General features: G+C 54.5%; 53 protein-coding genes (1 of these 53 cut by a window edge). 30 read left to right on the forward strand and 23 right to left on the reverse strand.

The genetic code is table 11. From position 1 onward, the window contains the following. The 6 genes from HHI26_RS10745 to HHI26_RS10770 all read left to right on the forward strand — a co-directional run. A protein-coding gene (locus HHI26_RS10745; RefSeq protein WP_133841337.1) for a class I adenylate-forming enzyme family protein crosses the window boundary here: on the forward strand, positions 1-795 show its 3' end. It extends 912 nt beyond the left edge of the window; 795 of the gene's 1707 nt are visible here — the last part of the coding sequence; its start codon lies beyond the left edge, outside the window; it ends in the stop codon at positions 793-795. A gap of 59 nt (positions 796-854) precedes the next feature. Continuing rightward, positions 855-1571, forward strand: coding sequence for a methyltransferase (locus HHI26_RS10750; RefSeq protein WP_171149086.1), 717 nt, complete (start codon positions 855-857; stop codon positions 1569-1571). Further along, entirely contained in the window at positions 1568-3256 is a 1689-nt protein-coding gene (locus HHI26_RS10755; protein WP_133841339.1) for an FAD-dependent monooxygenase, read from the forward strand. Before HHI26_RS10750 ends, HHI26_RS10755 begins: the two co-directional genes overlap by 4 nt. A 48-nt stretch (positions 3257-3304) precedes the next feature. Then, positions 3305-4009 (forward strand): cupin domain-containing protein, encoded by a 705-nt coding sequence (locus HHI26_RS10760; protein WP_167863577.1) that lies wholly within the window; start codon positions 3305-3307, stop codon positions 4007-4009. Positions 4010-4036: 27 nt separating this feature from the next. Continuing rightward, a complete protein-coding gene (locus HHI26_RS10765) occupies positions 4037-4801 on the forward strand; it encodes an SDR family oxidoreductase (protein WP_133841341.1) in 765 nt (254 codons plus the stop codon). Between the two features lie 81 nt (positions 4802-4882). Then, a complete protein-coding gene (locus HHI26_RS10770) occupies positions 4883-6052 on the forward strand; it encodes an MFS transporter (protein ID WP_171149087.1) in 1170 nt (389 codons plus the stop codon). A gap of 88 nt (positions 6053-6140) precedes the next feature. On the opposite strand, the gene HHI26_RS10775 is transcribed toward HHI26_RS10770, so the two are convergent. The 8 genes from HHI26_RS10775 to HHI26_RS10810 form a co-directional block, all read right to left on the reverse strand. Continuing rightward, positions 6141-6668, reverse strand: a complete 528-nt coding sequence (locus HHI26_RS10775) for a CbrC family protein (RefSeq protein WP_133841343.1) — start codon at positions 6666-6668, stop codon at positions 6141-6143. A 276-nt stretch (positions 6669-6944) separates the two neighbouring features. Further along, positions 6945-7547: an SIS domain-containing protein gene (locus tag HHI26_RS10780; protein WP_171149088.1), complete on the reverse strand. Its 603-nt coding sequence runs from the start codon at positions 7545-7547 to the stop codon at positions 6945-6947. Next, a complete protein-coding gene (locus HHI26_RS10785; RefSeq protein WP_133841345.1) occupies positions 7547-9181 on the reverse strand; it encodes an FGGY-family carbohydrate kinase in 1635 nt (544 codons plus the stop codon). The genes HHI26_RS10780 and HHI26_RS10785 overlap by 1 nt, the downstream gene beginning before the upstream one ends. A gap of 16 nt (positions 9182-9197) precedes the next feature. Continuing rightward, entirely contained in the window at positions 9198-10151 is a 954-nt protein-coding gene (locus HHI26_RS10790; protein ID WP_133841346.1) for an ABC transporter permease, read from the reverse strand. 1 nt (position 10152) lies between these two features. After that, positions 10153-11139, reverse strand: a complete 987-nt coding sequence (locus tag HHI26_RS10795) for an ABC transporter permease (protein WP_133841347.1) — start codon at positions 11137-11139, stop codon at positions 10153-10155. Further along, entirely contained in the window at positions 11132-12631 is a 1500-nt protein-coding gene (locus tag HHI26_RS10800) for a sugar ABC transporter ATP-binding protein (RefSeq protein ID WP_133841348.1), read from the reverse strand. Before HHI26_RS10800 ends, HHI26_RS10795 begins: the two co-directional genes overlap by 8 nt. 51 nt (positions 12632-12682) lie before the next feature. Further along, positions 12683-13669, reverse strand: coding sequence for an autoinducer 2 ABC transporter substrate-binding protein (locus tag HHI26_RS10805; protein WP_133841349.1), 987 nt, complete (start codon positions 13667-13669; stop codon positions 12683-12685). A 457-nt stretch (positions 13670-14126) separates the two neighbouring features. Continuing rightward, positions 14127-14813: a hypothetical protein gene (locus HHI26_RS10810; RefSeq protein ID WP_167863581.1), complete on the reverse strand. Its 687-nt coding sequence runs from the start codon at positions 14811-14813 to the stop codon at positions 14127-14129. Between the two features lie 187 nt (positions 14814-15000). On the opposite strand from HHI26_RS10810, the gene HHI26_RS10815 reads away from it, so the two are divergent. Further along, entirely contained in the window at positions 15001-16194 is a 1194-nt protein-coding gene (locus HHI26_RS10815; RefSeq protein ID WP_133841351.1) for an MFS transporter, read from the forward strand. On the opposite strand, the gene HHI26_RS10820 is transcribed toward HHI26_RS10815, so the two are convergent. Then, a complete protein-coding gene (locus HHI26_RS10820) occupies positions 16175-17605 on the reverse strand; it encodes a PLP-dependent aminotransferase family protein (RefSeq protein ID WP_171149089.1) in 1431 nt (476 codons plus the stop codon). The genes HHI26_RS10815 and HHI26_RS10820 overlap by 20 nt on opposite strands. An 89-nt stretch (positions 17606-17694) precedes the next feature. Between HHI26_RS10820 and HHI26_RS10825 the strand changes: the two genes are divergently transcribed. Further along, on the forward strand, positions 17695-18147 hold the full coding sequence (locus tag HHI26_RS10825) for a rhodanese-like domain-containing protein (protein WP_133841353.1): 453 nt from the start codon (positions 17695-17697) through the stop codon (positions 18145-18147). Position 18148: 1 nt separating this feature from the next. On the opposite strand, the gene flk is transcribed toward HHI26_RS10825, so the two are convergent. The 6 genes from flk to HHI26_RS10855 form a co-directional block, all read right to left on the reverse strand. Continuing rightward, positions 18149-19198: a flagella biosynthesis regulator Flk gene (gene flk, locus HHI26_RS10830; protein WP_133841354.1), complete on the reverse strand. Its 1050-nt coding sequence runs from the start codon at positions 19196-19198 to the stop codon at positions 18149-18151. A 143-nt stretch (positions 19199-19341) separates the two neighbouring features. Beyond that, complete coding sequence (locus tag HHI26_RS10835) at positions 19342-20376, reverse strand: fimbrial protein (RefSeq protein WP_133841355.1); 1035 nt, start codon at positions 20374-20376, stop codon at positions 19342-19344. 15 nt (positions 20377-20391) lie between these two features. Further along, positions 20392-22923 (reverse strand): fimbria/pilus outer membrane usher protein, encoded by a 2532-nt coding sequence (locus tag HHI26_RS10840; RefSeq protein ID WP_171149090.1) that lies wholly within the window; start codon positions 22921-22923, stop codon positions 20392-20394. 50 nt (positions 22924-22973) lie between these two features. Further along, entirely contained in the window at positions 22974-23726 is a 753-nt protein-coding gene (locus HHI26_RS10845) for a fimbria/pilus periplasmic chaperone (protein ID WP_167863585.1), read from the reverse strand. A gap of 66 nt (positions 23727-23792) precedes the next feature. After that, positions 23793-24320, reverse strand: a complete 528-nt coding sequence (locus HHI26_RS10850; RefSeq protein ID WP_171149091.1) for a fimbrial protein — start codon at positions 24318-24320, stop codon at positions 23793-23795. 493 nt (positions 24321-24813) lie between these two features. Continuing rightward, positions 24814-25695, reverse strand: coding sequence for a DMT family transporter (locus HHI26_RS10855; protein ID WP_133841359.1), 882 nt, complete (start codon positions 25693-25695; stop codon positions 24814-24816). Between the two features lie 99 nt (positions 25696-25794). Here HHI26_RS10855 and HHI26_RS10860 point away from each other — a divergent pair, with 99 nt between their 5' ends. The 15 genes from HHI26_RS10860 (at position 25795) to hisP (ending at position 40060) form a co-directional block, all read left to right on the forward strand. Then, complete coding sequence (locus HHI26_RS10860) at positions 25795-26583, forward strand: helix-turn-helix transcriptional regulator (protein ID WP_171149092.1); 789 nt, start codon at positions 25795-25797, stop codon at positions 26581-26583. Positions 26584-26685: 102 nt separating this feature from the next. Next, entirely contained in the window at positions 26686-27813 is a 1128-nt protein-coding gene (pdxB, locus tag HHI26_RS10865) for a 4-phosphoerythronate dehydrogenase PdxB (RefSeq protein ID WP_133841361.1), read from the forward strand. Between the two features lie 114 nt (positions 27814-27927). Continuing rightward, the gene (locus HHI26_RS10870; RefSeq protein WP_133841362.1) at positions 27928-28938 is read left to right on the forward strand and encodes an aspartate-semialdehyde dehydrogenase; all 1011 of its coding nucleotides are present in this window, start codon (positions 27928-27930) and stop codon (positions 28936-28938) included. Further along, the gene (gene truA / locus HHI26_RS10875; protein ID WP_159336272.1) at positions 28938-29753 is read left to right on the forward strand and encodes a tRNA pseudouridine(38-40) synthase TruA; all 816 of its coding nucleotides are present in this window, start codon (positions 28938-28940) and stop codon (positions 29751-29753) included. Before HHI26_RS10870 ends, truA begins: the two co-directional genes overlap by 1 nt. A gap of 30 nt (positions 29754-29783) precedes the next feature. Continuing rightward, complete coding sequence (locus HHI26_RS10880) at positions 29784-30446, forward strand: DedA family protein (RefSeq protein ID WP_133841364.1); 663 nt, start codon at positions 29784-29786, stop codon at positions 30444-30446. Between the two features lie 172 nt (positions 30447-30618). Next, positions 30619-31530: an acetyl-CoA carboxylase, carboxyltransferase subunit beta gene (gene accD, locus HHI26_RS10885; RefSeq protein WP_159336273.1), complete on the forward strand. Its 912-nt coding sequence runs from the start codon at positions 30619-30621 to the stop codon at positions 31528-31530. Between the two features lie 65 nt (positions 31531-31595). Further along, positions 31596-32858 (forward strand): bifunctional tetrahydrofolate synthase/dihydrofolate synthase, encoded by a 1263-nt coding sequence (folC, locus tag HHI26_RS10890; protein WP_171149093.1) that lies wholly within the window; start codon positions 31596-31598, stop codon positions 32856-32858. Further along, positions 32848-33594 carry a cell division protein DedD gene (gene dedD / locus HHI26_RS10895; RefSeq protein WP_133841367.1) on the forward strand — a complete coding sequence of 249 codons (747 nt, stop codon included), beginning with the start codon at positions 32848-32850 and terminating at the stop codon, positions 33592-33594. The genes folC and dedD overlap by 11 nt, the downstream gene beginning before the upstream one ends. Before the next feature lie 333 nt (positions 33595-33927). Then, on the forward strand, positions 33928-34413 hold the full coding sequence (gene cvpA / locus HHI26_RS10900; protein WP_133841368.1) for a colicin V production protein: 486 nt from the start codon (positions 33928-33930) through the stop codon (positions 34411-34413). A 36-nt stretch (positions 34414-34449) separates the two neighbouring features. Continuing rightward, positions 34450-35967 (forward strand): amidophosphoribosyltransferase, encoded by a 1518-nt coding sequence (gene purF, locus HHI26_RS10905; RefSeq protein ID WP_133841369.1) that lies wholly within the window; start codon positions 34450-34452, stop codon positions 35965-35967. Positions 35968-36146: 179 nt separating this feature from the next. Then, a complete protein-coding gene (locus HHI26_RS10910; RefSeq protein ID WP_133841370.1) occupies positions 36147-36716 on the forward strand; it encodes a UbiX family flavin prenyltransferase in 570 nt (189 codons plus the stop codon). Positions 36717-36990: 274 nt separating this feature from the next. Further along, a complete protein-coding gene (argT, locus tag HHI26_RS10915; RefSeq protein ID WP_133841371.1) occupies positions 36991-37773 on the forward strand; it encodes a lysine/arginine/ornithine ABC transporter substrate-binding protein ArgT in 783 nt (260 codons plus the stop codon). 102 nt (positions 37774-37875) lie between these two features. Beyond that, entirely contained in the window at positions 37876-38562 is a 687-nt protein-coding gene (locus tag HHI26_RS10920) for a histidine ABC transporter permease HisQ (RefSeq protein WP_133841372.1), read from the forward strand. Next, a complete protein-coding gene (locus tag HHI26_RS10925; protein WP_159336276.1) occupies positions 38559-39275 on the forward strand; it encodes an ABC transporter permease in 717 nt (238 codons plus the stop codon). Before HHI26_RS10920 ends, HHI26_RS10925 begins: the two co-directional genes overlap by 4 nt. A gap of 11 nt (positions 39276-39286) precedes the next feature. Next, positions 39287-40060: a histidine ABC transporter ATP-binding protein HisP gene (hisP, locus tag HHI26_RS10930; RefSeq protein WP_133841374.1), complete on the forward strand. Its 774-nt coding sequence runs from the start codon at positions 39287-39289 to the stop codon at positions 40058-40060. 144 nt (positions 40061-40204) lie between these two features. Here the strand turns inward: hisP and HHI26_RS10935 are convergent, their stop codons facing one another. Together HHI26_RS10935 and HHI26_RS10940 are read right to left on the reverse strand one after the other, a co-directional pair. Next, a complete protein-coding gene (locus tag HHI26_RS10935; RefSeq protein WP_277395214.1) occupies positions 40205-41404 on the reverse strand; it encodes an MFS transporter in 1200 nt (399 codons plus the stop codon). Positions 41405-41801: 397 nt separating this feature from the next. Continuing rightward, positions 41802-42695 (reverse strand): TIGR01777 family oxidoreductase, encoded by an 894-nt coding sequence (locus HHI26_RS10940; protein WP_159336278.1) that lies wholly within the window; start codon positions 42693-42695, stop codon positions 41802-41804. Between the two features lie 205 nt (positions 42696-42900). Between HHI26_RS10940 and yfcF the strand changes: the two genes are divergently transcribed. Then, positions 42901-43542 (forward strand): glutathione transferase, encoded by a 642-nt coding sequence (gene yfcF, locus HHI26_RS10945; protein ID WP_133841377.1) that lies wholly within the window; start codon positions 42901-42903, stop codon positions 43540-43542. A gap of 126 nt (positions 43543-43668) precedes the next feature. Beyond that, on the forward strand, positions 43669-44193 hold the full coding sequence (yfcD, locus tag HHI26_RS10950; protein WP_133841378.1) for an NUDIX hydrolase YfcD: 525 nt from the start codon (positions 43669-43671) through the stop codon (positions 44191-44193). A gap of 54 nt (positions 44194-44247) precedes the next feature. Here the strand turns inward: yfcD and HHI26_RS10955 are convergent, their stop codons facing one another. The 4 genes from HHI26_RS10955 to HHI26_RS10970 all read right to left on the reverse strand — a co-directional run bounded on the left by HHI26_RS10955 (position 44248) and on the right by HHI26_RS10970 (position 48827). After that, positions 44248-45075, reverse strand: coding sequence for an ABC transporter permease (locus tag HHI26_RS10955; RefSeq protein ID WP_133841379.1), 828 nt, complete (start codon positions 45073-45075; stop codon positions 44248-44250). A 10-nt stretch (positions 45076-45085) separates the two neighbouring features. Continuing rightward, entirely contained in the window at positions 45086-46318 is a 1233-nt protein-coding gene (locus HHI26_RS10960) for an ABC transporter permease (protein WP_227536407.1), read from the reverse strand. A gap of 143 nt (positions 46319-46461) precedes the next feature. Continuing rightward, entirely contained in the window at positions 46462-47487 is a 1026-nt protein-coding gene (locus tag HHI26_RS10965; RefSeq protein WP_133841381.1) for an ABC transporter substrate-binding protein, read from the reverse strand. A gap of 77 nt (positions 47488-47564) precedes the next feature. Further along, complete coding sequence (locus HHI26_RS10970) at positions 47565-48827, reverse strand: 4-aminobutyrate--2-oxoglutarate transaminase (protein ID WP_133841382.1); 1263 nt, start codon at positions 48825-48827, stop codon at positions 47565-47567. 107 nt (positions 48828-48934) lie between these two features. On the opposite strand from HHI26_RS10970, the gene HHI26_RS10975 reads away from it, so the two are divergent. Both HHI26_RS10975 and HHI26_RS10980 read left to right on the forward strand, forming a co-directional pair. Next, entirely contained in the window at positions 48935-50440 is a 1506-nt protein-coding gene (locus HHI26_RS10975; RefSeq protein WP_133841383.1) for a PLP-dependent aminotransferase family protein, read from the forward strand. Positions 50441-50687: 247 nt separating this feature from the next. Beyond that, on the forward strand, positions 50688-51773 hold the full coding sequence (locus HHI26_RS10980; protein WP_159336280.1) for an ABC transporter ATP-binding protein: 1086 nt from the start codon (positions 50688-50690) through the stop codon (positions 51771-51773). A 175-nt stretch (positions 51774-51948) separates the two neighbouring features. Here the strand turns inward: HHI26_RS10980 and pta are convergent, their stop codons facing one another. Continuing rightward, complete coding sequence (gene pta, locus HHI26_RS10985; protein ID WP_133841385.1) at positions 51949-54093, reverse strand: phosphate acetyltransferase; 2145 nt, start codon at positions 54091-54093, stop codon at positions 51949-51951. Positions 54094-54286: 193 nt separating this feature from the next. Next, positions 54287-55489, reverse strand: a complete 1203-nt coding sequence (gene ackA / locus HHI26_RS10990; RefSeq protein WP_133841386.1) for an acetate kinase — start codon at positions 55487-55489, stop codon at positions 54287-54289. A gap of 352 nt (positions 55490-55841) precedes the next feature. Between ackA and yfbV the strand changes: the two genes are divergently transcribed. The 3 genes from yfbV to HHI26_RS11005 all read left to right on the forward strand — a co-directional run bounded on the left by yfbV (position 55842) and on the right by HHI26_RS11005 (position 57584). Next, positions 55842-56294 (forward strand): terminus macrodomain insulation protein YfbV, encoded by a 453-nt coding sequence (gene yfbV / locus HHI26_RS10995; RefSeq protein WP_133841387.1) that lies wholly within the window; start codon positions 55842-55844, stop codon positions 56292-56294. Between the two features lie 122 nt (positions 56295-56416). Beyond that, a complete protein-coding gene (locus HHI26_RS11000) occupies positions 56417-56911 on the forward strand; it encodes a YfbU family protein (protein WP_133841388.1) in 495 nt (164 codons plus the stop codon). 13 nt (positions 56912-56924) lie between these two features. Further along, entirely contained in the window at positions 56925-57584 is a 660-nt protein-coding gene (locus HHI26_RS11005) for a sugar phosphatase (RefSeq protein ID WP_133841389.1), read from the forward strand. Positions 57585-57671 lie beyond the last annotated feature (87 nt).

The following is a 57671-nucleotide window of genomic DNA, read 5'->3' on the forward strand; positions in this document are numbered from 1 at the left end:
GATGCCGAATTTACCACTGTACGCCGATGGTTAAGTATGGGAGATGCCTCTCATCAAAGCCATATACGCCGGTTGTTGCAGGGGGCGCCGAAATCAAAATATATGGACTCTTTTGGCAGCTCGGAATTGGGAATGGCGTTATTTCGTAATGAGTCGCGGATTGATGCCCTGGCCCCTCATCGTTCAATTGGCCGTCCTGTTGATATTGCCGTGGCTAAAATTCTCGATTTTGCAACGGGAGAAGAGGTGCCTTCCGGAACACCCGGCCTGTTTGCTGTACGTTCACCCACCATTACCTCAGGGTACTGGCAGCAGCCGGAACAGACGAACAGGGCATGGCGAAATGGTTACTTTGTGACGGGTGATATCGCGCTGTGCAAAAAGGGTGTTTTCTATCATGTCGACCGGGAGGTGGATGTTGTGGTAACACCGTCAGGCAACCTTTATACCTTGTTTCTCGAAGAGGTCGCGCAGCAGGTCGATGGCGTCTGTGATGCCGTGGTGGTGGGCGTTGCAGGAAGAACCGCTAGCGATCCTGAAATACTGGTGTTAATTCTGGCAGACAGGGAAGCAACACGTGAGTCCGCTGCACTTTCGCTACAGGTAACGGAGCGTATCTATGAGTCAATGATGAACTCTGGCCCACTTTTAGCGAAACACGCGATTGCCTCGATCGTTGTGGACAGTCTGGCATTCCTGCCCGTGGGTGCCACAGGTAAAATATTAAAAAGAGAACTGCGTCAGTCTGCTTTATCGCTTATCAGGATAAACGCTGAAAGAAATTTAATGAATTAAGGTTTTTCCTTAAATACAGCATTCTCTTTAACAGTAATCAATTATCTAAGAGAGAAAAGATGAAGGAACATACTTTTAACTCGGCAGTGCTTAATTCCGTTATCCAACGACTGAATGATGCTGAAAGCGATGGTTGCCATAATTACGAATGTCTTGGCCATCATTTTATGATTAACGAGGGCGTTTTTCCTCCCACTCATTTTCAGTCTACAGGGATATTTACCCGTCTGATACCTTATCCTAAAGGTGGCCGTTTTCTTGAAATAGGATGTGGTGCAGGTGTCACTGCGGTTGTTGCTGCCCTTAGCGGTTGTGCACGAGTTGTTGCCACCGATATTAGCGAAGCAGCGGTGAACAATACGCGGATGAATGTAGAAAGGCATGGTGTTGATCATATTGTATCGACGCTTCAAAGCGATCTTTTCAATGCGCTCAAGCAAGGCGATCAGTTTGATACTATTTTCTGGAATTCAAACTTTGTTTTTGTTCCTGAAGACTATGTTTTCGATAATAAGATACTTCACGCATTTTGCGATGTTGGCTATGCCACACATCATCGTTTTTTTAAGGAAGTAAAAAAATATCTGGCTCCTGGTGGTGCGTTACTGTTGGGGTTCAGCAGTCAGGGGGATATTTCTGCATTGACAGAATTGCTCGGTCAATATGGTTATCAATATGAAATCGTGGCCTCTGAATTCGGCGGGAATGGCAGTGAAAACCATTTTTATATTATGAAATTGATACCACTTTCTGTTGATCACCAGGAGGTTATATGAATTCTCCTGCCATACATCACGCACCCGTCATCATCATCGGCGGTGGGCCTGTTGGGATGATGCTGGCGTTGTTCCTTGATTATCATGGTGTGCGTAGCCTTATTGTCAACCGAGATAAAGAGACACGCCTTCACCCTAAGGGGAACACACATAACTCCCGGACGATGGAGCACTACCGTCGTGTCGGAATTTCAGCTGCCATCAGAAAATTAGGTCTCCCATCAACGTATCCCAGAGATATTACCTATTTTACCCGATTAAACAGTTGGGAGCTGGTGCGCTTCAGCATGCCGTCAGAACAGCAAAGAGCGGTGATAGCACGGGATGATGATGTCACGCATCAAATACCTGAGCCTTTGCTCAGAGCGAATCAAATGTATGTTGAGCGTTATATGCACAATCATCTCAACGAAAGAGAAAACATAGAGGTGCGCTTCGGCTGGCACGCGGTTTCTTTAGAACAGGATGAGGCTGGCGTTAACGTCATTATTGAAGACTCTACTCATTCGTCCCGCAGGGAGTCGTGGCGTGCGGATTATCTTATTGGATGTGATGGCAGTCATAGCTTTGTCAGGAAAACGCTGGGGATAGGTTACCAGGGGACCGACACGGCGATCGCGGGTTTCTTAACGGGAAGAATGTTTTCTTCGCACCTCCGTATTCCGGCATTACACAACAGAATATTGCGAGGTAAAGAAGCCTGGATGTACAACGTTATGGCGCCAGGTTTAAGAATGTTGCTTATCAGTTTGAATGGAAAAGATGAATTCGTGTTGTTATCCAAACCGGGTTCAGAAACGGAAGAGCCGGACGATCAGAAGATGATTCAGCACATACAGGCAGGGTGTGGAGAACCGGTCGATGTTGACATTATCGCACATTCAGTATGGCACGGTGGCCTTGCTCAAATTGCAGAGCGTTTTTCTGAAAAGCGGATTCATCTGGCGGGTGATGCGATTCACTTATTTTCCCCAACCGGCGGGTTTGGCATGAATACCGGCATTGATGATGCGTCAAATCTTGCCTGGAAACTGGCCGCAGTGATTCAGGGGTGGGCGCAGCCCGGGCTGCTGGCCTCTTATGAAATTGAACGGAGGCCCGTGGCCAGGCGCAATACTGCTGCGGCCCGTCAGCTCACGCAGCGCGCAAGTCGTCTGAAAATACCGGGCGATATTGAGATTGCAGAGAGTCCGGCGGCGCATCGATCGCGTCTTGAGTTTGGTCAGGCTTTGCAGGTATTTCGTAGCCAGTTCAGTTCGCCCGGCATTGAGCTGGGGGCTCGCTATGACCAGTCTCCTCTGATTTGTACTGATGGCGAACGTCCTCCATTCGATAACCTTCATGACTATCAGCCCGATAGCACGCCGGGAGGGCGTCTTCCGCATATCTGGGTGGAGGACGCTAAGGGACATCGGCGATCCCTGTTTGATCTGCTTGGTTCTGGATTTTCTCTGCTGCGTATTGGCGCAGATGCGCCCGACGTGAGCGATTTTCTCCGTGTGGCGAAAAAAAGAGGGATACCGTTAAAAATCATTGAGCTTCCTGCACCAGATGCATTGTCGTTATATCGCTACCCATTACTGCTTATTCGCCCTGATCAGTACATTTGCTGGCGAGGAAATGATAATCCTGAAAACACAGACTCATTATTTTCCCGTGTGACAGGAAGCAAGATGAGTGAATGAAGTTTCACCCGTTGAATTTCTGGGTATCAATGTAGTCAGGAGGATGTCATGAAAATGGAATTAATGAATACTGAACGCGATTTTTCCGAGTGGGCAATTGATGCAGAAGAAAATGCGGCTGTTTTTTCTCAAATAACACATGATCCGAACCCACTGGTCGTCAATGGTGAGCCTGAAGGTGCATCTATAAAATTTCTTCGCACCGGTAAGTCCACGGATGGACGGTATTTAATGGCTGAAGTTGAAGTTCCTCCGGGTTCCGGGCCGCCATTACATGTTCATACTCAAACGGATGAGTGGTTTTATACCCCGGAAGGCGGTGTTGTTATGCTGATGGGAACCAAGAAATATGATGATCTGGATAACCCACCCGATATTTCTGGGCGCGATACTATCCGCATGGTGCCTATGAAAAAAGGAAGCCTGGTGTTTGGTCCGCGGCATTCTATTCACGGCTACCTTAATGTCACGGATAAGACAATTATTGTTCAGCTTATCTGGACGCCGGATACTGAGAAGAAATCTATTCTTGGCTATTTCGAATCTATTACCAAACCCATTTTACCGGGTTTAAAGGGGGCAAAGAATAATCCGATAGTTCAACTCAAGGCCGTAAGCGAAGCACGCGACTATGGGATGATGTTTAGTACTGGTTTTTGGAAATATGCCGAAAGGGTTGAAGATGGAGAAGCGCCATTCGGTAAAAATATGTCGGAACTTATCACATTGATTAATCCGGCCAAGGTACGTTAATACGTCATTTATTAAAGGATCATAGTTATGATGATGTTGAAAAATAAAACAGCATTAATTACAGGTGCAAGTTCAGGAATCGGGCGTGAAGCGGCGAAAATTTTCGCCAAAGAAGGTGCCGCTTTGGTACTGGTCGCCCGTCGTGCTGCCGAGCTGGGGTCGCTGGTTGATGAAATTATCTCTTCGGGCGGAAGGGCCGTAATGTTAGCCGCTGACGTAAAGGATGAAGCTTGTGCGAAAGAAGCGGTGAGATTAGCGGTTCACCATTTTGGTGGGCTGGATATTGCTTTCAACAACGCTGCCACGATGGGCGAAATGGGCGAGACCACCGGTATTTCTCTGGAAGGCTGGAATGAAACAATAGAGACCAATCTGACCAGTGCGTTTCTTGCGGCTAAATATCAGATTCCCGCGATGCTGCAACGTGGCAATGCGTCACTGATCTTTACGTCCTCATTCGTAGGGCATGCCATTGGTTTTCCTGGAATGGCCGCCTACGCTGCAAGCAAAGCGGGTTTGATTGGCCTGACGCGTGCGCTGGCAGCCGAGTACAGCCCGGCAGGGATCAGGGTTAATGCGTTATTACCAGGAGGAACGGATACAGAAATGGGGCGTTCATCCACCGATACGCCGGAGAAAGAGGCTTTTATCAATGGGCTTCATGCGATGAAACGCAGGGCAACGCCGGTAGAAATTGCCAATTCTGCACTGTATCTGGCTTCCGAGCTGTCGGCATTTACTACCGGCACCGCTTTATTTGTTGACGGTGGTGTGAGCATTAATCGTACGTAATCTGGTTTTTTTCTGCTCTGGCTTTGAATGAGATCGTCAGAGCAGAAAGTCATATTGGATGCTTTCTATAAGGACGTAATCATGCCTGTGGTTATTTATGTTTTGGCGATGTGTGTTTTTTCAATGACCACCTCCGAGTTTATGGTTGTCGGTATGATGCCATCGTTAGCGGTCTCGTTGGGCGTTTCCGTCTCTTCTGTCGGTTATCTCGTTTCCGCTTTTGCCGGAGGCGTTGTGGTCGGCGGGCCGATATTAGCTGTTCTTTTATTTAAAACGTCAAATAAACACGCATTACTGATCCTGGCTTCACTGTTTTGTCTCAGCCAGGCGATCGGTGCTGTGGCCATGAATTATAATGTGATGCTATTTTCCCGCATTCTTTCCGGCGTGGTACATTCTGCTTTCTTCGGAGTTGCTTTATCCGTCTGTGCATCTTTGGCTGGCCCGGAGCGTATAGGTCGGGCATCCGCGATTGTCATGGGGGGATTAATGGTTGCCTCCGTTATCGGATTACCCGCGGCCACCTGGCTTGATCAATATACGTCGTGGCGTATGAGTTTCTGGATTATTTCCGGATTGATGCTGTTGGGCATCATTGCATGCGCGACTCTGGTTCCTAAACAACCTGTTAAAAGCAGCGCCAGTTTGAAACAGGAAATAGCGGCATTAGGTAAGGGAGAACTGTGGGCTGCCTGTATCACCAGTGGTTTAGTGGTTGGTGCTGTTTTCGCCATGTTCACTTATCTTTTTCCCATTCTTACTCAGGTCACCGGTTTCTCTCCGACGACCGTCCCGGTGCTTCTGGCGATGTACGGCGCTGCGACGGTGGTCGGTATCATGATAGTAGGGCGAATAGCGGACAGATATACCATGCGTATCCTGTTCTGCGGGCAAGTTATTCTTATTACGCTGCTGGTGACTTTTGCCCTGAATACGGAGTCCATGGTGATCAGCACTCTGGCCCTGTTGTTGACAGGTCTGGTGGGATTACCGATGAATCCGGCACTGGCGACACGGGTTATGCGACTGGCGAAAAACAGTTCTTTAGTCAATACGATATATATTGCTGTCAGTAATGTGGGGATTGTCGTGGGGTCATGGGTAGGGGGGCTGGCGATTGCTGAGGGATATGGACTTCGTTCACCTCTTTGGATCGGGGGGATACTGGCAGCCTTCGGGTTGTTAAGTATTCTCCCTTTCCTGACCCGACACAGTGCCAGAGCAATGCGAGAGAAAACATTAATGCAGTGAGTGATACCGCATCGGGTTGACCTTTCTCATCCCCTCTCGTCGGGAGGCAACGGTGATGCCATCACATTGCCTCCCGCAGAAACACCTGTCAGGAAAAATCCCAGTTAAACATCACCAATTCGCAATGGCGGCAGACAAACTTATAAACGCCCTGATCGCCACCCGGTTTGTAATCGGCCATAAACTGCGACCAGCTCTCCTCATCCATTTCGTAATCGCTCATCCACTTTTGACGGGTTTCTGCACTGGCGTCGGCAACATCTTTCGCACTGGCATCGCCGTGATAAACGCAGGCATCGTTACAGTGGGTCGCCCAGCTCTGGTCCTGCCATGAACTGTAACCCGGCGTGCGTTCGCAAACTTCCGCCGCGATGGCATCATCAAGTGCTTCATCATAAAGATCGTTGAAGCTGCATGCGTACTTAGCGGCTGCGCTGCCATCATGGATGCACCACGGGCACAGGGTGATATCGCTGTCACCGACCCTGTAAATGGTGCCGTTATAGTGGCGATCAGTGTCTTTACCACAGCAGTTGCAGGTGGCGGCTTGTTGAATAAAGACATCGCGAGCGAAGTCAGCGCTGAGGTAGGTAAACTGCGGTAACGGCCTGTTCATTAGGGAGCGTCCATAAAGGTTTTAACGGATAATATCGCATCGTTATCCGTCAGAAAACCTTATCATTAAACCTGTAGAGTAAATTCATAGGATTACATCACCGACAGTATGAACCTTGATGATCTTGTGGCAGAAGATTTGATGAATGATTTCTTTGAGACATTCTATATTGAAACGTATTGCTCCGATGTTCCTTGTTTATGAGCCTGCTGAAACTGGCTCCAGACCTGAAGCTGAACGATTAGCGAATAAAAAAGTGTGGAGATCCCTCAGGGGTCACTCCTCCCTCAACATCTTCCCCACATTCCCCCCCGGATGCACGGTCAGCAACGTCTCCTTGCTGTAGCCACTCTGCGACATCAGTACCGCAATCATCGCGTCAAATACCGCCAGCACGCTGATAATCGACGTGGTGGCCAGCATATTCAGCGGGTCGATCTCCTGCGATTTTGGCATCAGCAGCAGCCGATCGGCGGCCTGAGCGATGGCCGAGTGTGCGTTCTCCGTGACGCTAATCAGCGTGCAGCCTTTAGCACGCACCGTTGGCAGCAGCCGCGTGAGTTCATCGGAGTTACCGCCGCGTGACAGCATAATCAGCACATCGTCGTGGCGCAGAAAACCGATATCGCCGTGGGCGGCATCGGCAGCGCTGAGCCAGATGGCGGGATGCTCAACGCAGGCCAGCATATGGGCGATTTTACGCGCCGCAATGCCGGAGGTGCCGATGCCGGTGACGGCAATCTTGCCGCGACAGGCGGCGAGGGCATCCAGCACCGCCAGCCACTGCTGACGGTCAAGCTGCGTTTCCAGCGCGGCCAGCGCCTGGCGGTAGGTATTCCAGCCTGTGGTGGCCTGTTGCCAGCTCTGTTCCGGCGTCATTATTCCTCCTGCATCATCTGCTGGTATTTCATATGGTCGTGATACAGCTCGCGGAACACCCGATATTTACGGTCGTAATAGCGTTTGATCTCGTTGGTCTGTGGCGTCACGGTTTTACCAATACGGCTCATGGCGTTCATCGCTTCCGGCAGCGTGTCGTAAACGCCTGCGGCCACGGTGCCCATCATGGCACTGCCCAGCAGCATCGATTCGCTCTCCTCCGCCAGCAGCATGGTGCAGCCGGAAGCGTTGGCGTGCTCCTGCACAAAGATCGGGTTTTTGGTGCCGCCGCCGCTGGCCATAATCGTGTCGATGCTGTAGCCCGTCTGGTTCATGGTTTCAATAATATGCCGGGTGCCAAGCGCGATGGCCTGAATCGTTGCCAGATAGTGCAGCGCCATATCTTCCGGGGTGCGCGACAGTGTCAGTCCGGTCAGTATCCCGGTCAGATTAGGGTTGGCACGCGGCGAACGGTTGCCGTGGAAGTAGGGCAGCATATGGATATCCCGCGTCAGAAACGCAATTTTATCCGCTTCCCCCGCCATTTTACGCAGCAGATCGTTCAGCACCTCGTAAATAGTTTTTCCCTGACTTTTACCCTGCTCATGCAGGGCGGCATAGCAGGGGTGCGACTGGATCACATGATCAATCAGGGCACCGGTGGCGGACTGGCCGCCTTCATTCAGCCAGAAGTCAGGCAGCACCGCCTTGTAATAGGGGCCCCAGACGCCCTTAATAAAACGCGGCTCGCGGGAGATGGCCATATGCCCGGTGGAGGTGCCGCCGATCAGCGCAATGCGACGGTCAAAGTCGGCCAGCTCGCCGGATGGCCCGGCGGCACCCAGCGTGCCCAGGCTTCCGGCGTGGGCATCAATTATCGAGGCACTGACCGGGGTGCCGGGCAGCAGGCCCAGTTCACTGGCCGCACGCTGTGTCAGACCACGTCCCAGGGGTTCGCCCATGCTTTTGACCTCGCTGCCGATCTTCGCCGCGTCATGCTCCAGCAGATCTTCCAGACCCACTTGTTTAAAGTAGCTGGCATCCCAGCCGTCCTGATGGGCCAGCCAGGTCCATTTACACACCAGCGAACAGACCGAGCGGGTGACGTCACCCGTTGCGCGCCACGTCAGGAAGTCCGGCAGATCGAACAGGTGACCCACATTCTGCCAGCTGGCTGGCATATGCTGCTTCAGCCACAGCAGTTTTGGCGTCTGCATTTCCGGCGAGATCACCCCACCCACGTAGTCCAGCACCGGGTGCTTCAATGCATTGATGCGTTCCGCCTGCACAATGGCGCGGTGGTCCATCCACACAATAATATTCTGCTCGCTGCGCCCGGAAGGGCTGACCGTCAGCGGCTGCCCCTCTTTATCCAGCACCACCAGTGAACAGGTGGCATCAAACCCCAGACCTTTTATCTGCACCGGGTTAATGTTGGTCTGATTAATCGCATCGCGTACCGCCCGGCACACCGCCTGCCAGATATTGTCGGAAGACTGCTCAACAAAATTGGCCTGTGGGCGAAACATCGCGATCTCACGGCTCGCCTGTCCCATCATGCGCCCGGTAATATCAAAAATGCCTGCGCGTGCGCTGCCGGTTCCCACATCCACACCAATGTAATAGCTCGCCATTTTTTATCCTTAGTCCTCAGGTTCTGCGATGTTGCAACGCAATAAACAGGATCAGTACACCACCCCAAAGGGCCATAGTGAGGTAGCTGCTCACTCCCAGCAGATTCAGTCCACTTTCCAGCATCTGCAGCACAATCAGCGCCATCACCAGGCCGGGAATACGCCCAAAACCGCCGTCAGGATTAATGCCGCCCAGCACCGAGGCGAGGATGGTCACCAGCAGCCAGGATTCGCCATAGCCAGCTTTGGCCGAGTTGAACATCGACATCATCAACAGCGCGGCCCCCCAGCTCATCAGCGCCGAAAGGACATACACCACAATGGTGACGCGGGTGGTGTTCACCCCGCTAAAGCGCGTGGCCTTCTCGTTGCTGCCCAGCAGCAATATGGTGCGGCCCAGCGTGGTGCGCTCCAGCAGCAGCCACATCAGCGCCGCCACGGCCAGGAACAGCAGCAGTGCCAGCGGTATCCCGGCGATATTGCCGTTACCCAGCATCTGGATCACCGGTGGGAAGCCGGAGATCACCGCACCGTTGGAGAGCAGAATATTCAGCCCGGCAATCAGCGTCATGGTGCCCAGCGTGGCCAGAATCGGCGAGACGCCAATGACCGCAATCAGTACGCCGTTGACCACGCCAATCACCACGGCCAGCCCCAGCCCGGCCAGCAGTGCGAGGAAAACCCACTGCGGTTGGTCAGGATGCGCGACAATCAGTGCGGCCATCAGCAGTGAGCAGGCGTTGGCGCTGGCGATAATCGACAGATTAATGCCACCCGTCAGCATAGTGATGCCCATACCCAGCGCCAGCAGGCCGAGCACTGGCAACTGGCTCGCTATCGACTGGAAGTTACCGAGGCTAAAAAAGCGCCCCCCCAGCGTCAGAGAAAACAGCACCAGCACGGCCACCAGCATCAGCACCTGCAGCCGGATAATGCGGTCACCTGGCAGTTTATTCAGTAATGTTTGCATCTCAGTTCCCCTTTGCCCGCTGGTGTTTTTCGTTCCATGCCGTGGCGCTCACGCTGACCAGAATAATGATGCCGCTAAACACCATATGCCAGTAGGACGAGACCGCCAGCAGCGTCAGGCCGTTTTGCAGGAAGGCCAGCAGCAGTACGCCCAGCAGCGTGCCGGTTAATGTTCCGCGTCCACCGCTCATGCTGGCACCGCCCAGGACCACGGCAGCAAGGACCGTCAGCTCAAAGCCCACCAGTGAGTTGGGTGCAACAGACTGCGTTGTCTGCGCCTGTACCACGGCGGCCACACCGGCCAGCACACCCATGTAGCCGTAGACCGCCAGATGCAAGCCTCTGAGGTTGATGCCAAGGCGTGAAGCGGACTCGCGGTTGCCGCCCATGGCGTAAATCTGGCGTCCAATGCGGGTGAAGTTCATCATTACCCCGGTCAGCACAAACACCGCCAGAAGACTGAGCAGCGGCAGCGTCAGACCATATTCGTAGCCGTCGGTCGCGGTGAAGGAAAACCAGTTAATGCCCTCCATAAACCAGTCCGGGAAGCCGTACAGCCAGGTGCCGTTGGTGGCCCAGACCAACAGTCCATAAAACACATTCAGCGTGGCAATGGTGATAATGATCGCCGGAACCCGCAGCAGGTAAACCAATAAACCATTGAACATCCCCAGCACCAGACCGCAGCCGATGGCAATGGCAAAGACGCTAAACAGGTTCCCGCCATGCGTCAGCATGGTGCTGGCCATCACATACTGAGCAATGGCGGTCATCGCCGGGAATGAGATATCAATGCCGCCGGCAATCAGCACCACAAACAGGCCGCAGGCCAGAATGCCGAGGATGGCATAGCTGGTGGCCACATCGGTCAGGTTGCCGAGGGTAAGAAACTCACTGGTGCGCACGCTCAGGCCCAGCGCCAGCAGCACAATCAGCATGCCCAGCCAGAATTCGTGCAGGCTGATAAGGTGACGCAATTTGTTATTCATTGACCACTCCGGCTATCTCCTCTTCACGGCACAGATGGGGGGCGAAACTCGCCACCAGCTCGCCTTTACGCATCACCAGCACGCGGTGGCTGTTGTAATACGCTTCCGGGACCTCATCGCAGATCATCAGCACTGCCATACCGGACTCTGCCAGCTCGCGGGCGATGCGATAGATCCCCTCTTTGTTGGCGATATCGACGCCGACGGTGGGGGAGTCGAGGATCAACACTTTTGGCCGGGTCGCGACCCATTTACCAATCGCCACACGCTGAGCGTTACCGCCGGACAGCGTCTGAACGGCCAGCTGGCTGTCAGAGACTTTAATATTCAGTTCACGGATCAGTTTTGATGCCCGCTGGCGGGCTTCATGCCGATCCAGCAGTCCCAGGCGGTTGCGCAGCTGGGAGAAAATCGGCAACAGCAGGTTGTCGAAAATCGACTGCGTCATGATCAGCCCTTCCGTCTGCCGATCTTCCGAGACGTAAGCAATACCGTGGCGGATGGCATCGCGGTTACTGCGCAGTGCCACCGGCTGACCGTCGATAATCATCTCGCCGCTGTCGGGCCGCGTAATACCAAACAGCGACAGGCAAAGCTCGGTACGTCCGGCGCCCAGCAGGCCGACAATCGAGGTGATCTCACCGCCTCTGAGTTGCAGATTGATCTGCTGGTACTGATTGCGGCGCGAGAGGTTACGCACTTCCAGCAACGGCGTTTCGTTGAGGTCAGCACGTTCCGGCAGAGGGCTGAAGCTGAAGCGCTGCCCGGTCATCTGCCATGCCAGCTCATCGCTATCCAGTTTGCTGGCAGGCCAGGTGCCCACCAGCTTGCCGTCGCGGATCACGCTGATGCGATCGGACACTTCCATCACTTCATCCAGCTTGTGGCTGACGAACACCACGCAGATCCCGGCGGCTTTCAGTTCATTCACCACACGCAGCAGCCCGTTCACTTCATGGCGCGTGAGCGATGCGGTTGGCTCGTCCATGATCACCAGGCTGGCGTCTGCCGCCAGTGCCCGACAGATAGCGACCAGCTGGCGGTCAGCAATCGACAGTTTTTCAACCTTGCGCGCCGGGTCGAGCTGCACGCCGATACGTGCCATGGTTTCCTGCGCCAGCTGGCGCATGGCCCGGCGGTTTACCCAGAAGTGACCGCCTGGCAGATAGCGATGCGCGGCAATGTTTTCCATCACCGACAGATTGGGGAACAGCGACAGATCCTGATAGATCACTTGGATGCCATAGTAAGCCGAAAGGGCAGGCGTCAGATGGTTGAGCCGCTTTCCGTCAATGCTGATATGTGAACCTTTATCGGGCTGATACACCCCGGAGATCACTTTGATCAGCGTGCTTTTACCGCAGCCGTTTTGTCCGGCCAGGCAATGCACTTCACCCCGGTTCAGCGTCAGTGTCACATCATCCAGTGCGCGGACGCCGGGAAAGGATTTACTGATGTTTTCCAGTGAGATAAACGGTGTTTGCGTGGACATAATTCAGTACCCTGGAGTGGATAAAGGGCCAGTCAGGCTGGCCCAAAACAATCAGAAGCCGAGGGATTTCGCGTTATCTTTGGTCACTTCCAGAATGCGGTTAAAACGGATCACATGGTGTTCCATATCCACATCGGCTTTACCCAGGCCGTCAATGGTCAGATCCGGCGTAACCTGTTTGCCATCCAGCAGCTGATCGGCAAGGCTCACCAGAGCGAACCCGGCATCTTTTGGATCCCACAACAGGGCTTTCTTGATATCACCCGTTGCCAGGTATGGTGCAGCCTGAGCGGGCATCGCGATACCGACGACGGCGATTTTATTTTTCGCACGTTTGCTTTTCACCGCCTGTCCGGCACCGATAGGGCCAAGCGATCCGAAACCGATAATGCCTTTCAGATCAGGGTAGGTGCGCATCAGATCGAGCGTTGTGGCGTAAGATTTATCGATGCTCTCAGCCACCGGCAGGCGTGAAGTGACTTCATGCATCTCAGGGTATTTTTCTTTCTGATACTTGATGGCGGCATCCGCCCAGGCGTTATGCAGGGGCACGGTCAGCGAACCAACATAGATGGCATAACCGCCTTTGCCGCCCATATTGCTGGCCAGCTCGTCCATATTCTTTTCGGCGTATTTAACACTGTCGATGGTTTCAATATCCCACTGGCCAATAGGCTGGTCAGGGGATTCATGCGTCAGCACCACGATGCCCTGATCGCGGGCTTTTTTCAGCACCGGCTCCAGCACTTTAGCGTCGTTCGGCACCACGATAATCGCATCCACTTTCTTGGCAATCAGGTCTTCAATCACTTTCACCTGCTGCGCCGGGTCGGCAGTGGAACCGCCCACCTGATAAGCATTTACATCGAGTTTTTTCGCGGCTTCATCTACGCCAACGGCCATCCGGGTGAACCAGGGGATCCCGGTCACTTTTGCCACCAGGGCGATATCGTGTTTTTCTGCGGCCAGCAGCGGAGTCGCGAACAACATACAGGCAGAGACAACACATGCATTGAGTAACGAGAGGTTAAATTTCATAGCAGTACCTTGTTATCTGATTCGTTGTTTTTGTCAGGTAAGAGGTGGCATTGACCACCGGATCAAGATAGCAAGAAGATTTTGGCGAAGAGTTGAGCGAGATGAAGAAGTGTGATCGGTAACTTTATATGTAAAATTACGAGCATTATTGTGTTAATTATTTGTTTGTTTTGCTGTGGTTGTTGGATTTTTACCACGATAAAGTGTTGTGTATTTGTTAATTTAATTTTTATTTAACAAATAAATAACATTGTGAGTGGTTCATACGACAAAAAGCACAGGGTATGGCGGTCAGATGCTGTTTTCTGCCTGGAAGAATTCACCGAATGCGAGCGATCTCGCGAATTTGCCATCCGGCCGCCTTGCTTTAGCCTGAAAGATGAGGAAGGTGGTGACGTAATTTCCTTACTCAGAGGAAAAATAAGGTCAATGAGCCGCCCGCAGGCGGCCCTGAACACTATTTTGTTGTGCTCTTGCGGTAAACACTGTCGAAGCGCACGTTCATCCCGCCACAGTTGCTGTTATCGCGCACCACCAGATTGCCATTAATCAACAGCATTTCACCGCCGCACTCGTAGTTCTGTGAATCCGGTTTGCCGAACGTCAGACGGTTGCCGTCTACCGTGGCATCATCATCGATTTCACCGATATGCACCACTTGTTCACCGTAGCTGTTGATGCCGCCGTGCCAGTTCGCCGTACCGCTGACGTGCAGTTTTTCGCCGCTGCGTGAAAGCGTGATGGCATCGGACCCTTCCACCGGAAGCCACAGGCCCAGCCAGTCTTCAGGCTTTACCGCGCGTGTCGGGAGGGTGGTCAGGCTGGCCGTGGGGATCCAGCTGGTAAAGTCGCGCTTTTTCGCGAAGTACCAGACGCAGCTCCACCCGGGTTTGGTCTGTGCCACCAGCACCTGATTACCAGGGACCAGATAGGCTTTACGCGCGCAGCTTGCCCCTTTTTCCGGGCAGCCATTATCATCATCATAGAAATGGACGTTACCTGCATCTGCGCTGATCTCTGCCTGGTGATACTCTCCCTGGTAGCTGGGGAAATAGCCGTTACGGCAGGTATCTTCTTCCGCGGCAAAGGCATGGACGCTGGTCAGCAGTGTGGTCAGTGTTAAAGCGAATATCCCTGTTTTCAATGTCTTGTTCCCGCATCGTCAATATTGCCCTGATAATAACTGACTGCGGGCTTCCTCACGAACTTCCTGATGTGATATTGACGATTTGAAATTTTTTAGCCAATCTATGATACTTTGAAAATAAAATTTCACACAAGCCAACTGAGCGGCACAGGCTGTGCTGTAGGTTTTCCAGGAGAAGTTCGCCATGTCCAGTTGCAGTGATGAGAGCCCGAAAGCGGGCACCCATGCTCTTGCACGTATTTCCTTCGCGGTATTTCTCACCTATCTGACGGCAGGCCTCGCGCTGCCGGTGATCCCGCTCTATGTTCACCAGGAGTTGGGGTTGAACAATGTGATGGTGGGGATTGCCGTCGGCATTCAGTTTTTTGCCACGCTGCTGACCCGCGGTTATGCCGGACGGCTGGCCGATCAGCGCGGGGCAAAGCGCTCAACGATGCAGGGCATGATGGCGCTGGCCCTGGTCGGTGTGGCCTATCTGCTGGCGGCGTTGCTGCCGCTGCCGATCATGGGGAAATTTGCCCTGCTGGTGGCGGGCAGGCTGTTGCTGGGCTTTGGCGAAAGTCAGTTACTGACCGGGAATCTGACCTGGGGAATGGGGCTGGTCGGGCCGAAACGCGGTGGCCAGGTGATGTCGTGGAACGGCATGGCGATTTATGGATCGCTGGCCGCCGGGGCGCCACTGGGCTTGTGGTTACACAGTCAGTGGGGATTTATGGCGCTGGGCGTGGCAACGATCCTGCTGCCGCTGGTGGCGCTATTGTTCAATACCGGCGTACGCCCTGTACCGATCCACGGCGGCGAGCGTCCCTCGCTGTGGAAGGTGGTGGGGCAGATTACTCAGCCGGGCCTGGCGCTGGCGTTACAGGGCACCGGGTTTGCGGTGATCGGCACCTTTACCTCGCTCTACTTTGCCGATCAGCAATGGGGCAATGCCGGGTTTGCGCTGACCGCGTTTGGGCTGGCATTTGTGCTGGTGCGCGTACTGTTCGGCGGGCTGCCGGACCGGCTCGGAGGCACGCGCGTGGCGCTGATCTCGCTGGGGGTGGAAGCCTGCGGGCTGCTGCTGCTTGGGTTGGCGCCGAATGGCTGGGTGGCGCTGGCGGGAGCGGCGTTGACCGGCTGCGGCTGTTCGCTGGTGTTCCCGGCGCTGGGCGTTGAGGTGCTGAAGCGGGTAGCCCCGCAGGTGCGTGGCACGGCGCTTGGCGGCTTCTCGGCGTTTCAGGATATCGCTTATGGGGCCAGCGGCCCGCTTACTGGCATCCTGGCGACCTCGCTGGGCTACGGTTCGGTGTTTGTCGCCGGATCGATCTGTGCGCTGGCGGGGATTGCCGTGACCTTCAGCTTCTCGCGCAGTGCCGTCAGTAGCTCAGACGGCTGAGTTTTAATACCGCCTGCACAATCTCTGCGGGTTGCAGTGCAGAAAATCCCAGCAGCCAGCCTTCCCGTGCAGGTTGCTGCTGATACAACGGTGACAGACGCGGTAACAGCAGCCCGCTCTGCACTGCCTGCTGCGTCAGTCGTTGTTCACCGCCGGATGTCAGGTGCACCGTCAACTGTAAGCCGCCCTGCTGGGGAAACAGTGTGAGTCGATCCGCCAGCTTCTCGTTTAATTCCTCGATCAGCCGTTGACGGCGGCTGGCATAGAGCTGGCGCATCAGGCGCAGGTGGGCAGCGAAATGACCGTGCTGGATAAAATCCGCCGTCACCGCCTGCATCAACTGGGCGCTGTGACCATCCATCACGCTGCGCAGCCGCCGCAGCGGCTCAATCAGCGCATCGGGCACCACCAGATACGCCAGTCGCAGCGAGGGAAACAGCACTTTGGAAAAAGTGCCGAGATACAGCACCCTTGCGCGATCCTCCAGCCCCTGCAATGCCGGTAGCGGGCGTCCGTCATAATGAAATTCACTGTCATAGTCATCTTCAATCAGCCAGCGTTGGTGGCGACGTGCCCACGCCAGCCACGCCAGCCGCCGCTGCCCGCTCATCGTCACGCCGGTCGGATACTGGTGGGCAGGTGTCAGGTAGACCAGCCGTGGGGCTGGCCCGTCGGGCGGGATAGCTCCCTGTTCGTCGGTGGCGATGCTGGTGAGCTGCGCCCCGGCATAGCGGAAAGCGTGCCAGGCACCCGGGTAACCGGGATCTTCCATCCCGACCGGATCACCGGCATCGCACAGCAGCAGAGCGATCATTTGCAGCGCCTGCTGAGAGCTGGTGAGGATCATCACCTGGTCGGCCGAACAGCGCACGCCGCGCGATTGCGCCAGGTAGTGCGCCACCGCCTGGCGCAGATCGGGCAGACCCAGCGGATCGCCATACTGCATCAGGGAAGTGCTATCGGAGCGCAAGCGCTGCTGGGTGAGACGCCGCCACAGCGGCTGGGGAAACGCACGCAGATCCGGGGAACCGGCGGCAAAGGCATGGGGAAACAGCGGATCGTCACAGCCGCCTCCCGCCACCATCTGCCCCCCGCGTGCTGACAGCTGCGGCGCCGCAGAAGCGGGGCGATGGCGGTTTTGCGATACGGAGGGGCTGATGGCAACAAACGTGCCGCGCCCGCTTTTGCGTGAGAGATATCCCTCGCTTTCCAGCTGGCTGTAAGCGGCCTCAACGGTAACGCGAGACAGTGAGAGATCGCTGGCGAGCAGGCGGGAAGAGGGCAGTCGAGTCCCGGCGGGTAACGTTGCGCTGGCAATCGCCTCGCGCAGCATGGCACAGACTTTTTCCCGCAGGGTAGACCCATTCTGGCGCGTAAACAGAGCGGAAAAGGGAGCGGGAGTGGGGTTCATTGTGGTCTTATCATTGTCTCAGAATGGGTCTTATGATTAAGACCCATCCATTCTATGATGGCAACATTAATAATGAACGGGAGTGCATCATGAGTTCGTTTTCAGCGGTTTTACAATTTCCTCCGGCGGCACCTGAGCAGAGTGAGGCGCTGCTGCGCCAGAAGCTGGCACTCTATGCTGATGCCTGGGATGTGGCGCAGGATCTGGCACACGGCGTGCCGGAGATTGTGGTGATTGATACGCGCTCAGAGCAGCAGTATCACGCCGGGCATATCTGCGGTGCCGTCAGCTTCCCTCATCGTTTCATGAATGCCGATACGCTGGCGGAATGGGACCGTGAGAAAGTGTATATCACTTACTGTGACGGCATTGGCTGTAACGGATCAACAAAAGGCGCATGGAAGCTGGCGGCGGCGGGCTTCAGGGTGAAGGAGTTGATTGGTGGGCTGGATTTCTGGCGGCGCGATAACCATCCGGTAACGGAAGGCGATCGGCCGGGCAGTTGGCCTGAAATGACAACACTGCCCGACTGCGGTTGCTAAGTTAAAGCAGTATCCAGAGTACCAGCACCACAACAAACAGGATGGCAAAAGCGGCAAACACCGGACGATTAGCCAGGGGTTGCAGCACAGGTGGAAGTGCACCCCACAATGGCACGGTGATCGGGCGTGGGTTGAGTTCGTTGTCGGCCAACTGCTGTTCTTGCAGGCGCTCTGCACGGCGGCTGAACAGTTGGTTCAGCAGATCCTGCGTCTGGGTTGGCGTCAGCAGCGTTTGCGGTGCGGCGTTAAAGCGCTGCTGGCTGTAATCCTCCAGCATCCGCTGTTCACCGGCATCCGGCGGCTGTTTTAGCGTGGCGGTCAGCTGTATCAGCGTAGGGGCAGTATGCTGGCTCAGGGTCTGGCTGGCCTGCAAATACTGGTTCATCAGCGGGAAGAAACGCGATGGGATCGGGTCGCCGCTGTGCAGGTTCACCACTTTCAGCAGCGAGGTCCACAGCTTGGCCGGCTGTTCCCCGGTCGCGGCGGCAAGACGTGAGATCTGCTGATTCAGCGTCTGATGCTCTGCCGGAAGCAGAGAGCGGTCGGTAACACGGTTTTGCTGTGGCTGGGGAATGGCCATCTGACCATTTTGCAACATCGTCAGCACCTGATGAAGCTGGTCAGGATTCAACGAGCTGAGCACGGTATGACCAAACTGCTGACGAATGAAATCGCTGACCGCCTGGCGGTTATTGCCGGTCGGTAACAGGTCTGTCAGTTGTTGCAGAAGCTGACGTGTGGCGTGGGTGTTTTGTACCTGCGACAGACGGGTATTAAGAAACTGTTCCGCAGGCGGAAAATGGCGTGCCTGAAGACCTGCATCGTTTTTAACCCCCACTTCATGACGTAACCCGGCCCAAAGCTCGGCAGATTTCAGCGAACTGAGCGACATAATCTTGACGATCAGGCGCTCCAGCGTGGTGCGCTGCGCGGGTGTCAGAGGCTGTTCGCCCGTTCCCGTACTGGTGCCCGGGCGTGTTGCGCCGGTTCGGGCATCGATCGTCGGGCGATCGCCGGGTAACGGCGCACCGGGGCCGCTTATAGGTTGCATGGCGAAGTCCTTCAGTCAGAGTCAACGTCCGGGGGGCGCCGGAACAGAATGGTCATCCACTATGATAACAATCCCGTCCGGTGATAGGTAGAGGAACGGGGAACAATCCCGATGCTTTCCCCCTTTTTTTTCATGGTGGCGGGTTAAAGGTAGTTGAGGGTCCAGGTCAGGGTGCTATTAGCCTTACCGGGGGTGATGCGTTCCGCCGTCTGGTAATAGCGTGCCAGGAAGGAGACGGTGAGGGTGCGATCGGCCAGCGGATAGCGGGCGATTTGCCAGCGCTGGCCGATATTCACCGGCGTGCCGTTGTCAGTATGTAAGATTTGCAGTGCTACCCCAGTGGCGCTGTTCGCCTCATCACTGAGGGCAATCAAACTGGGATTGACCGTACCGGTGGGGGCCGTGCCATCAAGTTGCATTAGCACAGTGAAGTTACCGGACACATCCGTGTCGCAGAGAAAATGAAGTGAGAAAGGTTTACCTGCATTTGTCGATCCGATGCCGGATCCCAGCCCCTGTTCGCGCCGTGTTCTGACCTGACCTAGTGGGACATTAAATGAGGCAAGTCCCTGAATCTGGCAGCTCTGGGCGATAAACGTCAGGCCGGTAGTGGCATCCAGCATCATAAACTTTGCATTTTTTATTCCGGTTTCCGATCCCACCTCGAAAAGGGCAATACGTGAAGGGATCGGGGTGACCTGCTCCGGGCGTTCAGGTGTCTTTGCCGTTTTGACGATATCAACGGTGACATTGAGAGAAAAGTGCTGCCAGGTACGGGACGGCAGGCTGGCGGCAGCATTATGGTTATCAATCATGATCCCGGAACTGACAACGCTGTATTCGCTGCCACGGTTGCCGTTAACCGTGGTGAACAGGGTTAAGCCATTGCCCAGTGTTTGCATGCTGGTGCGGCGAATCAAAAAAGCCATTTCGGCTTCCTGCTGAAGAGGATCGCTGATGCTGCACCAGACATCGAGGGTGTAACTTTGGTTGAAAACTGTCTTGCCAATTGGCAGGGAAGAGGAGAGTTTGATGTTGTTGCTGCCGTTGAACAGTACCAGCGGGAAAGCCTTATTGGTGGCGGCAGCACATTTAAGCGACCCGGCCTGAGCATTCAGGCTGAAAAATGACAGCGCGACAAGGGTGGTTGATATCAATAAAATCAGACGGTTATTCATTTTATACGCTCATCATCAATGGGCAGAAAGGGGTAAGCAGGGTTGACTAAAACGCTCAAAACCGTTTTGCAGAGTGGCGTGAGGGCTAAGCTGCAGCGATAGCGAACACAGGCTGGTATCGCCTGATTTAATTTGCAGGTGTGAGCGCCCTGGGGGCAGGCGAACGTAAATCAGATCGCCCTGCGCGACCAGCCCAAGGTGATTACCCTGTTCATCCTGCACGACTGCGCCAAAGGGCAGGCTCTTTCCATCGGGCAGCGTTGAATGAATCAACACAGCTCGCCCGCGTGACGTGGCAAAATTGACTTTGACCAGCGCACCGGTATGAGGCGCGGTCTGCTGACGGGTACTTTTCAGTTCAATATCGGTGGGCAGCCCTTGTGGATCGAGCGTGATTTCATTCAGTCGATAGGGACGCAGATAAGGCACCAGCGCGCGTCCCTGTGGGTTCAGCGTCAGCCCGGAATGGCCTTCGACCCTTGCGCCGTAGGCGTTAGGTGCATCGACCAGTGCCATGGTTTCACTGTACCAGGGGCTGGTCACCACGCCATCAGGTAATGCCACTAACGCACCACTCAGCCCACCGGACCATGACTGGCTGTGCCTGCCTTGTTCCACACTTCCCTGAACGGAGGTGTAACGCGTGTGCCAGTTCGCCGCCAGATTCGCGCTGGCGCGTTGCTGGCTGTCATGACGCAGACCCAGGGCGTAATCAAACTGCTGTTCGGCACCCAATGTGCTGTTGATACTCGCCTGGCTGGACATTCCTTCCGCATCGTGGCTCACATTCATATTCAAATAGGTATGGCGCGCACTGCCACCCAGTGGGACTGACAGACCCAGCGTGTATTGCGTCTCTTCGCCATCACGTCCATTGACCCGGTTAACGGAAAGGGACCAGCTCAGGGAACCAAAAGTATTACTGTAACCAGCCTGTAGTTGATTGTTGGTGCTCCGGCTCCCCCAGTAACTCTGCCGAATAGCGGTCAGATAAAGCTGTCCCCATTTGCCGGGAAATCCTTGTGCCAGACTGGCGGATAAGCGGCTGCGAGGGGACAGGAATGCAGAGTTATACGAACCGGGAGAAGGGTGCCGGGCATAATCAATGGCAGACATGGCATCATTCAGACCGAGATAGCCTGGAGAGGAAAATCGCCATGCGCTCAATGACATCGTGCTGCTGCTGGCATTGAACCCTTTACTGTAGGTGGCGCGATAGCTCTGCCCTGAAAGATGACGATCCTGAGTGTCGGTCTGTGCCTGTGTGACATCCAGTGCCAGCGCACCCCATGAGCTGCCTATGGCCCCGCCCAGCAGGAAAGCATGGTAATCACGTGTCGTTAATACGCCGCCGTAGCCCGTCAGCAGATTATTGATGCCCCGTTGTAACGTGAGCTGTGCGACGGCGTCCTGCTTTGACAGGTTCATGTTACGTAAGGTGCCTGCAGTCAGGCTGTACTTTGTTAGCCCGGGGCGAACCAGCTGTGGAACCGCAGCATAGGGCACCATAAATTGGCTCTCACGGCCATCGGACTCGCGAATGGTCACGGTCAGATCGCCGCCGTACCCGGTGGGATAAAGGTCATCAATGCTGAAGGGGCCGGGAGAGACGGTGGTTTCGTACAGCAGCACGTTATTTTGCCGCACGCTGATACGCGCATTGGTTTCGGCCACACCCCGGATCATCGGGGCATAGCCACGCCTGGAATCTGGCAGCATATTATCGTCGCTGTAGAGCAAGACGCCGCGTAGAGAAAAACTGTCGAACAGATGACCACTGGTATCCGTATCGCCGATGATAATGCGCGATCTCAGCGCACTAATGCCATGTTCCATGTAATTACGCAAACTCTGATAGTGGGTTCCGCTGTTATTCTGCCAGTTCATTGAGCCACGGTGGCGAAACATAAATCCCCATAAATTCAGGCCAATATTGTCTCCGTTGTAGAATGAGCGATATGCGTTATCATCCTGTTTTGATTGATAATAATTCGCGTTGTACCCGAGGATTAGCGCGTTCACGCCGCCATCCCACTGCGCGGGGTCAACTTCATTTTGGGCGCGCTGCATCAGCAGTACCTGAGGGACAGTAACGATCATCTGCAATGTGGAAACATCAATGTAACCCTGGCCACTGGGAACCCAGTAATCCAGACTGCGGCAGTGGTCGGCATCATCCAGCTCTGCCATTTTTTTGCTATCAATCTCTCCGGGTTTAAGGGGGAGCAAATTGATCAGCGAGCGGGTAGTACAAATAACCGACTCTTCATGGTTTTTTTTGACCTGCAGACGTGTATAGCCAACATATTTATTATTCAGCATCACCCCGACATCATAAGCGCCGGGAGGAAGAGCATGGCGGTGGTTGAACTGGGTGACATCGATTTTTTTATCCGATGGGTGGCGTAACAGGTTGATATCAAAGCTGGCATATCCCTCAGCAGGGGCAGCGAAGGCACTCCGCTGGATATCCCATCCCATCACTCCTGCCAGCAATACGCCAGATACTGAATAACAGAAAAAATGAATGCGCCTTGTCCTGGGCATCTTAGCTCTCCCTGTGAGATCTCATCTCATTCGTGACTCTTTTATCTGGCTTACTGTGTATTTTTGACCGTAGTGATACTGCCGTAGTCATTAATGACTTCATAACGTAGGGCGGCATTTTCAATTTTTTCTGGAAGCGCAGTAAACCTGAACTCAGCGGAGCTTTTTGGCGCAATCATTTCGCCATTCAGGCTTTTGATCTCCTTACGACGCGTTTCAATTTTTACATTGGAGACATTAATAAAGTACGCAGAGGGGTTATTTACCCGTAACACCGTACCTGGCGCGGAAGTGGAGCGTTGCCACTGTAAATCGTGGAATGCCTGATTCGCGCCATTGGCATTCAGGGCGGGCGGTCGGAAGAAAATTTTCAGGCGACTGCGGATCGCCATTTGCAATATATCGGCGTTGATGGCGGTTGCACTTTTTGGCGGAATATCCAAAATATTTAACCAAAAGATAGATTCTTTATCCTGAGGCAACGCTGTGCCTGTCCAGGTGATCCTCAGCGTTTGCCCGCTGTTCGGTTCAATACGGACAATCGGCGGTGTGAGGACAAAAGGAACGGATATTTTGTCTAAAGCAGCATTTTCATCACCATTGTCAATCCAGGACTGAACCAGCGCAGGCTTATCACTATCATTACTCAAATGAATATTCACTTCATTTTTTTGTTGTGGATAGATAACACGTGTTCCATTAATAATAACATTGGCGTTAGCCTGCTGAGAAAGGAGTGAGGCAACAAGATAAAAAGGCAGGCATTTCCAGGCTGACAGGGACATATTGCTTACAACAGACATGATGGTGGCTCGGCTTGTCAGTAAACATAAAAGTGCAAGAATTGCTTCTTGCACTGGGAGAAAAAATTAGAAATAGCTTAACGAGTAATTAACGACTGTACTGACATCACCAGCTTCCACTTTATCCGTAGCGTAATAACGTGCGAAATAATTGAGAGTCGCTAAATCGTCGACTATTTTGAATGAAGGGCCGCTGGCCTGTGATCCATCGCCTAACTTGATCGGCTTACGGTTGTTGTCCATTAGCTGGACCTGAACATTCGCCGCAGAGCCTTTATTTTTCAGGTTACCTGTCATGCTGTCTGTTTCAGTGCTGTCAAAGAGAGCACGAACATTTTCTGTTGGGTTCTGGCAGTTGGTTAACGTCAGGATCACAGGCTGTTCATTAGCAACTTCACCTGCTTTGGCAAGTGCGGAGGCCGAAATAGGTTCAAATACGATGGTCGTGCTGCTGTTACGGCCATTGACGCTAACGTTGCACGTCGTATTTGATATATCTCCTGTGAACGTGATCGTGCCGTTTGCCGCAATAACTGCCGGGACAGGGAGGGCCAGAGCAGCGATCATCGAGGTTGCCAGTAGTCTTTTTTTCATCTGTATATCCTTATTGAGTAACGTGGTTGATTCCTGAAGCACAAGGGTTATTACAGGGAAACCCTTGCTTGGGTATTCCCGTTAAAAAAAACGGGGGTGTTTAATTGCATGAAAAGCAACTAAATAAGGTTTTGGTGTGAAATGAAATGGATAAAAACCACCTGGCAGGATAGGGCTTTTTAAGCGATGTCACTGGTTTCAGATGATGTACTTTCGTTAGAATAAAAGCAGGCACATTGTTTACCTTGTTAATGATTCACGTCATTGTGTTTTTGTTTTTTTCATGTGAAGAAGAGTAGCTTGTAGTAGAAATTGGTAAATAGTAAATAAGCCAAAATAATATCAGGGTGTTTTAAATTTAATCTTAGGTGTGTTTTTTTAATGAAAATTAAGGAGGGGAGGTGGGGCGTATTTTATTATTAGAATGATCTTAGCAGCTGAAAGTGCAACTGCTAAGGAGAAGGGCGTGACAACATCGGCGGTTTGAGAGTGATTACTTTCTTCTGGTCATCAAGGGCTTGCGGAGATTTTGGGCGAGAACGACGCCAGCGAGTGTGATACCTCCACCGATAAAATGATAACTGTGCAGTGATTCATTCAGAAAGGTCACGGCAATAATTGCAGTAAAAATCGGAGCCAGATTCATGAAAATACTGGCCGTGCTGGCTCCCATACGCATTACGCCCTGTACCCAAAGGAAAGGTGCCACGATCGAAGCAGGGATGGCGGCAAACAAAATGAGCGGAATATTGTGCGTGTTAAGTGATACATCGGGTGCCCGCAGGAAGTTAGGTGTCAGTAGCAAGACGCCAAAAAAGATCTGCATCCACAGGCTTTGCCAGTTCGGCAAAGGAATTGCCCAGCGTTTGGTCAGTACGCCGTACAGCGCATAAGAGGCGGATGCGGCGAACATCATTATCTCACCTTTGCCTAATCCGTGTGATAACAGCTGCGCTGGATTACCTTCGCTGACCAGCCATACCAGCCCGGAAAAGGAGAGCAGGCTGCCCAGCAGTATGCCCTGCGTCGGGGCCAGTCGTATTATCACCACGCTGAACAACACGGTCAGTAAGGGGATCAGTGCATTAAGAATGCCCATAAACAGTGCGCTGACGCTGTGTGCAGCGTAATACGCCAGGCTTTGATACAGCACCATACCGAGCAGGCCAAGCACCAGCAGTTTCCACCATGATTGCTTGATCTGCTGGCGATTGCGCCAGACGCCAGGCAGGGCAAAAGGTGCCAGAATCAGCAGGGCCAGCAGCCAGCGATAGAAGGAGATCGCAGCAGGATCGATCGCTGCAGCCGACATTTTGCTGACAATCGCATTGATCGACCAGATCAGCACGGCCAGCAGGGGAAACAGAAAACTCATCAGTATGCTCTTAAGGTTAGCGTGAGAGCTTTAGTGTAAACTTGTCCTGTTTAATACAGATAACGATAATAAGACAAATGCACGCCGGAACAGGACAAGATGATCCAGCAACTGACGTACCAGGCTCCTAAGGATGCCGAACGGCTTCCCCTCTTTTTCCGCTATGAACTGGCCAATGCCCGTACAGAGTATCTGCCGCATCAGCATCCCTGGGGGCAGGTGATTTTTGTGAAATGTAATGTGCTGGAGATGCAAGTAGAGGGAGAGCGCCTGCTGACGCCGCCCAATTTGCCGATCTGGGTACCGCCTGGCCATCAGCACGCCTGTTACAACCATAAAGCAGCCTATTTTCGCACGCTTAATATTGCAGCGGATGCATGCCAGGGGTTTCCCGAGCGTGCCTGCCTGCTGCGCGTCAGTCCGGTGGTGCATGCGATTATCGAAGAGTGCGCCGCGCGCGAGCTGCTGGTGCCACAGACGACGCAGGATCTTCGCCTCTGTGAAGTATTGATCGATCAGCTACGGGTAGCAGAGAGTCAACAAAGCTATCTGCCTTCCACCCAGGATAAGACCCTCGCGCCGGTGCTTCAGGCGCTGGAGCAGAATCCGGCCGATAACACCACGCTGGCTCAGTGGGCGCAGCGGGTCTACACCACCGAGCGCACACTCTCACGGCGCTGCCAGGCACTGCTGGGCATATCCTTCAGCGAGTGGCGGCAGCGTCTGCGGTTTTTGCATGCGGTTTCACTGCTGGAACGGGGAAAAAGTGTGCAGGATGTGGCGCTGGATTTAGGGTACAGCTCGGCTTCCGCGCTGATCGTGATGTTTCAGCAACAGTCGGGCACCACGCCAGAACGCTATCGGCAACAGCGCTCTGAAGCGAGGTAACCTGATACCCTCCTTTTTTGCCGTTACCCGCATATGCGGGTTATTCGCTTTCCTGCTTTATGGCAGAATAACGCCCCTCACTGAACCGACTGGAAACCGCTTGTGAAAATTCTCGTTGATGAAAATATGCCGTACGCCCGTGAACTGTTCAGCCGTACTGGCGACGTTGTGGCCGTGCCGGGCCGTCCGATCCCGCAGCAAGAGCTGGATGATGCCGACGGGTTGATGGTGCGCTCAGTGACCAAAGTGAATGCCGAACTGCTGAGCGGCAAGCCGGTGAAATTTGTCGGGACCGCCACCGCAGGCACCGATCATATCGACGAGAGCTGGCTTAACCAGCAGGGGATTGCGTTTTCAGCCGCACCCGGCTGTAACGCCATTGCGGTGGTGGAGTACGTCTTCTCCTCGCTGTTGTTACTGGCCGAACGTGACGGTTTCCAGTTAACCGACCGTACCGTCGGCATTGTGGGAGTGGGCAACGTTGGGGGGCGCCTGCAGGCGCGTCTTGAGGCGCTGGGCATTCGCACGCTGCTGTGCGATCCCCCACGTGCCGAACGCGGTGATGAAGGGGACTTCCAGCCACTGGCACAGCTGGTGGCGGAAGCCGACGTGCTGACCTTCCATACTCCGCTGTTTAAACAGGGCCCTTACCAGACGCTGCATATGGCTGATGAAGCCCTGTTGCTGGCGCTGAAACCGGGCACCATTCTGATCAACGCCTGCCGTGGCCCGGTGGTGGACAATGCCGCGTTGCTGAAGGTGCTGGAACAGCGTGATGACCTCAGCGTGGTACTGGACGTTTGGGAGCCAGAACCGGAGCTGTCGCTGCCGCTGCTGAATAAAGTGGATATCGCCACGGCGCATATCGCCGGTTACACCCTGGAAGGGAAAGCACGCGGTACCACCCAGGTTTTTGAAGCCTGGACACAGTTCATCGGCCAACCGCAGCAGGTGGCGCTGGATACGCTGCTGCCCGCACCGGAATTTGGCCGCATCACGCTGCGCGGTGAGCTGGATCAGGCAACGCTGAAACGTCTGGTGCATCTGGTGTATGATGTGCGCCGCGATGATGCGCCGCTGCGCCATGTGGCTGCGATCCCAGGTGAGTTTGATCGTCTGCGCAAGAATTATCAGGAGCGCCGCGAGTGGTCTTCGCTGCGGGTTGAGTGTGATAACGCCGACACCGCTGTGCTGCTGAATAAGCTGGGCTTTAACGCGGCCCACCTTTAAGTCTTTATTAAGTCAACCTGCGTAGGGTGAATCCCCTACGTAGGTTTATTCCCAAAATTCGGGCGGTGAACTCACCGCCTTCTATTTTTGTGTCATTGTCTGGAGTAAACCAACATGTCCGACGGCTGGAATATCGCAATCTTAGGTGCGACAGGCGCAGTAGGGGGAGCTTTACTGGAATTGCTGGCGGAACGTCAGTTCCCTGTTGGTGAGCTGTATGCGCTATCAAGCGAGCGTAGTGCGGGTGAAGTGCTGCGCTATGAAGGTAAATCGTTACACGTGTCCGATGCGGCAGAGTTTGACTGGACGCAGGTGCAACTGGCGTTTTTCGTTGCCGGGCGCGAAGCATCAGCACGTTACGCTGATGAAGCCGCTAACGGCGGTTGCCTGGTGATCGACAGCAGCGATCTGTTTGCACTTGAGCCGGATGTCCCGTTAGTGGTGCCGGATGTCAATCCACAGGTACTCGCCGATTACCGTAACCGCAATATTATCAGCGTGGCCGATGCATTAACCAGCCAGCTGCTGTGCGCCATCAAACCGCTGGTTGATCAGGCAGGTCTGGGGCGTTTGCAGGTAACGAATCTGCTGGCGGCATCCTCCCACGGCAAGGCGGCGGTGGATTCGCTGGCCGGTGAAAGTGCGCGGCTGCTGAACGGCCTTCCTGCGGAAGACGGCTATTTTGGTCGTCAGTTGGCGTTCAACGTGCTGCCGCTGATTGCCGATAAAGAGGGCAGTGTGCCGCAGGAACGTCGTCTGGTAGAGCAGGTGCGTAAAGTCCTGCAGGACGATGGGTTGCCGATTGCGGTCAGCACCATTCAGGCACCGGTATTCTACGGTAACGCGCAGATTGTCTACATTGAGAATCTGCGCCCGATCTCTGCAGAAGAAGCCCGTGACGCGCTGGGCCAGGTGGAAGATATCAACCTGACGGCAGAAGATGATTTCCCGACGCAGGTGGGCGATGCTTCCGGTAGTGCGCACCTCAGTATTGGTAGTGTGCGCAATGATTACGGTATTCCTGAACTGTTGCAGTTCTGGTCCGTGGCCGACAACGTGCGTTTTGGCGGGGCATTGATGGCCGTCAAAACCGCTGAGAAGCTGGTGCAGGAGTACTTCTACTAATGTCCGACATCGCCGTGCCACAGCCGACGTTAAAACTCGCGCTGGGCATTGAATATGATGGTAGCCGCTATTACGGATGGCAGCGGCAGCAGGAAGTCCGCAGCGTGCAGGAAAAGCTGGAGATTGCGCTGACAAAAGTCGCCAACCATCCGGTGGAAGTGGTCTGCGCCGGGCGCACCGATGCCGGGGTGCATGGTACAGGGCAGGTGGTGCATTTTGAGACCACCTCGCAGCGTAAAGATGCCGCCTGGACGCTGGGCGTGAACACCCATCTGCCAGCGGATATTGCCGTGCGTTGGGTGAAAGCGGTGCCGGATGATTTCCACGCCCGCTTCAGCGCCACGGCTCGCCGTTACCGTTATATGATTTATAACCAGCGGCTGCGGCCGGCGATCCTCGGGGGTGGCATCACGCATTTTTATCATCCGCTGGATGTGGAAAAAATGCAGCGTGCCGGGCAGTGCCTGCTGGGCGAGAATGACTTTACCTCGTTCCGTGCCGTGCAGTGCCAGTCACGTACGCCAATGCGTAATGTGATGCATCTGAACGTCAGCCGCCACGGCGCGTATGTGGTGGTCGATATTAAAGCCAATGCGTTTGTGCATCACATGGTGCGCAACATTGTTGGCAGTCTGATGGAAGTGGGTTGTGGAAATCAGCCTGAGAGTTGGATAGCAGAGTTGCTGGCGGCAAAAGACCGCAAGCTGGCAGCGGCGACAGGGCGGGCAGAGGGTCTGTATCTGGTCGCGGTCGACTATCCCGCCCGTTTTGAAATACCCCGTCCACCGATGGGACCACTGTTCCTCGGGGATTAACCCTGGCCTGGAGTATTAAAGGAAGCCTGTATGGAATTGATTCGTTTTGTTGTCGACTTCATTTTGCATATCGACGTCCACCTCGCGGAGCTGGTTGCCCAGTACGGTGTCTGGGTGTATGCCATTCTGTTTTTGATCCTGTTCTGTGAAACCGGTCTGGTGGTGACGCCATTCCTGCCAGGGGATTCCCTGCTGTTTGTTGCGGGGGCGCTGGCCGCACTGCCAGGCAATGACCTCAATGTGCATACGATGGTGGCACTGATGGTCGTCGCCGCGATACTGGGTGATGCGGTGAACTACACGATCGGGCGGCTGTTTGGCGATAAGCTGTTCAGTAATCCCAATTCAAAAGTCTTCCGTCGCAGCTATCTTGATAAAACCCATGCATTTTATGAGCGTCATGGCGGGAAAACCATTATTCTGGCGCGCTTCGTGCCGATCGTCCGTACTTTCGCCCCGTTTGTGGCGGGAATGGGCAAGATGTCCTATCGTCATTTTGCCCTGTACAACGTGGCGGGCGGACTGCTATGGGTGCTGCTGTTTACCTATGCGGGTTATCTGTTTGGTAATTTCCCGGTGGTGCAGGAAAACCTTAAGCTATTGATTGTGGCGATTATCCTGCTATCGGTATTGCCAGGAGTGATTGAAGTGGTACGTCATCGCCGCGCAGCACGTCAGCAGAAACAGCAATAAAATAAATCCTCAGGCTTGCGCCCTCTGACCAGATTTTTATCCACAGTCACGGGCGGTTATGGTTTAATGAGCGATAAATTATGGTTTGCGCTGCGACTACAGGTCGCTGCGTGGAAAAAGAAAAACTGGCGCTCCCCAGCAGGAGCGCCAGGTTCAAACAGAAAGGTCATCAATGAGCTGGATTGAACGAATTCTCAATAAGAGCACCATCACCCCATCGCGTAAAGCAAGCATTCCTGAAGGGGTCTGGACAAAATGTGATAGCTGCGGGCAGGTTCTCTACCGCGCCGAGCTGGAACGTAATCTGGAAGTCTGCCCTAAATGCGACCATCACATGCGCATGCATGGTCGCGATCGTCTGCACAGTGTGCTGGACGAAGGCTCACTGATTGAGCTGGGCAGTGAACTGGAACCAAAAGATGTGCTCAAGTTCCGGGATTCAAAAAAATACAAAGATCGTCTGGTTGCGGCTCAGAAAGAGACCAACGAAACCGACGCGCTGATTGTGATGAAAGGTACCCTGCACGGGATGCCGGTTGTTGCAGCCGCGTTTGAGTTCTCCTTTATGGGCGGCTCAATGGGTTCCGTGGTGGGCGCGCGCTTCGTGCGTGCGGTTGAGCAGGCACTGGAAGATAACTGCCCGATGATCTGTTTCTCTGCGTCAGGCGGTGCCCGTATGCAGGAAGCGCTGATGTCGCTGATGCAGATGGCAAAAACCAGTGCAGCACTGGCGAAGATGCAGGAACGTGGTCTGCCTTATATCTCCGTGCTGACCGACCCAACTATGGGCGGCGTTTCTGCCAGCTTTGCGATGCTGGGCGATCTGAACATTGCGGAACCTAAAGCCCTGATCGGCTTCGCGGGTCCACGCGTGATTGAGCAGACCGTGCGCGAAAAACTGCCGCCGGGCTTCCAGCGCAGTGAGTTCCTGATCGAAAAAGGCGCGATTGACATGATCGTCCGCCGTCCGGTAATGCGCTTCAAGCTGGCCAGTGTGCTGGCGAAAATGATGAATCTGCCTGCACCTGAGGAAGATATTGTCAAAGAAGCGCCTGCTGACGCATCCCAGAGCCACGAGGCCTGACCGATGATGAGAAAGGGACCCTGCGTCCCTTTCACCAATGAACCGTAACGTTGTGAACGGGACACATGGATAATCTTCCTCAAGCCACGTCGCCTCTTGCCTCGTGGCTTTATTATCTTGAGCATTTACACGCTCAGGCTATCGAACTTGGGCTGGATCGTATCCGGCGCGTTGCCTCTTCTCTCGACCTTCTGACACCAGCCCCTGTGGTTTTCACCGTCGCCGGAACCAATGGTAAAGGCACCACCTGCCGAACCCTTGAAACGGTGCTGATGGCGGCGGGCTATCGCGTGGGCGTTTTCAGTTCGCCGCATCTGGTGCGTTACACCGAACGGGTGCGCATTCAGGGTGAAGAACTGGCGGAGTCAGCGCATACCACCTCCTTTGCGGCCATTGAAGCGGGCCGGGGTGACACCACGCTGACCTACTTTGAGTACGGCACACTATCGGCGCTGTGGCTGTTTGCTGAGGCGAAGCTGGATGTGGTGATCCTTGAAGTCGGGCTGGGCGGGCGTCTTGATGCCACCAATATTGTGGATGCCGATGTCGCCGTGGTAACCAGTATTGCGCTGGATCATACCAACTGGCTCGGGCCGGATCGCGAAAGCATCGGCCGTGAGAAAGCCGGGGTGTTCCGCGCGGGGAAACCTGCCGTAGTGGGTGAGCCGGATATGCCGCACACCATCGCGGATGTGGCCGCAGAGAAGGGCGCACAGCTGTTGCAGCGCGACCGAGACTGGTCATACAGCGTAACTCATGACAGCTGGTCTTTCCGCGATGCCCACGGCACTGTGGAGCAGCTGCCGTTGCCACAAGTCCCATTGCCGAATGCGGCTACCGCACTTGCGGCGCTGCGTGCATCCCCGCTTAACGTTGATGAGGCAATAATCCGTCGTTCACTGCACCAGGCCATGTTGCCCGGTCGTTTTCAGACGGTCGCCGAATCACCGCGGGTGATCCTTGATGTTGCGCACAACCCCCATGCGGCAGGCTATCTGGCGGGGCGCCTGGCAGAAGTGCCACGCAACGGCAAGGTTCATGCGGTGGTAGGCATGCTGCATGATAAAGACATTGCCGGTACGCTGGCGTGCCTCTCGCCGCAGGTGGATTACTGGTACTGTGCACCGCTCGACGGCCCGCGCGGTGCCACCGCTGAACAGCTGATGGTGCATCTTGAGGGTGCGCAGGCGTTTGGCTCGGTTGAGCTTGCCTGGCGACAGGCGCTGCAACAGGCAACCGAACAGGATATTGTGCTGGTGTGTGGTTCGTTCCACACCGTGGCACAGGTCATGGAAACGATGGAAACGGAGAACGGCAGTGGCAAGTAAGTTTCAAAACCGTTTAGTCGGAACCATTATCATTGTGGCGCTGGGTGTGATTGTGCTGCCCGGCTTACTCGATGGTAAAAAGAAGCATTATAAAGAAGAGTTTGCGGCTATTCCTCTGGTGCCGAAACCCGAAGACCAGCAGGAAACCGATTTGGTTCCGCCTGTGACGCAAACCTTACCGGCACAACCGCCGGAAGGGGCAGGGGCGGCGATCAGTGCGGGTAGCAATGCTAACGACAACTCCTCACAGGCCGACAGCGGCTCCACCGCGCCGCAGTCTCATAACCAGCCAACGGTAGTGACGCCACCGCCGGTGAAGCCTGCGCAGCAGCAGCCGAAAGTGGTGGAAAAGCCGAAGCCGCAGCCTAAACCGGTCGAAAAACCGATCGAGAAGCCTAAACCTGTTGAAAAACCGAAACCGGTTGAGAAGCCTGAGCCGAAAGTGGAGGCGCCTGTTGAGAGCCAGCCACCAGTGACGGAATCAGCCCCATCAGGGCAGGCCTGGGTTGTACAGCTGGGTGCGTTGAAAAATGCGGCAAAAGTGAATGAGATCGTCGCACAGTTGCGCCTGTCGGGCTACCGCGCCTTTACCGTTCCGTCCACGCCGGTGCAGGGGCAAATTACCCGTATTTACGTGGGGCCGGATGCTTCGAAAGCGAAAATGCAGGCTGCCGTTGGCACATTGCAGGGGATCTCGGGGCTGGGCGGAGTTGTTAAACCGTACAGTGTTAAATAAGCCGTTCTGGTCCGTTGTTTCTCTCAGCGACGGACTATTATTGCGATAGCTATGATCACCCTGCGCCCGGAGCCGACACCTCGTCACTCCGGGCGTCGTGCGTGATGATGCTGGCAAATCAAGGTATTGCGTGGTGGGGTCCGGGCCGTTGAAATCGGTGTCCGGAAGGGGTTTTTTTAAGCGTTCTCGTTTATTTAAATCGCGTCAGTAAAACGCTACGCAAACGTTTTCTTTTTCTGTTAGAATTCGCCCCGAACTGAGGCAGTATCCCCTTGCACCTGTGCTTACAAGGGGAGAGCGGCTGATACAGGGGCATGGTCACTGGAAGCGTTCATGGTCTGGATAGATTACGTCATTATTGCGGTTATTGGTTTTTCGGCTCTTGTTAGCCTGATCCGAGGGTTTGTTCGGGAAGCTCTTTCTCTCGTCACCTGGGGTTGCGCATTTTTTGTCGCCAGTCATTACTACTCCTTCCTTGCCGTCTGGTTCACAGGATTTGAAGACGAACTGGTTCGAAATGGAATCGCCGTAGCGGTGTTATTCATTGCTACCCTGATTGTCGGGGCCATTGTTAACTACGTTATTGGTTCGCTGGTTGAAAAAACCGGCCTGTCGGGAACCGACAGAGTCCTTGGCGTCTGTTTTGGGGCATTACGCGGTGTGCTGATCGTTTCAGCCATGCTGTTTTTCCTCGACACATTCACCGGTTTTTCTAAGAGTCCGGACTGGCAACAGTCCCAGCTAATCCCTCAGTTCAGTAGTATTATCAGGTGGTTTTTTGATTACCTGAAAAGCACGTCGAGTTTTTTGCCCCGGTAATCGAACCGGGGTTGCGGCTTATGAGGAAATGTCAATATGTGCGGTATTGTCGGGATCGCCGGTTTTGCACCGGTCAACCAGTCGATTTATGACGCGTTAACGGTGCTTCAGCACCGTGGGCAGGATGCCGCAGGCATCGTTACCATTGATGCATTGAATTGCTTCCGTCTGCGCAAAGCAAACGGTCTGGTTAGCGATGTATTTGAAGCCCGCCACATGCAACGTATGCAAGGCAATATGGGTATCGGCCACGTTCGTTACCCCACGGCAGGAAGCTCAAGTGCTTCTGAAGCCCAGCCATTCTACGTAAACTCCCCTTACGGTATTACTCTTGCCCATAACGGCAACCTGACCAACGCTCACGAACTGCGTAAAGAGCTGTTCGAAACGGGTCGTCGTCACGTGAATACCACCTCTGATTCTGAAATCCTGCTGAATATCTTTGCGCAGGAAGTGGATCGTTTCCAGCATGACCCGCTGGAAGCAGAGAACATCTTCTCCGCCGTTGCCGCGGTGCATCAGCGTGTTCGCGGTGCGTATGCCTGCGTGGCGATGATCATCGGCCACGGTTTGGTGGCATTCCGCGATCCTAACGGTATTCGTCCACTGGTGATCGGCAAACGCGCTATGGCTGATGGCCGTATCGAGTATATGGTGGCTTCAGAGAGCGTGGCGCTGGATACCCTTGGCTTTGAGTTCCTGCGCGATGTGGCACCGGGCGAAGCGGTGTATGTGACCGTGAAAGGCCAGCTGTCCACCCGTCAGTGTGCTGAAAATCCAAAGTGGAATCCGTGCCTGTTCGAGTACGTTTACTTTGCACGCCCGGATTCGTTCCTCGATAAGATTTCGGTTTACAGCGCCCGCGTGCGTATGGGCACCAAACTCGGTGCCAAGATTGCCCGCGAGTGGGAAGATCTGGATATCGATGTGGTGATTCCAATCCCTGAAACCTCCTGCGATATCGCACTGGAGATGGCGCGTATTCTCGACAAGCCCTACCGTCAGGGCTTTGTGAAAAACCGTTATGTCGGCCGTACCTTTATCATGCCAGGTCAGCACCTGCGTCGCAGCGCGGTTCGCCGTAAGCTGAATGCTAACCGTGCTGAGTTCCGGGGTAAAAACGTGCTGCTGGTGGATGACTCCATCGTGCGCGGTACCACCTCTGAGCAGATCATCGAAATGGCACGTGAAGCGGGAGCGAAAAAAGTGTATCTCGCGTCTGCGGCACCGGAAATTCGCTTCCCGAACGTCTATGGCATTGATATGCCAAGCGCCACTGAGCTGATTGCTCACGGCCGTGAAGTGGAAGAGATCCGCCAGCTGATCGGTGCAGATGCCCTGATTTTCCAGGACCTGAGCGACCTGATTGAAGCGGTGCGTGAAGAGAACCCGGATATTGCCCAGTTTGAGTGCTCGGTATTTGATGGTATCTACGTGACCAAAGACGTGGACCAGCAGTACCTGGAGTATCTGCAATCTCTGCGTAATGACGATGCGAAAGCGATGCAGCGTCAGAACGAAGTGGAAAATCTCGAGATGCACAACGAAGGCTGATACCCGTCGTACTTCGAGTGATATGTGCGTTGGCTGCGTTTGCTCACCCCGGTCACATAGTTGTCTATGCTCCCGGGGATGATCAGCCTTGCCGCCTTCATCTAACTCGAATGATTCAGGGTAAATAGGCTAAGATGGGCCGGAAGCAATTCCGGCCCATTTTTTTTGAAGGATTTGGTATGAAACGACTCATTATTGGCATCTCTGGCGCCAGCGGTGTGATTTATGGCATTCGCATGCTGCAAATTTTGCAGCAGGTGAGCGGGGTAGAGAGCCATCTGATAATGAGCCAGGCTGCGCGGCAGACGCTGGCGCTGGAAAGTGACTATACGCTGCGTGAAGTCCAGGCGCTGGCGGATGTGGTCCACGATGTACGCGATATTGCTGCCAGTATCTCCTCGGGTTCTTATAAAACCGAGGGTATGGCGATCCTTCCCTGCTCAATGAAAACCCTGTCAGGTATTGTTCACAGCTACAGCGATGGCCTGCTGACCCGCGCCGCTGATGTGGTGCTGAAAGAGCGGCGCCGACTGGTGCTGTGTGTGCGTGAAACCCCGTTGCATCTTGGCCATCTGCGTACGATGACCGCTGCCGCAGAACTGGGGGCCATTATTATGCCGCCGGTGCCCGCTTTTTATCATCGCCCACAGAGTGTGATGGATATTGTCGATCAGACCGTTAATCGGGTACTTGACCAGTTTGATATCGAACTGGATGAAGACCTGTTTACGCGCTGGCAAGGTGCATAACGGGGAATATATCGCACCATTTTGGTGCGACTATTGGTGCTGAATCGCTTTTCGTGCAAGTTGCGCACCAAAATGAAACATTGTTGCTTCGGTCTGCCAACAAACCTGCTATAAATTTTCCTGCAAACTGAGTAATCACAGTGCCTGAAGCATCGTGCAATATAAACAGCGGTTTGCCACAAAATGTGGCACGGAACCTGCTAATTGTATTGTGTAAGTCACTGTGCAAACACATCACGAACCATTAAAAATAATATTTAAATTGGGGTAATGTATGAAAAAGCAGGTCCTGGCTCTCTCCCTGTTAATGTCAATTACAGCTGCAGGCAGCGCATTTGCTGCGGGTCCAAAAACGCTGCGTATTGGTACCGACCCAACGTATGCACCGTTCGAAATGAAAAATGCTCAGGGGCAGCTGGTCGGTTTTGATATCGATCTGGCGACCGAAATTTGTAAGCGTATGGAAACCAAATGTACGTTTGTTGAAAGCGACTTCGATGCGCTGATCCCTTCTCTGAAAGCGAAGAAGATCGATGCCATCATCTCTTCCCTGTCGATCACTGAAAAACGCCAGCAGGAGATCGCCTTCTCTGAAAAACTGTATGCGGCCAACTCGCGCCTGATCGCGCCGAAAGGTTCGAAAATTCAGCCAACGCTGGAAGCGCTGAAAGGCAAAACCATCGGTCTGTTGCAGGGGACCACTCAGGAAACCTACGCGAACGAAAACTGGCGTCCAAAAGGCGTGACTGTGACGCCATACGCTAACCAGGATCTGGTGTATCAGGATCTGACTGCGGGCCGCATTGATGCCGCGTTCCAGGATGAAGTGGCTGCCAGCGAGGGCTTCCTCAAGCAGCCTGCGGGCAAAGAGTATGCGTTTGCAGGCCCGGCTGTTAAAGATGAAAAAATCTTTGGTGTGGGTACCGGGATCGGCCTCAGCAAAGAGAACCCTGAGCTGAAAGCCGCTATCGATAAAGCGTTTGATGAAATCCGCAAAGATGGTACTTACGACAAGTTAGCGAAAAAATACTTCGATTTTGATGTGTACGGCGGTTAAGTAAAACCCTGTCTGCAGGCCTCACTGTGTCATGCAGTGGGGCCGCGTTTAATGCCGATGGCGTAAACGTGAAGTTAGAATCATAAGAACAGGATATTGCCTATGCTGTACGGCTACTCTGAAGTGATATTTAAAGGCGCAATGGTAACACTCGAGCTGGCCCTCAGCTCAGTGGTGTTTGCCGTGGTGCTGGGGTTGATTGGCGCCGGGGCCAAGCTCTCCAACAGCCGCCTGCTGGTGGTTATTTTTGAAGGCTACACAACACTCATCCGTGGGGTTCCGGATCTGGTCCTGATGCTGCTGATCTTCTATGGTCTGCAAATTGCGCTGAACCAGGTAACCGACTTCTTCGGCCTGTCACAGTTTGATATTGATCCGATGGTGGCCGGGATTATCACCCTGGGCTTTATCTACGGAGCCTACTTCACCGAAACATTTCGTGGCGCCTATATGGCCGTGCCAAAAGGGCAGATTGAGGCCGCGACCGCCTTTGGTTTCACCCGTTCTCAAACCTTTCGCCGTGTGCTGTTCCCAGGGATGATGCGCTTTGCGCTACCGGGTATCGGTAACAACTGGCAGGTGATCCTGAAAGCCACGGCGCTGGTCTCACTGCTGGGGCTGGAAGATGTGGTGAAAGCAACGCAGCTGGCAGGGAAATCGACCTGGGAACCCTTCTATTTCGCGATTGTCGCGGGTGTCATCTATCTGATTTTTACCACGCTCTCCAATGGTGTGCTGTGGTGGCTGGAACGCCGTTATACGGTGGGTGTAAAAAGGGCTGACCTATGATTGAGATTATTCAGGAGTACTGGAAAGCCCTGTTATGGACGGATGGTTACCGCTTCTCTGGCGTGGCAATCACGCTGTGGCTGCTGGTGGTGTCTGTCGTGCTGGGCGGGTGTATGGCGGTGCTGATGTCGATTGCCCGCGTGTCTCCCATCAGGGCGATCCGTTTTCCGGTATGGCTGTTTACCTACGTGTTTCGTGGTACGCCGCTGTATGTGCAGCTGCTGGTGTTTTACTCCGGTATGTACACGCTGGAAATCGTCAAAGGCACGGACCTGCTGAATGCATTCTTCCGCAGTGGACTGAACTGTACGCTACTGGCACTGACGCTGAACACCTGTGCGTACACCACGGAAATATTTGCCGGAGCGATTCGCTCGGTGCCGCATGGTGAGATTGAGGCGGCGCGCGCTTACGGTTTCTCCACCTTTAAACTGTATCGCTGCATTATCATGCCTTCCGCATTGCGCTCTGCGCTGCCTGCATACAGTAATGAAGTGATTTTAATGCTGCACTCCACGGCGCTGGCGTTTACCGCCACGGTGCCCGATCTGCTGAAAGTGGCACGCGATATAAACTCGGCCACCTATCAACCGTTTATTGCCTTTGGTATTGCGGCCGTGCTGTATCTGATTATTTCCTATGTGTTGATTAGTCTGTTCCGTAAAGCGGAAAAACGCTGGCTGGCGCACGTTAAACCTTCATCGTCACATTGAGTAACAACACTATGGCTGATAATAAATTAAGCGTCACCGAGCTGCATAAACGTTACGGTGAACATGAAGTGCTAAAGGGTGTTTCACTCCAGGCGAATGCCGGGGATGTGATCAGTATCATTGGTTCCTCCGGCTCAGGGAAAAGTACCTTCCTGCGCTGCATTAACTTCCTCGAAAAACCGAGTGAAGGCACGATTTCGGTGAATAACCAAAATATCACTCTGGTACGTGATGTCGACGGCCAGCTGAAAGTCTCCAACAAAGAGCAGCTGCGTATGCTGCGCACCCGCCTGACGATGGTGTTCCAGCACTTTAACCTGTGGAGCCATATGACGGTGCTGGAGAATGTGATGGAAGCGCCGGTGCAGGTGCTGGGCCTGAGTAAAACGGAAGCGCGTGAACGTGCCATTCGTTACCTTGATAAGGTCGGGATTGACGAGCGTGCACGGGCAAAGTATCCGGTACACTTGTCAGGTGGTCAGCAGCAACGCGTGTCTATCGCCCGTGCGCTGGCGATGGAGCCTGAAGTGTTGCTGTTTGATGAACCGACATCAGCGCTGGACCCGGAGCTGGTGGGGGAGGTGCTGCGCATTATGCAGAAGCTGGCGGAGGAGGGTAAAACCATGGTGGTGGTGACCCATGAGATGGAATTTGCCCGCCACGTGTCGAACCATGTGATTTTCCTTCATCAGGGCAAGATAGAAGAGGAAGGGCCACCGGAAGAGGTCTTTAATCATCCGAAGAGTACCCGCCTGCAACAGTTTTTGTCAGGGGCACTCAAGTAGGCGTGATGATTTTCCGATCGATCCTCGCTTGGGTGAGATTGGCGTGACTGGCCGACCGGAACAGAGGGTCGGCCACAACGAATTGATGCCTGCATAGATCACCCAGGGGACGATCATTTTTTCCGATCGACCCTTGAGTGCATGTCAGCTCTGATTATCCACTGACAAAATTAATCGTGAGGCATGTGACGCGGTAAGCAGGTAAACCAGTATGCCTGAGATACCCAGAGCGATGCCGACATACGCCGTTGAGATCCATCCAAACCCCATCGTAATCGCCACCCCTCCCAGATAAGCCCCCATCGCGTTGGCAATATTCAACGCAGAGTGATTCATTGCGGCCGCAAGCGTTTGTGCTTCTTTTGCCACATCCATCAGGCGGATCTGAATCGAGGGAAGCAATACCGATGATGTCCCGACCAGGAAGGTCGCCAACAGGCCGGTGAACACGTGCCCTGCAAGGAAAGGGAACAGGACCATGATCAGGGTATTCCAGACCAGAGCGCCGCCAATGACCTTAAGCGGGTTGTGATCGGCGAGACGCCCGCCAACAAGGTTACCGACGATCATTCCCAATCCAAAGGCAGCCATGACCCAGGGGACGAGGTTGTCCTGCAATGCAGCGAGGTTTTTTAGCGTGGGGATAATATAGGTGAATATGGCAAACATGCCGCCAAAACCCACTGCGCCCGTCAGCAGGGTCATCAGCACCTGCGAATTTTTCAGCGCCGTGAGTTCTTTCATCGGATGAGCATCGGAACGGTTTGCTGTTGCAGGAACTAACATTGTAATCATCAGGCACGTGCTCAAGCCTATTGCACCGACAAAAGCAAAAGCGATATGCCAGGAGAAAAACTGCCCTAACCAGGCGGCAAGAGGTACACCCGCCAGCGTGGCGACCGTCAGGCCCAGCATCACCAGACTGATGGCTTTACCGCGTTTATCCGCAGGCACCAGTGAGGCCGCAACGAGTGAGGCAATACCAAAGTAAGCACCATGAGGAAGCCCGGCGATAAACCGGGCAGCGACCAGTGTCGGGTAGTTACCGGCCAGCGCGGTAGCAAGATTACCGATAAAGAAAATAAACATCAGAGCAATCAACAGGATTTTTCTGTTCATACGGGCAGTGAGCACGGCAATAATCGGTGCGCCTACCACCACGCCCAACGCATAGCTGGCAATGGCATTCCCGGCCTGAGGCTCAGTGATATTCAACGAATGGGCGACATCAGGGAGAAGTCCCATGATAACAAATTCACCGGTTCCTAAACCAAATCCCCCGAGGGCAAGTGACAGCAGGGCGAAGCCTGGACTCCTGGTGTTGACTGCATTGTGATCGCTCAAAATTAATTCCGCATTGTTAATATAAAAAGGTAATGATCTCTGACAGTGCATGGAAAACAGCGTGTCGGGCATGCACAGGAATACGCGTGTAAAAAATACGACGATTAAAAGTAATCGATTACTTTTTGGAAATCAAGTGTTTACCTATAAATCCATCAACACAATCAGTAATGGTCAGACATTAAAGGCGTCACCAATATCGATGAGATGAATACCTGTAGAAAATTCAGACCGACCAAAGAACAGGCAATCAACTTCTTTAATCATGCCTGTCCAGTGGAAAATCATTTTGCTACAGATACCCGCTACTCGTCGTGTTATGTGGAAGGTGATATCAAATATGGCGATCAGTGACCCGGAAAGGGGATATTATATTCAAGAGAAATCCGCCCGTCATTCACACCACATCTGCCAGCGCTTTATCCAGCTCGTACCAGCGAAAACGAAAACCCGATGCTTCCAGCCGTTGCGGCAGCACATGCTGTCCCCCCAACACCAGCACCGCTGACTCGCCCATCATCAGGCGAATGGCCGTGGCGGGCGTACGCATAAATGCCGGACGGTGCATCACTTCACCCAGTGCCGCAGCGAACTGCTCGTTGCGCACCGCGTAGGGCGCTACCAGATTAAACGGCCCGTCCAGCTCGGGATGATCCAGCAGCCAGAGAATGCCGTTTACCGCGTCTTCCAGATGTATCCACGGGAGGTACTGCTTACCGTTACCCAGCGGCCCGCCAATCCCCAACTTAAACGGCAGTTTCATCTTTTCCAGCGCTCCGCCTTTCTCCGCCAGCACGACGCCCGTACGCAGCAGGCACACGCGGGTGCGGTCGCTTTGTGCGTTCAACGCCAGCTGCTCCCAGCGTGCACAGAGGTCATGCGTAAACTCCGCATGACCGGGGTCATCCTCGGTCACCACCAGTTCGCCAGTGTCGCCGTAAAAACCGGTGGCAGAACCGGAAATCAGCACCGCAGGGGGGGCGCTGCTGGCCTTGATCAATTCAACCAGGCGCATCGTTATTTGCCAGCGGCTATCGCATAACAGCTGCTTTTGCGGCTCGCTCCAGCGTTTTGCCGCGATCGGCTCTCCCGCCAGGTTGATGACCGCATCAATGCCGTTCAGATCACGCTGTTGGTCCAGGCCCGACCACAGGTTAATTTTTTCACTCAGGGTACGGCGTGCCGCGGCGACATCACGCGTGACCACGCTGATTTGGTGGCCTGCCTGAAGTAATCGGGCCGTTAACGGGCGGCCAATCAGCCCCGTCCCGCCGGTAATCAGAATATGCATGCGGATTATCCTTCAGAATGCGCCAGTACACAGTATGCTGCTTTCAGCATAGGTGAAGATACCAGGATTGCGTGTGACAGGGCGCACGTGCAGATGCTGTGGTGGTTGTTCTGAAATGGTAAACTCCCTCATTGCGGAGATTGCCATCGGCGTGAAAAGTCGGTAAACAGGATGTTCCTATCCGTGAACGTCAGAGGACGTCCTGATGCGTTATCCCACGATCCTGTTGTGGTCAGATTCCAGCTTTTTCAGCCCTTATGTGATGTCGGTCTATGTTGCCCTGAGCGAAAAAGGCATTCCTTTTTCCCTGAAGCGCGTCGATCTCGGCAGCGGTGAGCATCAGCAGCAGGCTTATGGCGATGTGTCGTTAACGCGCCGGGTGCCAACGTTGCAGGTCGACAACTTCCATTTGTCTGAATCCTCGGCGATTGCGGAGTATCTGGAAGACCGTTTCCCGGCCCCGGACTATGAGCGCCTTTATCCACGTGATATCGAAAAACGTGCTAAAGCTCGTGAGATTCAGGCCTGGTTGCGCAGTGACTTTATGCCCATCCGTCAGCAGCGCCCGACGGAAGTGTTGTTTGCCGGAGCGCGGTTTGCCCCGCTGGATGAGGCCGGTCAGCAGGCGGCCGCAAAACTGATTAGCGCCGTGGAACGTCTGCTGCCGGAAGGTCAGCAGAACCTGTTTGGCGAGTGGTCGATAGCGGATACTGACCTTGCGGTCATGCTGAATCGCCTGGCGCTGCACGGCGATGCGTTACCGCCGCGGCTCGCTGATTATGCGCATTTTCAGTGGCAGCGTGCGTCTGTACAGCTGTGGTTATCCGAATCGTCAAAAGCGGCATAGCGCATCAGCACAAATTGATGATTGCGTCGTGCGGCGTTAAACATTAATTTAGGGCGGATCGCGCAACCGTGTGCGAAAACGTTTGATTCAACTGTGCGCCAGGCGCCAGAACAAAAAGGGTTACGGATGGTGGAGCAAGATCAGGGCACGGAGTGGGTGGATATCGTTAACGAAGATAACGAGGTCATTGCACAATCCAGCCGTGTACAGATGCGTGCGCAGTGTTTGCGCCATCGCGCAACCTACATCGTGGTTCACGATGGCATGGGCAAAATTCTGGTGCAGCGTCGTACCGAGACGAAAGACTTTATGCCGGGGATGCTGGATGCGACCGCCGGGGGCGTAGTGCAGACCGGTGAAGAGATGCTGGGCTCGGCGCGACGTGAAGCCGAAGAAGAGCTGGGCATTGCCGCGGTGCCGTTTGCCGAACATGGCCAGTTCTACTATGAAGATGAACACTGTCGCGTATGGGGCGGATTGTTCAGCTGTGTGTCTCACGGCCCGTTTGCTATGCAGGAAGAAGAAGTGGATGAGATTTTCTGGATGACGCCGGAAGAGATCACTGCCCGCTGCGATGAGTTTACCGCTGACTCGCTGAAAGCCTTGTCGTTGTGGTTGACGCGTAATAACGAATCAGGCCGCTACGACTAACCCTCCCTGTGGCGCAGTAGTCCTGCGCCACACATATTCCTGTGATAACAGTGATTAATGTGCCGGGCTGGACTGGCGCATCTTCTCGCCACGTCGACGCAATATTTCCATCACGATCAGCAGAATCAGCGATGCACCAATCATCAGGCTGGCCGCTGCGGCGATCGTCGGATCCAGGTTTTCACGGATCCCGGCAAACATCTGGATCGGCAGTGTGCGCTGGGTTGGGCTGGCCAAAAACAGCGTGACTACCACTTCATCAAACGATGCGGCAAAGGCAAACAGTGCGCCGGAGAAGACGCCTGGAGCGATCAGGGGCAGCGTCACCTTGCGGAACGTCAGCAGGGGGGAGGCACCCAGACTGGCGGCAGCGCGGGACAGCGTCGTATCGTAACTTTTCAGCACGGCGACCACGGTTATCACGACAAACGGCACGCCAAGCAGCGCATGGGCCAGCACCAGACCGAGATAGCTGTTAAGCAGCGACAGTTTGGCAAAGAAAAAGAACATGCCAACGGCAATAATCACCACCGGCGCCACCATCGGCGAAATGATAATCGCCATCACGATGCCTTTCCCGCGAAACTCACCGCGCACCAGGCCCATTGAGGCCAGCACGCCCAGTACGGTGGCCAGCAGCGTGGCCAGCGGGGCAATCAGCAGGCTGTTACCCAGCGCACCCAGCCACTCTTGCGAATGAAAGAATGTGTCATACCAGCGCAGCGAAAAACCGCTGAGCGGATAGCTGAGAAACGAGCTGCTGTTAAATGACAGCGGCACAATGACCAGTACCGGGACGATAAGAAAGAGCAGCACCGCCGCCGCATAGAAGTTAAACAGGCCTTTCCACAGGCGCAGGATCAGGGTTCCCTGTTGTCTCATCATCATCTCCTTAGTGAGCTGCCGCTTCGGCAGAGGTACGTGTGACACGGATATAGACGATATACAGCAGCAGGACGATCACCAGCAACTGGCTGCCGAGCGCAGCGGCCATTCCCCAGTTCATGGTGGTGTTGGTAAAGAAGGCGACAAAGTAACTCACCATCTGGTCGTTCGGCCCGCCCAGCAGGGCAGGGGTAACGTAGTAACCAATCGCCATCATAAATACCAGCAATGCTCCTGCGGCAACCCCGGCATAGGTTTGTGGGACATAAACGCGCCAGAAGGCGAGGAAAGGATGGGCGCCCAGTGAGACAGCCGCGCGTACATAGCTCGGTGAGATGCCTTTCATCACCGCATACAGCGGCAGAACAATAAACGGCAGCAGGATATGGGTCATCGAAATAAACACCCCGATACGGTTAAACACCAGCGTCAGTGGGGAGTCGATAACGCCCATACCCATCAGGGCGCGGTTAATCAGCCCGCCGGACTGCAACAGCACAATCCAGCTGGCGGTGCGGACAATGAGTGACGTCCAGAACGGCAGCAGTACCAGGATCATCAGCAGATTAGCGCGGTTGGCAGGTTGTTTCGCCAGCCAGTATGCCAGCGGATAACCAATACCGACGCACAGCAGTGTCACCACCGTGGCCATCCACAGGGTGCGCAGCAGCACATTGACATACAGTGCCTGGTCAGCAGGCAGTGCCTGAATATCACCGCTGGCTGCATCGACCTTACGGTCGAACACGGACAGCAGATAGTAGCTGGTGACCGGGCCGGATACGCGTTTCAGCGTTTGCCAGGTACTCAATTCTCCCCAGGCCGGTTGTCCGGAAATCAGCGCCGCTTTTACGCCTTCACCCGAGGCGGGGACAAGCCGTGGCGTGGTGGTGATCAGGCGGCGAAACGAGGTGTTTTCATAACTCAGACGCTTGGCAACGGTGGCAATCTGTCCGCGCTCCCTGGCGGCGATCAACTCTTTTCCCAGCGTGGCGTACACTGCCTCATCCGGTAACGCACTGCCAGACCAGGAGGCCAGCGCGGCTGAGGTTTCCGGCAGGTTTTCGTGGATCTCAGGGTTCTGAACGCTTTTACTCAGAATAGAGACGATAGGAAACAGGAAACAGACCACGACGAAGATCAGCAGCGGCGCAATCAGCAGCAGGGAACGACGGGTTTTCACACCATCGACCTTGCGCAGGCGCTGACTTAATGACGTACTGTCCGGTGTTGATGGCATGGGGGATTCCATTACGGGATTGCTCATTACTGTCTCCTGACATCATGGCGGGGCCGTTTACTCACAGGGCGACCGGATAAAGGGGGCGCCCCCCGACAAGCGCGCAGGAGCGGACCTACTGTTTCGGTCCGCCCGCAGAGCCGTTACTTCGCGGCCCAGGCGTTAAAACGCTGTTCCAGATCTTCACCGTGCTCCAGCCAGAAATCACTGCTTACCTGTAATGAGGTGGCGAGGTTATCTGGCGCGGTGGGCAGTTTGCTTACGCGTGCCGGATCAAGCAGCTTGCTGGTGTTGATATTGGTCGGCCCGTAAGGAATATTTTCAGCAAACACTTTCTGGTTTTCGGCTTTGTTGGCAAAAGCGATAAACTTCTCCGCCAGTGCTTTGTGTTTAGATCCTTTCACAATCGCCCAGTTGTCGAGGTCGTACAGCGCGTTGTCCCAGACGATTTTGAAGTCATGACCTTCATCCTGTGCGGCACCAATGCGGCCGTTGTAGGCGGAGCTCATCACCACGTCGCCGGACACCAGCCATTGCAGCGGCTGTGCGCCTGATTCCCACCACTGAATATTGGGCTTCAACTGATCCAGTTTTTTGAAGGCGCGTTCCACCCCGGCTGGTGTCGCCAGCACGTTATAGATGTCTTCACGCTTCACACCGTCTGCCATCAATGCAATTTCCAGCGTGTATTTGGCACTCTTACGCATGGCGCGTTTACCCGGGAAGTCTTTCACATTCCAGAAATCTGCCCAGCTTGCTGGCCCTTTTTTCAGTTTGCTGGCGTCATAGGTCAGCACCGTAGACCAGACGAAGATCCCGGCCCCGCACTCGCTCACGGCGGCAGGGATAAAGTCGGCTTTATTACCCAGCTTGTTCCAGTCCAGCGTTTCCAACAGACCTTCCTCACAGCCACGTTGCAGTTCCGGCGTTTCCAGTTCCACCACGTCCCAGCCTATCTGGCCGGTTTCAACCATTGAACGGATGCGAGCCATTTCGCCGTTAAACTCACCCGCCTCAATCGATCCCAGGCCCGCGGCAGTGAAGGGTTTATAAAACGCTTTTTCCTGTGCTGCTTTATTGGTGCCGCCGAAAGAGATCACTGTCAGGCTTTCCGCCTGAGCCTGAAGTGTCAGTGTGGCGAGAATCAGTGCTGCTAAGGTCTTTACCATGCCAAATTCCTCATTTTCTATTAGGTTGTTATAAGCATTTTATGTGCCACATCCCGGTGGCCGGCGGAATGATGCAGTCAGCCGCGTAAAAGTGATGTCAGCAGGCTAAGTGCCGTTTTGAATTGAGCGTCAGGAATAGTGAGGGGATAAAGGAAACGAATGACATTGCCGTGTACGCCGCAGGTCAGCAGGATTAAGCCTTGCGCCAGCGCGCGTTGCTGGATATCACGGGCCATCGCCGCGGAAGGTTTTCCGGTGGCCGGGTCATTAAATTCAGCGGCCACCATTGAGCCGCGCGCGCGCACTTCAACCAGCGCCGGGTTTCCACTGGCATTCAGCGTTTCCACCAGTTCCGCGCCAAGGCGCAGGGCGCGGGCGCACAGATCTTCTTCTTTAATCACTTCCAGCACAGCCAGCGCACCGGCAACGGCCAGCGGGTTACCCGCATAGGTGCCCCCAAGGCCGCCGGGTTCAGGCGCGTCCATCAGTTCAGCGCGTCCAGATACCGCTGAAATGGGCAGTCCTCCCCCCAGGCTTTTCGCCATGGTCATCAGGTCAGGCTGCGCGTCAGGATAATATTCGCTGGCGAACAGTTTGCCTGTACGGGCAAAGCCCGTCTGGATTTCGTCGGCAATCATCACAATGCCGTGCTGGTCGCACAGCGCACGCAGTGCAGTAACAAATTCAGCCGGGGCGATGTTAAAGCCGCCTTCACCCTGAATCGGTTCATAGATAATGGCGGCAACCTGCTGCGGACTGATATCGCATTTGAACAGCGTTTCCAGGCTTTCCATCGCGTCCTCTACGCTGAAGCCGTGCAGGGCATTCGGGTAGCGGGCATGGAACACGGAGCCAGGGAAGGGACCAAAGCCGGTTTTGTACGGGGTGACTTTACCCGTCAGTCCCATGGTCATCAGCGTGCGCCCGTGGAAAGCACCGCTGAAAGCAATCACCCCCGGGCGTCCGGTGGCGGCGCGGGCAATCTTCACCGCATTTTCGACCGCTTCAGCACCGCTGGAGAAAAAGGTGGTTTTGCATGGCCCGGTCACAGGCACAAGTTCATTAAGCTGCTCGGCCAGAGCAATGTAGTTTTCGTAGGGTATAACCTGGTACGCGGTGTGAGTGAAACAGTCCAGCTGGGCGCTGACGGCGGCCATCACTTTTGGGTGCCGGTGGCCGGTGTTCAGCACGGCAATCCCGGCGGTGAAGTCGATATACTCACGGCCCTGGTGATCCCACAGCGTGGCGTTCTCTGCTTTGGTGGCGAAGAAATCACACATCACCCCCACTCCACGTGGGGTGGCGTTCAGACGGCGCTGCTGTATTTCACTGTTGCTCATGGTGTAACCTCGTTATGAATTTTGAATACTCTCTGCTCTCCTTGCTTTGTAGCCTTTTCGGGGTTTTATAAACCAGAGCCAGTTTTTTTTATTTCAAGGAACCAATTTTGCGAACGTTACTCGGTGACCTGCTCGCGCATCGCCTGGCACTGGCGCCTGAGGGCGCGCTGGGCAAGCGTTTATACGATGTGTTGCAGTGCGCGATTCAGGATGGATCCATTGCCACGGGCAGTCGTTTGCCGGCCACGCGCGATCTGGCAAAAGATCTGTCCGTGTCGCGGAATACCGTGCTGGCGGCGTATGAGCAGTTGCAATCAGAGGGGTATCTGCAAACCCGTACCGGCAGCGGTACCTTCGTCAGCGATGCGTTGCCGGAAAGCGTGCCGGAAACCGAAGGCGTGCCGGTCAGTGCCGGGCGCCCGTTTAATTTCGTGCGCCTCTCCAGTCGGGGATCGCGTCTGCTGACGCGCAGCGGGGCCGGAGCGTATCAGTGGGGGGCGTTTATGCCCGGTGTGCCCGACGTCAGCCATATGCCGCACGATATCTGGCGCAAGATCCACCTGCGTCTGAGCCGCCGCATGCCGGTGGAGGCGCTGAGTTATTCCGGCCACGGCGGTTGCCTGCAACTGCAACAGGCGCTGGCTGACTATCTGCGGGTAATCCGTTCGCTGAACTGCACGCCAGACCAGATTCTGGTGACGGCCGGGACGCATCAGTCGCTGGATTTGCTGGCAAAAATGCTGTGCGATCCGGGGGACCGGGCGTGGGTGGAGGAGCCGGGTTACTGGGGCATCCGTAACGTCCTGGCTGTGAACGGCATTGAGTTGTTGCCAACGGCGGTGGATGACGAGGGGATGACGCTGCCTGATTTGAGCGGTGAAGCGCGCGCGCCGCGCCTGATTTGTGTGACGCCCTCACACCAGTATCCGCTGGGATCGGTAATGAGCCTGCAACGACGGCACCAGCTGCTGGCGCTGGCAAAAAACGCCGGAAGTTGGGTGGTGGAGGATGACTACGACGGTGAGTTTCGCTTTACCGACTCCCCGATCCCCGCCCTGCAAGGGCTGGCGCCGGATGCGCCGGTCATTTATCTCGGCACCTTCAGCAAAACCCTGTATCCCGGCCTGCGCCTGAGCTACATGGTGGTGCCCAAGCCGCTGGCGGCGCGGATGAAAATGGCCCATTCCGAGCTGTACCGTGGCGGCAACGGGCTGGTGCAGTTGACGCTGGCGGAGTTTATCCGCGAGGGGCATTACGCAGCCCATGTGCGCAAGATGCGCCAGCTGTACAGCCGACGTCGCGCTGAGCTGGTGCGGGTGATCCGCGAAAGTCTGGGAGATAAATTTATCGCTCAGCAGAGCAATGCCGGGCTGCATCTGATTCTGTCGCTGCCCGATAACATCGACGATGTGGCACTCAGCGCTGAGCTGGAGCAAAACGGTGTACTGACGCGTCCGCTGTCGGCTTACTACCTGCTGGGTACCGCGCGACGCGGGCTGCTGCTGGGATATGCCTGCGTCGACGAGCAACAGATGGCGGAGAAGTTTGCCCCGATCCTCGCCTGTCTGTCACGGCGCATCACGCCGGGCGAATTGCCCTTTCATGGTGCATAGGGCGATGATTGCCTGATTCTGCTGGTTTTTTGTTGATGTGTTTTGGTGGTTTTTAAAAAAACAATAGAAAACAACAGCCTGAAAGCAGTGCCTTCAGGCTTTTTTTTGATTTTTTGTCAGATTCTACTTGTCGAAGTGAAATTTGTTGTGGTAGAGCTAAAAAAGAGCCACCCAACAGATGCACCTCTTGTGAGTTATGCACAAAGCGTGCCTGGGACGTTTTTTGCCCGTTTGACGAGAGAATACTATGAGATCCCTGGTAAGTTTTAAGAACATCAAAAAGAGCTACGACGGCGAAAAGCTGGTGGTTCGTAATCTGAATCTTGACGTGCAGGAAGGGGAGTTTTTAACGCTGTTAGGGCCGTCTGGTTCTGGAAAAACGACCAGCCTGATGATGCTGGCCGGGTTCGAAACTCCGACCGATGGCGAGATTTTCCTGCGTGATAAACCCTTGCATACCTTGCCGCCGCACCAGCGTGATATTGGCATGGTGTTCCAGAATTATGCGTTATTCCCGCATATGACGGTGGCGGAAAACCTGGCGTTTCCGCTGTCGATCCGCCGTATGAGCAAGGTTGATATTAAAGAGCGTGTGGCACGCATTCTGGATATGATCAAACTCACCCCACTGGCCGATCGCTATCCGGCGCAGATGTCGGGGGGACAACAGCAAAGGGTGGCCCTGGCGCGTGCGCTGGTGTTTGAGCCAAAGCTAATCCTGATGGATGAGCCGCTGGGGGCGCTGGACAAACAGCTGCGTGAGCATATGCAGCTGGAAATTAAGCAGCTCCATGAGATGCTGGGTCTGACGATTGTTTATGTGACGCACGATCAAAGCGAAGCCATGACCATGTCTAACCGGGTTGCCGTATTTAACGACGGTATGATCCAGCAGATGGACAGCCCTGGCCAGCTTTACGAGCAGCCCGCCAATGCCTTTGTGGCGCAGTTTATTGGTGAAAATAACAGCCTGCTCGCCACGCAGGTCGCAGCACAGGGCGACTACTATCGCGTCAAGCTGGACGATGGTTATGAGCTGGATGCGCTGAAAGTGCGGCCAAGCTCACCGGGGAAAAAAATCCAGCTCAGTATTCGTCCGGAGCGTATTAACGTCAATGCCCCGGAACAGGGCGATCAGCAGGTGAGCGCGCGTATCCAGCAGTTTATCTATCTGGGCGATCATGTGCGCATGCTGACTGAGGTCGCGGGGCAGGGGAATTTTATGGTCAAGCTGTCGCCGGCCAAAATGGACAGCCGCTGGCAGCCGGGCACTGAGGTAAAACTCTCGTGGCAGCCTGAGCATCTGCGTGCGCTTGATGTGGTGATCCAGTAATAAAAAAGGGCCAGGCATGCCTGGCCCCTACAGGGTACGTTGGATTCGTAGGGGTCAGGCATGCCTGACCCGCACGGGGTACGTTAGATTCGTAGGGGTCAGGCACGCCTGACCCGCACGGGGTACGTTAGATTCGTAGAGGTCAGGCACGCCTGACCCTGTCCCTGAAACGTTGTTACCCTTCAGCCTGTTTAGACTGAATCGCCGTCAGGGCGATGGTGTAAACGATATCGTCTACCAGCGCGCCGCGTGACAGGTCGTTGACCGGCTTACGCATCCCTTGCAGCATTGGCCCGATGGAGATCAGGTCAGCAGAGCGCTGTACGGCTTTGTACGTGGTGTTACCGGTGTTCAGGTCTGGGAAGATGAACACGGTAGCACGGCCTGCAACCGGTGAGTTTGGCGCTTTTGATTTGGCAACATCAGCCATGATCGCTGCGTCATACTGCAATGGACCATCGATCACCAGGTCAGGACGTTTTTCCTGCGCGATGCGCGTGGCTTCGCGTACTTTCTCAACGTCGCTACCGGCACCCGAGGTTCCGGTGGAGTAGGAGATCATCGCCACGCGTGGCTCGATGCCAAACGCCAGTGCAGAGTCGGCGGACTGGATAGCGATCTCTGCCAGCTGCTCAGGGTTGGGATCCGGGTTGATCGCGCAGTCACCGTAAACCAGAACCTGCTCAGGCAGCAGCATGAAGAACACGGAGGAAACCAATGAACTGTTCGGTGCGGTTTTGATCAGCTGTAATGGCGGACGAATGGTGTTCGCGGTGGTGTGAACAGCACCGGAAACCAGTCCGTCAACTTCACCGCGCTCCAGCATCATGGTGCCGAGCATCACGTTGTCTTCCAACTGCTCCTGCGCTACCACTTCGGTCATGCCTTTGCTCTTACGCAACTCAACCAGACGGGCAACGTAGTTTTCGCGTGCAACGACCGGGTCAACAATCTCAATACCTTTGCCCAGTTCAACGCCCTGAGCAGCCGCTACGCGCTGGATCTCTTCCGGGTTACCCAGCAGGATACAGGTGGCGATGCCGCGCTCAGCACAGATGGCTGCGGCTTTAACAGTACGTGGTTCGTCGCCTTCTGGCAGGACGATACGTTTATGCGCTTTGCGTGCCAGTTCAGTGAGCTGGTAGCGGAAGGCAGGTGGAGACAGACGACGGCTGCGCTCAGATTCAGCGGTCAGCGATTCGATCCAGTCTGCATCGATGTGGCTGGCCACATATTCCTGCACGCGTTCAATACGCTGGGTATCGTCGCTTGGGACTTCCAGGTTGAAGCTCTGCAGGCTGAGAGAGGTCTGCCAGGTATTGGTGTCGACCATAAAGACCGGCAGGCCAGTCTGGAAAGCACGCTCACACAGTTTCTGAATCGGCGCGTCGATGGCGTAACCGCCGGTCAACAGAATGGCACCAATTTCCACGCCGTTCATCGCGGCCAGGCAGGCGGCAACCAGCACGTCAGGACGGTCAGCAGAGGTCACCAGCAGTGAACCCGGACGGAAGTGTTCCAGCATGTGTGGCAGGCTGCGGGCGCAGAAGGTCACGGATTTCACGCGGCGAGTGGCGATGTCGCCCTCGTTGATCACACGTGCATTCAGGTGACGGCACATATCGATAGCGCGGGTGGCAATCAGCTCGAAGCTCCACGGCACGCAGCCCAGCACGGGCAGCGGGCTGTTAGCGAACAGCTGCTTAGGATCGATATTGGCCACGCTGGCTTTGTTTGAGTCGTCAAAGATCTCAGACAGGTCCGGGCGCGTACGACCCTGTTCGTCAACCGGGGCATTCAACTTGTTGATGATAACGCCGGTAATGCTTTTGTTTTTGCTGCCACCGAAGCTGCTCTGCGTCAGTTCGATGCGCTCTTTCAGCTGGGCCGCTGAGTCATTACCCAGTGACATCACGAAGACGATTTCAGCATTCAGTGTTTTGGCGATTTCATAGTTCAGCGCATTGGCGAACTGATGTTTACGCGTTGGCACCAGGCCTTCTACCAGCACCACTTCGGCATCTTTGGTGTTTTCGTGATAGCGCGCAATGATCTCTTCCATCAACACATCTTGCTGGTTAGAGCCCAGCAGAGATTCAACGCGGCTCATTGCCAGCGGTTCAGCGGCAGGAATGCTGGAGTTTTTGCGGATGATGGTGGTGGTCTGGTCTGGGCTGTCGCCGCCTGCACGTGGCTGGGCGATCGGTTTAAAGACGCTGAGACGCACGCCTTTACGTTCCATAGCACGGATAACGCCCAGGCTGACGCTGGTCAGACCGACACTGGTACCGGTAGGGATGAGCATGATAGTACGGGACACGATAGATTCTCTCCTATAGCGTCATTTTTCACGCTACAGGTGTGTTGGCTGCCTTCGCTCACCCCAGTCAATTACTTGAGTAAGCTCCTGAGGATTCACTCAGTTGCCGCCTTCCTGTAACGCGAAATATGTAGCTATATAAAATGGTGTCTAAAACAACGCCGTCAGCCTGGGCTGACGGCTCGTTGCGAGATTATGCCGTCAGGCGGCTGGCGTCCTGCGCGATCACCAACTCTTCGTTGGTTGGGATGACAATCGCTGCACGCGTGCCTTCTTTGTTGATAAAGCCTGATTTGCCGAAGCGTGCGGCCAGGTTGCGCTCGTGGTCAACCTCGAAGCCCAGCAGCGCCAGCTTGCCCAGTGACAATTCACGAACCATCGCTGCATTTTCGCCGATCCCGCCGGTAAAGATAACCGCATCCAGGCGGCCGTCCATCAGTGCAGTGTAAGAACCGATGTATTTCGCCAGACGGTGGCAGAACACATCCATCGCGCGTTTGGCATCTTCTTTAGTGGCGTAGTTGTCTTCAACGTAACGGCAGTCGCTGGTGACTTCAGTCAGACCCAGCAGGCCAGACTCTTTGGTCAGCAGTTTGTTGATCGCATCCACGCTCATGCCCAGCGTGTCGTGCAGGAAGAAGATGATCGCCGGGTCGATGTCACCACTGCGGGTGCCCATCACCAGACCTTCCAGCGGAGTCAGACCCATTGAGGTGTCCACACATTCGCCGTTACGGATAGCCGAAACAGAGCCTCCGTTGCCCAGGTGGCAGGTGATCACGTTCAGTTCAGAAACAGGTTTGTTCAGGACTTTCGCCGCTTCCTGAGTTACATAGTAGTGACTGGTGCCGTGTGCGCCGTAACGACGAACACCGTGCTCTTTATAGAGTTTGTACGGCAGGGCGTAGAGATAAGACTCTTCAGGCATTGTCTGATGGAAAGCGGTGTCGAAAACAGCCACATTCTTATCTGACAGGTGTGGGAAGTTTTTCAGTGCTTCATCAATACCGATCAGGTGCGCCGGGTTATGCAGCGGTGCAAAAGAAGAAGCATCTTTGATGCCCTGGATAACAGACGCATCGATAACCACAGACTGAGTTAACTTTTCGCCGCCATGTACGATGCGATGACCGATTGCAGCGATTTGTGCCGACAGTTCTGGTTTTTGTGCCAGAATAGTTTTAACCATGAAGTTCAGTGCTTCGCTGTGAGCTGCACCAGCACCCAGAGCCGCTTCTTGTTTAGCGCCATCCTGCTTCCATTTGATACGGGCTTCCGGAAGGTGGAAACATTCAGCTAAACCTGACAGGTATTCGTCGCCGTTTGCCGGATCGATGATGGCAAATTTCAGGGAAGAACTACCGCAGTTCAGAACCAGTACTAACTTACTCGACATGGAAGGTCCTATTTGTTTAAAGTGGCGAAAATAAAGTCAACAGTCTATCAGCGTAGTGCATGAAAGCTGGTACATTAATGATGAAGGTCAGGCTTTCGAAAAGTTTTGTCCGAAAGCAAATTTTTTGGAAATATTACGAGATTTTTTTAAATCTTGTCTGTTATTTTTATAAGTTGGTCGATTGTTGACCCGGATTGCTCGTTATCCACTGCCCGTACCCGATATGATGGGAATAAATCGCGCACAGGATAACCAGGGTCACTCGCAAAGACAAAATATTTTGAATCATGTTAGGTAAAGTTGGTGAGTTACAGTTTTTTTTTAATATTTATCTCTGAAGTTGAGGTCAGACATGGCGAATGAGTCCGGCAGTGTCGGTTGGTTTAAGCTGTTCCAGCATGGGCAGCACTATATGAAGACGTGGCCTGTCGATAAACGCCTTGCACCTATGTTTCCAGAAAACAGAGTGACGCGCGCCACGCGGTTTGCTATCCGCATTATGCCTCCCGTCGCTGTTTTCAGCCTGACCTGGCAAATTGCCCTCGGCGGGCAACTTGGCCCGGCCGTGGCCACCGCGCTCTTTGCCTGTAGCCTGCCAATGCAGGGGCTGTGGTGGCTGGGAAGACGTTCGGTCACGCCGTTGCCTCCTTCTTTGCTGGGCTGGTTCCACGATGTGCGTGAGAAACTGCAAGCCGCCGGCCAGGCGATGACCCCGGTTGAAGGCAAGCCCACGTATCAGTCACTGGCTGATGTTCTGAAACGGGCGTTCAAGCAGCTGGATAAAACGTTCCTTGATGACCTCTAAATGCAGGCGGGTTTTCCTCACTGAAGTGAAGGTAAACCCGCTTTGCGTCAAAGAAGCCTTTCCCCTCGCTATGCGATCCTTGTGCAACTTTCAGATTGCCCCCCGTGGCCGAGGAGCCCCAAATGGATATGACCCACGCACAGCGTTTAATTCTTTCCAATCAATACCAGTTAATGGCGATGCTCGATCCCGATAATGCGGCGCGTCATCGTCGCTATCAGACTATTGTCGAACGCGGTTACGGCCTGCAACTGCGCGAGCTGGATAATGAATTCAGCCAGCTGCCGGAAGCGGAATGCCGCACGCTGGTCGCGATGATGGAGATGTATCACGCGCTGCATGTTTCCTGGACTAATCTGAAAGAGCCTCAGGGGGTTGAAGCGCGTCGCCTGGTATTCCTGGGTTTTGATGCCGCCACAGAAGGGCGTTACCTCGGCTACGTGCGCTTTCTGGTGAATGTGGAAGGGCGTTACGGTCATTTTTCCGCGGGCAACCACGAGTTTAATGCTCAGGTGCCGATGTGGGAAAAGTATCAACGGATGCTGGCTGTGTGGCACAATTGTCCCCGACAGTACCATCTGAGTGCGAATGAGATCGCGCAAGTTATCAACGCCTGAGAAGGAAGATGCAGTGAAGTGTAAAGGTTTTCTGTTTGATCTGGATGGCACGTTAGTCGACTCACTTACGGTCGTTGAACGTGCCTGGAAAAACTGGGGTAAGCGCCACGGGATTGACCCGGACGAAGTGCTTGGTTTCATCCACGGTAAGCAGGCTATTACCTCACTGCGCCATTTTATGGCCGGGGCGTCAGCAGACGCCATTCAGCAGGAGTTTATCGCCCTGGAAAAAATGGAAGCCGAAGACACGGACGGGATTGTGGCGTTGCCGGGTGCGCTAGCGTTGCTGGCGCAGCTTGATGAAATGGACATCCCCTGGGCCATCGTGACCTCCGGTTCTGTGCCTGTGGCCAGCGCCCGTCATGCGGCGGCAGGGCTGCCAGCTCCTGCCGCGTTTGTTACCGCAGAACGTGTCGAGCGCGGTAAACCTGAACCTGATGCCTATTTACTGGGTGCACAGCTGCTGGACCTGGAGCCGGAAGAGTGTGTGGTGGTAGAAGATGCCGCAGCGGGCATTCTCTCCGGACTGAGCGCAGGCTGCCATGTGATTGCCGTGAACGTGCCCGTTGATGCACCCCGTCTGGAAGATGTGGATATGGTACTCACCTCGCTGGATGAGCTTATCATCCATAAAAATGCTGATGGCAGCGTTAATATTCACCGTAAACATTAATTCCTTTCAGCCCTGCTCTCGCGGGGCTTTTTATTTCCCCCTGGTTCCCCGTGGTAAAAAACACAACATAAATGTCACACCAATTTT

The organism is Erwinia sp. JH02, assembly GCF_013074405.1.
In the GTDB taxonomy this organism is placed as follows: Bacteria; Pseudomonadota; Gammaproteobacteria; order Enterobacterales; family Enterobacteriaceae; genus Erwinia; species Erwinia rhapontici.

Excerpts from the sequence above, each read along its gene's own strand:
- HHI26_RS10750 (WP_171149086.1), top strand. The coding sequence starts at position 855 with ATGAAGGAACATACTTTTAACTCGGCAGTGCTTAATTCCGTTATCCAA.
- HHI26_RS10755 (WP_133841339.1), top strand. The coding sequence starts at position 1,568 with ATGAATTCTCCTGCCATACATCACGCACCCGTCATCATCATCGGCGGT.
- HHI26_RS10760 (WP_167863577.1), top strand. The coding sequence starts at position 3,305 with ATGAAAATGGAATTAATGAATACTGAACGCGATTTTTCCGAGTGGGCA.
- HHI26_RS10765 (WP_133841341.1), top strand. The coding sequence starts at position 4,037 with ATGATGATGTTGAAAAATAAAACAGCATTAATTACAGGTGCAAGTTCA.
- HHI26_RS10770 (WP_171149087.1), top strand. The coding sequence starts at position 4,883 with ATGCCTGTGGTTATTTATGTTTTGGCGATGTGTGTTTTTTCAATGACC.
- HHI26_RS10775 (WP_133841343.1), bottom strand. The coding sequence starts at position 6,668 with ATGAACAGGCCGTTACCGCAGTTTACCTACCTCAGCGCTGACTTCGCT.
- HHI26_RS10780 (WP_171149088.1), bottom strand. The coding sequence starts at position 7,547 with ATGACGCCGGAACAGAGCTGGCAACAGGCCACCACAGGCTGGAATACC.
- HHI26_RS10785 (WP_133841345.1), bottom strand. The coding sequence starts at position 9,181 with ATGGCGAGCTATTACATTGGTGTGGATGTGGGAACCGGCAGCGCACGC.
- HHI26_RS10790 (WP_133841346.1), bottom strand. The coding sequence starts at position 10,151 with ATGCAAACATTACTGAATAAACTGCCAGGTGACCGCATTATCCGGCTG.
- HHI26_RS10795 (WP_133841347.1), bottom strand. The coding sequence starts at position 11,139 with ATGAATAACAAATTGCGTCACCTTATCAGCCTGCACGAATTCTGGCTG.
- HHI26_RS10800 (WP_133841348.1), bottom strand. The coding sequence starts at position 12,631 with ATGTCCACGCAAACACCGTTTATCTCACTGGAAAACATCAGTAAATCC.
- HHI26_RS10805 (WP_133841349.1), bottom strand. The coding sequence starts at position 13,669 with ATGAAATTTAACCTCTCGTTACTCAATGCATGTGTTGTCTCTGCCTGT.
- HHI26_RS10815 (WP_133841351.1), top strand. The coding sequence starts at position 15,001 with ATGTCCAGTTGCAGTGATGAGAGCCCGAAAGCGGGCACCCATGCTCTT.
- HHI26_RS10820 (WP_171149089.1), bottom strand. The coding sequence starts at position 17,605 with ATGAACCCCACTCCCGCTCCCTTTTCCGCTCTGTTTACGCGCCAGAAT.
- HHI26_RS10825 (WP_133841353.1), top strand. The coding sequence starts at position 17,695 with ATGAGTTCGTTTTCAGCGGTTTTACAATTTCCTCCGGCGGCACCTGAG.
- flk (WP_133841354.1), bottom strand. The coding sequence starts at position 19,198 with ATGCAACCTATAAGCGGCCCCGGTGCGCCGTTACCCGGCGATCGCCCG.
- HHI26_RS10835 (WP_133841355.1), bottom strand. The coding sequence starts at position 20,376 with ATGAATAACCGTCTGATTTTATTGATATCAACCACCCTTGTCGCGCTG.
- HHI26_RS10840 (WP_171149090.1), bottom strand. The coding sequence starts at position 22,923 with ATGCCCAGGACAAGGCGCATTCATTTTTTCTGTTATTCAGTATCTGGC.
- HHI26_RS10845 (WP_167863585.1), bottom strand. The coding sequence starts at position 23,726 with ATGTCTGTTGTAAGCAATATGTCCCTGTCAGCCTGGAAATGCCTGCCT.
- HHI26_RS10850 (WP_171149091.1), bottom strand. The coding sequence starts at position 24,320 with ATGAAAAAAAGACTACTGGCAACCTCGATGATCGCTGCTCTGGCCCTC.
- HHI26_RS10855 (WP_133841359.1), bottom strand. The coding sequence starts at position 25,695 with ATGAGTTTTCTGTTTCCCCTGCTGGCCGTGCTGATCTGGTCGATCAAT.
- HHI26_RS10860 (WP_171149092.1), top strand. The coding sequence starts at position 25,795 with ATGATCCAGCAACTGACGTACCAGGCTCCTAAGGATGCCGAACGGCTT.
- HHI26_RS10870 (WP_133841362.1), top strand. The coding sequence starts at position 27,928 with ATGTCCGACGGCTGGAATATCGCAATCTTAGGTGCGACAGGCGCAGTA.
- truA (WP_159336272.1), top strand. The coding sequence starts at position 28,938 with ATGTCCGACATCGCCGTGCCACAGCCGACGTTAAAACTCGCGCTGGGC.
- HHI26_RS10880 (WP_133841364.1), top strand. The coding sequence starts at position 29,784 with ATGGAATTGATTCGTTTTGTTGTCGACTTCATTTTGCATATCGACGTC.
- accD (WP_159336273.1), top strand. The coding sequence starts at position 30,619 with ATGAGCTGGATTGAACGAATTCTCAATAAGAGCACCATCACCCCATCG.
- folC (WP_171149093.1), top strand. The coding sequence starts at position 31,596 with ATGGATAATCTTCCTCAAGCCACGTCGCCTCTTGCCTCGTGGCTTTAT.
- cvpA (WP_133841368.1), top strand. The coding sequence starts at position 33,928 with ATGGTCTGGATAGATTACGTCATTATTGCGGTTATTGGTTTTTCGGCT.
- purF (WP_133841369.1), top strand. The coding sequence starts at position 34,450 with ATGTGCGGTATTGTCGGGATCGCCGGTTTTGCACCGGTCAACCAGTCG.
- HHI26_RS10910 (WP_133841370.1), top strand. The coding sequence starts at position 36,147 with ATGAAACGACTCATTATTGGCATCTCTGGCGCCAGCGGTGTGATTTAT.
- argT (WP_133841371.1), top strand. The coding sequence starts at position 36,991 with ATGAAAAAGCAGGTCCTGGCTCTCTCCCTGTTAATGTCAATTACAGCT.
- HHI26_RS10920 (WP_133841372.1), top strand. The coding sequence starts at position 37,876 with ATGCTGTACGGCTACTCTGAAGTGATATTTAAAGGCGCAATGGTAACA.
- HHI26_RS10925 (WP_159336276.1), top strand. The coding sequence starts at position 38,559 with ATGATTGAGATTATTCAGGAGTACTGGAAAGCCCTGTTATGGACGGAT.
- hisP (WP_133841374.1), top strand. The coding sequence starts at position 39,287 with ATGGCTGATAATAAATTAAGCGTCACCGAGCTGCATAAACGTTACGGT.
- HHI26_RS10940 (WP_159336278.1), bottom strand. The coding sequence starts at position 42,695 with ATGCATATTCTGATTACCGGCGGGACGGGGCTGATTGGCCGCCCGTTA.
- yfcF (WP_133841377.1), top strand. The coding sequence starts at position 42,901 with ATGCGTTATCCCACGATCCTGTTGTGGTCAGATTCCAGCTTTTTCAGC.
- yfcD (WP_133841378.1), top strand. The coding sequence starts at position 43,669 with ATGGTGGAGCAAGATCAGGGCACGGAGTGGGTGGATATCGTTAACGAA.
- HHI26_RS10955 (WP_133841379.1), bottom strand. The coding sequence starts at position 45,075 with ATGAGACAACAGGGAACCCTGATCCTGCGCCTGTGGAAAGGCCTGTTT.
- HHI26_RS10960 (WP_227536407.1), bottom strand. The coding sequence starts at position 46,318 with ATGCCATCAACACCGGACAGTACGTCATTAAGTCAGCGCCTGCGCAAG.
- HHI26_RS10965 (WP_133841381.1), bottom strand. The coding sequence starts at position 47,487 with ATGGTAAAGACCTTAGCAGCACTGATTCTCGCCACACTGACACTTCAG.
- HHI26_RS10970 (WP_133841382.1), bottom strand. The coding sequence starts at position 48,827 with ATGAGCAACAGTGAAATACAGCAGCGCCGTCTGAACGCCACCCCACGT.
- HHI26_RS10980 (WP_159336280.1), top strand. The coding sequence starts at position 50,688 with ATGAGATCCCTGGTAAGTTTTAAGAACATCAAAAAGAGCTACGACGGC.
- ackA (WP_133841386.1), bottom strand. The coding sequence starts at position 55,489 with ATGTCGAGTAAGTTAGTACTGGTTCTGAACTGCGGTAGTTCTTCCCTG.
- yfbV (WP_133841387.1), top strand. The coding sequence starts at position 55,842 with ATGGCGAATGAGTCCGGCAGTGTCGGTTGGTTTAAGCTGTTCCAGCAT.
- HHI26_RS11000 (WP_133841388.1), top strand. The coding sequence starts at position 56,417 with ATGGATATGACCCACGCACAGCGTTTAATTCTTTCCAATCAATACCAG.